Below are 57,671 nucleotides of genomic sequence, written 5' to 3'. Positions count from 1 at the left end.
CCCGCACGAAGATCGCCGATCGGTGCGCGCTGGACGGACGGTTCCTCGTCGTGCGCGGCGACCTGCGCACCTACAAGATCCACCTGGGCTCGGCGAACATTCTGATGGATCCCGGCGATCAATATCTGTGCATCGTCCCGGGACGGGCGCGCGGCGGCACGATCTTCCTGCCGTTCGAGGACGACCGGCTGGCGCTGATCCTGTCCAAGGCCTTCCTCCTGGCCGCCGACACCAGGATCACCGACCCGTCGATCACGGAGCAGATCCGGAGGGGATGACCATGGCCGCCGTGACGTTCCGCGACGAGACCGCCACCGGAAGGGAGCTCGACGCGTTCTCCGTGGCCGGGCTGCCCGCGACGATGACCGTCCGGGAGCTGATCCGGCTGCGGGTGCGCGAGGAGGTGGCCCGGCACAACGCCCGGCCCGCCCGCCGCTTCAACGGGCTCGTGCGGCCCGACGACGCCGAGACCGAGCTGAACGGGTACCGGCTGCGGGAGGCGCGCCCCATCGACTGGGAGCGGCAGGCCGACATCGCCGAGCGGGCGTTCCTGGCCAACGGATTCTTCGTGCTCGTCGGCGACCGGCAGGCCGAGGACCTCGACGAGATCGTCGACCTCGGCGGCGACCCCGACCTGGTGTTCGTCAAGCTGGTGCCGCTCGTCGGCGGCTGACCGGCGCCGCCGGGCCCCGGCTCGCAGGGCGCGGAGCTCAGCCGGCGGCGGACCGGCGCGGGGGCGCGCCGAGCAGGCCCAGCTCGTGGGCGCGCAGGCCCGCCTGGAAGCGCGAGTCGGCGTCCAGCAGCGTCAGGATCTCCGCGACGCGGCGCCGGTAGGTCCGCAGCGACAGGCCGAGCTGCCGGGCCGCCGCCTCGTCCTTGAGACCGCCGCCGAGCAGCCGCAGGATCTGCCGGCTCTGCTCGCCCAGCGCCGGGGGCCGGGCGCGCCGGAACTCGGCCAGGTCGGCGGCCGCCTCCCAGGCCGCCTCGTACAGCGAACGCACCGAGCGCACCACGCCCGGCGAGCGCACCACCGTGTACTCCCGCACGCCCGCCACCGGCGCGCCGGCCAGCACCGCCACCTTACGGTCGATGACGATCGTCTCCTGGGGGAGCGGGGCGGTGCTGATCCGCACCGTCGCGCCGCCGCGGGACAGCTCCACCAGATGCCGCTCGGAGTCCTCGTCGTCCAGGGCGGCGGGGGTGTACAGCTTGCGGACCCTCAGGCCGGGGGGACGCTGCCAGTGCCCCGCCATGATCTGCTCCCGGACGCCCGGCGTCGCCCACGTCCGCAGGTCGGTGGCGGCGCAGACGAACTCCTCGCGCGCGTGGCCGAACAGGTGCCCGGCGCGTTCGGCCAGCTCCAGCTCGCCGCGCAGGACGACATTGCGGTCCGTGTCGGGGCTCATCACCGCACAGTGTACGGCGTGGCAGCTTGCTGCCAGCCGCTCGTTCGCGGCGGGGCCGCCAGGCAGGGTGAGGACATGACCGAAGAGATCTCCGCGGCCTCGGCCGGGCACTGGGAACTGGGCGGCGACCTGCGGGTCGCGCGCATGGGGTTCGGCGCGATGCGCCTGCCCGTCAGCACCTTGGGCGGCCCGCCGAACGACCGCGACACCGCGCTGAAGATCCTGCGCCGGGCGGTGGAGCTCGGCATCGACCACATCGACACCGCCGCGTTCTACTTCCAGGGCGACCTGGCCGCCAACGAGCTGATCCGCGCGGCCCTGCACCCGTACCCGGACGGCCTGGTGATCGCCACCAAGGTCGGCCCGTCCCGCGGCCCCGGGGACCTCGCCCCCACGGGGCAGATGCCCACCTCCGAGCTGCGCGCCGAGGTGGAGCGCAACCTGCGCGAGCTGGGCCGCGACCACCTCGACCTGGTGTACCTGCGTCCCGGCGGCCTGGAACCGCCCGGCGACGAGCCCATCGGGGAGCGCTTCGCCGTGCTGGCCGGGCTGCGCGAGGAGGGCCTGATCCGGCATCTGGGCGTCAGCCACGTGTCGGCCGCGCAGCTCGCCGAGGCCCGCGAGATCGCGCCGGTGGCGGCGGTGCAGAACCGGTTCGACGTGACGATGCCCGCCGACACCGAGCTGCTGGAGATCTGCGCGCGGGACGGGATCGCCTACGTGCCGTACTTCCCGCTCGGCGGGTTCGGGCTGCCCGAGGACGACCGCGTCGAGCGCGTCGCCCGGCGGCACGGCGCCACCACGGCGCAGGTGCTGCTGGCGGGGCTGCTGGCCCTGTCGCCCGCGATGCTCGCCATCCCGGGCACGTCCTCCCCGGCCCACCTGGAGGAGAACATTGCCGCCGCCGGGCTCCGCCTCACCGAGGACGACCTCGCCGCCCTCACCGCCACCGGCTGACCAGACGGGCCGGCGGGTCCGCCCGGCGGCGTCGCGGCCGGGCGGACCCGGCGGCCCGAGGCGGGCGCCGCCGCCCGGCCCGCGCCGCGTCAGGCCAGGCAGACGAGGGCCGTGCGCAGTTCCGGATCCAGCGGGTGATCGTCCGGCAGCCGGCCGACGGTGGCCTCGACGAAGTCGGCCGTCGACAGTTCGGCCTCCTTGGCGACCTTGCCGCCGGTTTCGCTGTCCAGCCGCACCCGGACGCCGCCGGGCACGTCCTCGACCCGGACCGGCGAGTCCTGCTCCGCCAGGACGAAACGGCCCACCCGGGCCCGCCACCGCGACCGCGCGGGCTCCTCGTCGTCCGCGACGGGCACGCCGACGTCGTCGGCGTGCGTGGCGTACTCCGAGGCGTAGTGGAAGGTCTGCAGGCCCACCGGGTACGGCCCGGCCATGGTCGGCAGCATCGCGTCGGCGCCGCGTTCGCGCATGCGGCGCCGCGTGTCGCCGTTCTGGCGGCGCCATTCGGCCAGCACGCCCGCCACCGGCAGGCCGCGGCGGGTGTCCACGCACCACTGGTTGAACCCGCCCAGCCCCTCGACGCCCTCCTTGTCCAGGCGGTTGAACAGCACGTCCAGCTCGTCGTCCAGGCAGGCGTGGTTGTACAGCTCCTCCCCGGCCAGGTGCGCCAGGACGTCCCGCACCGACCATCCCTCGCATCTGGAGGGACGGTCCCAGTCGCCGGCGCCGATCTCGGCGAAGTACGCGTCCAGCCGCCGGGCTTCACGGTCGAGGAGGTCGAACGGATCAAGGCCGCTGAGCATGTCGGATTCCATGCGGCTATGCCTCCCCCTTTAGGCGCCCCGCCGAACCGGCGGGGGCGCGCCGGTCCGCGGCGGACCCGGCCCGGGGTGCCGGCTCAGGTGCCGGCTCAGGTGTCGACGAAGGACTGCGGGACGATCACCCGCAGGGCGTTGCCGAGCAACCGCACCGTGACCGGGGTCCGGCCGCGGATCTCGCCGTCCACGTCGACCTTCATCGGCGGGTCGGTGACGATGTGCACCTCGTCGGTGGTGAGGAAGGCGTCCTCGCGCAGCGACCGCCACGGGCCGGTGAGCTGGTGCCGGGCGGTCGCCGACGCCAGCCGCAGCCGCCGCTCGTCGCCCAGCCGGTACACCGCCAGCAACCGGTCGTCGGGGCTGGCGTCGCGGGCGATGCGCCGGCCGCTGTGGTGGGCGCCGTTGGCCACGTTCAGCTGGTGCGTGCTCACCTCCTCGACGCGGTCGCCGGCGCGGACGGTGGCCCGGAACGCGGTGTGCCGGGGCAGCAGCCACGCCGCCGTCAGCGCGTACGCGGCGCGGCCGACGACCCGCTTGAGGCCGTGCGGGACCTTCTCGGCGACGTGCACCGACAGGCCCAGGCTGACCATGTTGGCGAAGATGTGGCGGCCGCCGTCGGGCTCGGGGCCCGAGCCGTCCGGCCGGGTGCCCTGCACCCAGCCCACGTCCACGTCGGCGACCTTGCCGTCGCGCAGCACCGCCACCGCGTCCGCCAGGTTCAGCGGCAGCTCCAGGCTGCGGGCGAAGTTGTTGGTGGTGCCCAGCGGCAGCACGCCCAGCGCGATGTCACGGTGCGCCAGGTGGCTGACGGCCTCGGCGACCGTGCCGTCCCCGCCGCCGACCACCACCAGGTCCGGCTCCAGGGCCAGCACGTCGGTGAAGATCTCTCCCAGCCGCCCCGGGTCGGTGACCGGGAATTCCCGCACGAACACGAGGCCCGCCGCGTCCAGCAGCTCCCGGGCGCGGTCGAGCAGGCGGCGGCCCCGCCGCGAGCGCGCGTTGACGACCAGCACGGCGCGTCCGCCGTCCCGGATCGCCGCCTGCAGCTGCGGCTTGCTGCGCAGCGCGCGTGGTCGTGTGCCGTCCATCCCGATCACCCTACCCGTCGTCCCCCGGCCGGCCGTCGCGCGTATTTTATTTCCCCATTACCCTGCGTTGAACGGCCGGTAGGCGGGGACAATTCCATAAAGCACGGCGAGAATTCGGCGGGGCGTGAAGATGTGGCGTCGCGGCTTGATCGGAATGGGCGTCCTCGCGGGGGTCACGGGGGTGCTGGCGTCGATCGCACCGGAGGGGCCCGCGCGGGTGCCCGGCCGCCGCCGCGCCCGGCCGGCCGCCACCGCCGACGACGGCGCCGCGGTGATCGGCGAACGTTCCCCGGGGCGGCGCACCCTCGACCTGACCGTCCGCTCTCCCGTCCTGGACCATCCCGCGCACGCACGGCTGCTGCTGCCCAGGGGCTGGACGCGGGACGGCTCGCGCACCTGGCCGGTGCTGTGGCTGCTGCACGGCGCGTACGGCGAGGACGGCCACACGGCCTGGACCGCCCACACCGACGTCGAAGGGCTCACCGAGGATCTGGACGTGCTCGTCGTCATGCCGGACGGCGGCCCCGGCGCCCACTACACCGACTGGTGGAACCGCGGCGACGGCGGCCCGCCCAAGTGGGAGACGTTCCACCTCACGGAACTGCGGCAGATCCTTGAACGCGGCTATGGGGCCGGGGCGGCGCGCGCCGTCGCCGGAAACGCCATGGGCGGCACGGGCGCGCTGGCGTACGCGGCGCGCCACCGGGGGCTGTTCCAGGCGGCGGCGTCGTTCAGCGGCTTCGTCCACACCCTCCACCGGGACGACGGCGGCCTGGACGTGGCCGACCTGGTGGAGCTGGGCGTGGCCGTCGGCCGGCCCGGGGCCGCCTGGACGGACGTGTGGGGCGAACCCGGCGCCCAGCGGGTGGTGTGGCGTCAGCACAACCCCTACGACCTGGCCGACCGTCTCGCCGGTGTGCGGCTGTACGTCAGCGCGGGCGACGGCGGCGGGACGCGGGGCGGCGGCCGGGGCGACGTCCTGGAAACCCTCGCGCACACCCTGACCCGGGACTTCACCGGCAAGCTCAGGAAACTGGGCATACCGGTGTCGGCCCACTTCTACGAGGGCACGCACTCCTGGACGTACTGGGAACGCGAGCTGCACGCGGCCCTGCCCGTCCTCACCGCCGTGATCACCTGAGCGTCCGGCACGGGATCGGTGGCCGGTCGGGTGGCCGGTTCAGTGGCCGGTTCAGTGGCCGCAGCGGGGGTCGGCGAGGTGGTCGTGCCGTTCACCCGAGCCGTTGACGTGCCGGGGGCCGTGCGGATCCTCGCAGTGGAAGTCGTCGGCGACGTGGTCGACCTCCAGCGTCGTGTGGGTGATCCCGTAGGAGGAGCGCAGCACGTCCTGCAGGTCGCGGCGCACCGCGTGGCAGTCGCCCCGCGGCTCCACCAGCACGTGCGCCGACAGCGCCGGGTATCCCGAGCTGACCTCCCACACGTGCAGGTCGTGCACCTCCTCCACGCAGGGGCGGCTCGCCAGCCGGGTGCCGATCTCGGTGGGGTCCACGCCCGCCGGGGCCGCCTCCATGAGCACCCGCCCGGCGTCGCGCAGCAGCCCGTACCCGGCCTTCAGCATCAGCGCGGCCACCACCAGCGAGGCGATCGCGTCGGCCCGGGTGAACCCGGCCACCCACACCACCAGTCCCGCGACCGCCGTGGACACGAACGCGAACAGGTCGTTCAGGATGTGCTGGAAGGCGCCCTCGACGTTGAGGCTGCGCCGGTCGGCCCGGCTGATCAGCCAGGTCGCGGCCAGGTTCACCGCGATTCCGGCCAGCGACGTCCAGAACACCAGGCTCCCGTCCACCTCGGGCGGCGCCACCAGCCGGCGGATCCCCTCGTAGACGAAGTAGGCCGCCAGCAGGATCAGCGTCAGCCCGTTCAGCTGCGCCGACAGGATCTCCGCCCGGCGCAGCCCGTAGGTGTAGCCGCCCTTGGGGGGACGCGCCGCGATCCGCATGGCGACCAGCGCCAGCGCGATGGCGAACGCGTCGGTCAGCATGTGCGCCGCGTCGGTGATCAGCGCCAGCGACCGGGCGGCGAACCCGACGACCACCTCACCGGCCATGAACGCCAGCAGCAGGGCCAGCGCGGCCGACAGCTGGCGCCGGTCGGCGTTCGCCGACACCGCGTGCCCATGCCCGTGCCCATGCCCGTGCCCATGCCCGTGCCCGTGCCCGTGCCCGTGCCCGTGCCCGTGCCCGTGCCCGTGCCCGTGCCCATGGCCGTGCCCGTGGTCGGGGCCGTGCTCGCCGGCGTTCCCGCGTCCCGGCAGGAAGATCCACCGGCGGGCACGCCGCTTCCCGGTGGCGTTCTCCCGCTCCGCGTTCACGCCTCGTCCTCCTGGTGGCCGACATGGGCCAGGGCGAGGTCGAGCAGCATCCGGACGTGCGAGTCGGCCAGCCGGTAGTAGGCCATGCGCCCGGAGCGGCGGGCCCGCACCACCCCGCTGGCGCGCAGCAGCCGCAGGGCGTGGGAGACCCCGGACTCCGAATGCCCGCACGCGGCCGCGATGTCGCACACGCACATCTCGCCGCCCTCCAGCAGCGCCGTGATGATCCGCAGCCGCCCCGGATCCGCCAGCAGCCCGAACACGTGCGCCAGCTCGGTGATCTTGTCGTCGGCGGGCAGGGCCGCGGTGACCACGGCGACCTTCTCCGGGTCCACCACCCGTACCGCGCACCCGTCGGCGGCCGCACGGACATCTGAAGCGCTGCTCATATGAGCAAATATAGCCCACGGTCGAACGCCGGCCCGGGCGGGGCCTTCCGGCGGCCGTCCCCTCCGGAGTCGTCCCCGAGGACACGGGGACGACACCCGGGCCGGGTCAGGTGAGGTTGCGTTCGGACCATTCCTTGAGGTCGCGGCGTTGGACGGCGGCGGCCATCAGGTCGGGGAACAGGTCGGGCGTGCAGGCGAACGCGGGGACGCCCAGCGCGGCCAGGGCGGCGGCGTTCTCGCGGTCGTAGGCGGGGGCGCCCTCGTCCGACAGCGCCAGCAGCACGATCACCTGGACGCCCGCGGCGGTGAGCGCGGCGACCCGCTGCAGCATCTCGGCGCGGACACCGCCCTCGTACAGGTCGCTGATCAGCACCATGATCGTGTCGCGGGGCCGGGTGATCAGGCCCTGGCAGTACGCCAGCGCGCGGTTGATGTCGGTGCCGCCGCCGAGCTGGGTGCCGAACAGCAGCTCCACCGGGTCGTGCAGCTGGTCGGTCAGGTCCACCACGGCGGTGTCGAACACTACCAGCGACGTGCGCAGCGAGCGCATCGACGCCAGCACCGCGCCGAACACCCCCGCGTACACCACCGACGCCGCCATCGAGCCGCTCTGGTCCACGCACAGCACGACGTCCCGTTTGACCGCCTGGTCGCGGCGCCCGTAGCCGATCAGGCGCTCGGGCACGACCGTGCCGTGTTCGGGCAGGTAGTGGCGCAGGTTGGCGCGGATGGTGCGGTGCCAGTCGATGTCGGCCGGACGGCGCGGCCGCAGCGTCCGGGACGCGCGGTCCAGCGCGCCGGAGACCGCCGAGCGGGTGCGCTGGGCCAGCCGCCGCTCGAGATCCTCCACGACCGTGCGGACGACGGCGCGGGCCGACTCGCGGGCCCGTTCCGGCATGACCTTGTTGAGCGACAGCAGCGTGCCCACCAGGTGCACGTCGGGTTCGACGGCGTCCAGCATCTCCGGTTCGAGCAGCAGCCGCGTCAGGTTGAGGCGCTCGATGGCGTCCTTCTGCATCACCTGCACGACGCTGGACGGGAAGTAGGCGCGGATGTCGCCCAGCCAGCGCGCCACGGTCGGCGCCGAGTCGCCCAGGCCGGCGCCGCGGCGGCCCGACCGGGGCCTGCCGTCGCCCTGGTCGCCGCCGTACAGCTTCTCCAGCGCCGCGTCCATGCGCGCCTCGGAGCCCTTGAGCGTGACGCCGGTGCCGTCGGCGGACTCGCCGCCCAGCACCAGCCGCCAGCGCTTGAGCCGCTCGTCGTCAGGGGTGGGCACGTCGTTCACGCGGGGGCCTCCCAGCCGAGGATGCGCAGGGCCGTCGCGGTGGCGGCGGCCGCGCGGCCGGCGTCGATGTCGTCTTCGCGCGGCGCGCCGTCGGCTGCGCGCGGCGCGGCGCCGCCGTCCAGCCGCCGCACCCGCTCGCCGACGGCGCGCCGCTCGGCCGCCGCGTACCCGCCGAACGTGCGGCGCAGCAGCGGCAGCACGTCGGTGAACGCCTCGCCCGGCAGCCCGGCGATCCAGCCGTCCAGCAGGCGCAGCAGGTCGTCGTCGTGCACCAGCAGCAGCCCGCCGCCCGCCAGGAACCCCTCCACCCAGGCGGCGGCGCGGTCGGGCGCGGTGCCGACGGACACGGCGCGGGCCATGCGGGCCGGCACGTCGTCGAGCCGCCCGGCGTCCAGCAGCAGCCGGACGAGGCGTCCCTCCAGCAGGCCGTGCACGGCATGGTCGCCGTCCCGGTCGGCCAGACCGCGCAGGGCGCGCAGCCAGCGGTCGGTGTGGTCGTCGTCGCCGAGCAGGGACAGCGCCCCGTGCACGGCGTCGATGTGCCCGAGCATCTCCCGGGACGCGTCGTCGTCCAGCCCGGTGACGGCCGGGGGCAGGCCCACGCAGACGCGCACCACCAGGCCGTCGACGACGGTGCGCAGCGGGCCCGTGGGGGTGCCGCGCACGTCCCCGTACCGCAGCGCGCGCACCAGGGCGGGCAGCGCCGCCATCAGGTGCGCCACGTCGGAGTCGACGGCGGCGCGGTCGGCCAGGGCGCGCATGACGGTCGGCAGGGCGTCGCCCAGGTCGGCCAGCAGGCACCGCTCGGCCAGCGACGTCAGCTCCGACAGGGCCGTGGCCTGGGACGCCGTCGCCTCCGCCCGCGCGGCCGCCGCCCCGTGCACGGTGGTGCCCCAGGCGCTGGCCTCGATGAGCTCCACGTCGAACTCCGGCCGCCACAGCAGCGTCCAGCTCTCGCGGAACGTGCCCTTGGACCGTCCCTGCGCCTCCTGCGGCACGCCCCAGTCGACGTCCAGCAGCCGCAGCCGGTGCAGCAGCCGGCTGCGGTCCAGGTCGAGCGGTTTGCGCAGGTCGAGGTCGTACTCCCGGTCGAGCGCGGACGGCTTGAGGCGCAGCCGCCGCTGCTCGGCCTGCAGGTCGCGCTGCAGCGGCACCATCGGGGTCCGTTCGGGCACCGACCCGAGCCGTTCGCCCACCACCATCCGGCGCTGGATGAGCTCCACCGGCAGGTCGTTGCCCTCGCACAGCACGGCCCGGGTCGCCTCGGTGACCTCGTCCAGCCCCGCCAGCGGACGGCCGCGCAGCGCGGCGAGCGTCTCGGCGAGCCGCACCGCCTCGATGACGTGCGCGGAGGAGACGTGCAGGTCCTCCTCGCGCAGCAGCCGCGCGGCCTCGGTCAGCCACCGCTCGACCGGCCGGTCGCCGGACGCGAACAGGTGGTGGTACCAGCCGGGGGACCGCACGCCCGCCCCGTACCCGGAGTGGCCGGCCAGCCTGCCGTGCGTCCACGGCACCCAGGTCATCGCGACCTTGGTCTTGGGCAGCCCGCGCAGCGTCTGCTCGTCGCGCGACGCCGGGACCTTCTCCAGCAGCGCCGGGACGTGCCAGGCGCCGCATACCACGGCGACGCGCTCGTAACCGTCCTTGAGGGCGCGGCGCAGCGTGCGGCGCATGTACGCCTCGCGCTGCTCCTCGCGCCGCAGGTAGCCGGGCGGCAGCCGGTCCAGGCCGCGTTCCGGCTCGGGCAGCTCGGCCAGCCGCGCGCGCAGCTCGGCCATGGCTTCGGCGATCGCGGGGAACGGCGAGGGGCCGTCGTGGCGGTGCTCCACCACGTCGTCCCACCAGCGTTCGGCGTCGTCGTATCCGGCGACCTTCGCCAGCCAGCCCAGCGGGTCCAGGCGGATGCCGTGCTCGGGCGCCTCGCCCTGCCCCTCGGGCCGTTCGGCGGCGATCCGCTGGGGGTCGTCGCCTTCGGGGAGGGGCGCGTCCGGGGGCGTGCCGGGGTCCTGCGGCTCCTGCTGCCGGACGAGCTGGTGCGCGGCGGGCAGGTCGCAGAACCGGACGGGGACGCCCGCGTCCAGCGCGTAACGGATCGCCTGCCACTCCGGGCTGAACTCGGCGAACGGCCAGAACGCCGCCTGCCGCTCGGTGCCCTCGCCGCCGTCGGGGGACGGGGTGCGGCCGGGGGAGTAGGCCAGCAGCGCCACCGGCGGCACCATGCCGGGGTCGGCGGCCAGGGCGACCAGGTCGTCGGCCTCCGGAGGCCCCTCGATCAGCACCGCCTCGGGCTTGAACTCCTCCAGCGCCCGTCGCAGCGCCCGCGCCGACCCGGGACCGTGGTGCCGGATCCCGAACACCTCGACCCGCGTCCGCTCCCCGCGGTCGGGCACCCGCCGCCCCGGCGCGGACGGGCCCGAGGCCGCCGGCGCGGAGGCGGCGGGACGGGGCGGGGACGGGGTCAAGACACCTCCCGGCAGGCGCGGTAGAAGTCCCGCCAGTCGGGGCGTTCGCGGACGACCGTCTCCAGGTACTCCTGCCACACCACCCGGTCGGACACCGGGTCCTGGACGACGGCGCCGACGATGCCGCCCGCCACGTCCGCGGCGCGCAGCACGCCGTCGCCGAAGTGCGCGGCCAGCGCCAGCCCGTTGGTGATCACCGAAATGGCCTCGGCGGTGCTCAGCGTGCCGCTCGGCGACTTGAGCCTGGTGCGGCCGTCGCCGGTGAGGCCGCCGCGCAGCTCCCGGAAGACCGTCACCACCCGGCGGATCTCCTCCAGGCCCGCGGGCGTGTCCGGCAGCTCCAGCGCCGTGCCGATCTCGTCGACCCGGCGGGAGACGATGTCGACCTCCTCCTCCACCGTGGCGGGCAGCGGCAGCACCACCGTGTTGAACCGGCGGCGCAGCGCGCTGGACAGCTCGTTGACGCCGCGGTCGCGGTCGTTGGCGGTGGCGATCACGGTGAAGCCCTTGCGGGCCTGCACCTCGGTGCCCAGCTCGGGGACGGGCAGCGTCTTCTCCGACAGGATGGTGATGAGGGTGTCCTGCACGTCGCTGGGCATGCGGGTCAGCTCCTCGACGCGGGCGACCGCGCCGGTGCGCATCGCCCTCATCAGCGGGCTCTCCACCAGCGCCCGCTCCGACGGGCCCTCGGCCAGCAGCCGGGCGTAGTTCCACCCGTACCGCACGGCCTCCTCGGACGTGCCCGCCGTGCCCTGCACCAGCAGGGTCGAGTCGCCGCTGACGGCCGCCGCCAGGTGCTCCGACACCCACGTCTTGGCCGTGCCGGGCACGCCGAGCAGCAGCAGCGCGCGGTCGGTGGCCAGCGTCGCCACGGCGACCTCCATCAGCCGCCGCGGCCCGATGTACTTGGGGCTGATCCGCGAGCCGTCGGGGAGCTCGCCGCCCATCAGGTAGGTGGTGACCGCCCACGGCGACAGCCGCCACCCGGGCGGGCGCGGCCGGTCGTCGTGCTCGGCCAGCCTGGCCAGCTCGTCGGCGTACTGCTGCTCGGCGTGCGGCCGGAGCACACCACCCGGGGGAGTGGAGTCGGTGGTCACCGGTGAACCTCCATGACGGTCCCGGCCGTGATGCCGGGGAGAAGTCGGACTTGTAGCGAAAAGCCAGGTCGGTGCACGGCGCCCGGTGCCGTGGCACGGGCGCGGTCCCAACGGGATAGATACCGCTGGACGGGACGAATCCCGCCTTTTCGGGAGAAAATCTGCGGGGGAGCGGAAGGGCACGCGCTGTTCGGCGGAGCGGCGGCGTCCCACGCGGCGGGCGCCCTCGCCCGGGAGGGCGACAATCCCCGTGCGTCCGTCCGGGGAGGGGTCAACAGGACAGCTCCTTCAGCATTTCGTGGCGGAAACGCAAGGTCTCGGTCAGTTCGGTGAGCGCGTGCCCGGCCGCGCCCGTCGTGTGGGCGCCCGTCGTCTGGGCGCCGGGGGCGGCGGCGCCGAACCGGGCCGCGACGGCCTCCAGCCGGGGCGCGGCGGCAGGGCTGAGGCGCTGGTCGGCCAGGCGGCACAGCTGGGTCAGGGTGTGCTCGTGCGACCGCGCCCGCCGTTCGGCCGCGGCCGCCAGAGTGATCACCACGGCGTCGGCGAGCTGGCCCGTCCACGGGCCGGGGATGCGTTCCAGGACGCGCAGCAGGTCAGGGTCGCCCTCCACCCAGCGGATCAGGTCGGCGGCGGCCTGGTCGCGTTCGTCGTCGGGCAGCACCCGGAGCAGATCGGCCAGCGCCTCGGGCTCGTCCACCATGACGCCGCCCTTGAGCAGCGCGCGCGCCCACGCGACGTCGCCTTGGCGCAGGGCGGCCCGCGCCCAGCCGATGTGCACGTCGCGGGCGCTCCGGGCGTCGCCGCCGTCGCGCCCCTCGCCGCCGTCGCGGTCCTTGCGGCCCTTGTGCTCGGCGGCGTCGGCCACGGGCAGGCACACGATCTCCATGGGCGGCAGGCCGAACAGGTCCGTCCACGCCGACAGGGGCGTGCGGGCCAGGATCTCCCTGAGCCAGGCCGCCCGCGTCCCCACCGGCCCCCCGGACCGGCCGCCCGGCGCGAACGACCCGGTGGGATGGAACGGGACGCCGTCGCGGGCCAGGTCCTCGTCGTGCGTGCGCGGGGGCTCCACCAGCACCCACGTGCGACGGCGGCCCTGCACCGTGCGTTCTTCGGCGCGCACGCACGCGCGCGCCCTGGCCGCCATGCGCGCCGCGTACGCCGAGCCCGGCATCCGGGCCAGCAGGTCGGCGGCGATCTGCCGGACATCCTTGCCGCGGTCCTCCAGGGCCGACTCCAGGAACTCCTCGTCGTCGGCCGACAGGCCGTGCTCGAACGTGGCCAGGAACGCCGCCCGGTCGGGCGCGGGCTCGCGCCCCCAGGTCTCGCGGAGCGCCTCGCGCGCCGCCGCCGGGTCGGTGCCGCGCAACGCCGTCAGGTAGGCGACGCGCTGGTTGCGCGTGCCGGTCTGCCACACCTCGGGACCGCCGCCCGGGTCGTCCCCGGCCCCCACCAGGTACGCCCACTCGGTGTTCTGCAGCGCCAGCCACACGCCCCGCCGGCCGGCCGCGCGCGCTATGGACGGCCGCAGCATCCGGTCGCTGCGGCCGCGTTCGAGCAGGTCGGGCAGCAGCCGCGCGGGGACGCGGCGTCCGTGCGCCGCGGCCGCCTCCAGCCACTCGGGCAGCACCCGGATCTGCGTGCCGCCCAGGATCCGCGCCAGCCGCCGCGCCGCCGCGGGGGAGACGACCGGCAGGTCCTCCACCGGCGCCGGCGCGATCGGCTCCGGGGACCGGGGCGGACGCATGCCCGCGCGCCGCCGCACCGTCAGCAGCGCCGCCTGGTCGAGCAGCCGCGCCGCGGCGTCGCCGACCTCGGCGGGGGCCTCCGGAAGGGACGGGGCGGGCCTGCGCCGCGTCCCCAGCAGGGCGGCGGTGACGTGCTCGTTCCACACCCCGTTCGGCGCCGTGCTCACAGCACCACCATCCCCTCGTCCTCGTGCCAGGCCGCCAGGGGACGCAGCCCGCGCGGCGTCCACTCGCCGGCGAAGGTGACCGGGTGCCCGCCCGACACCGCCAGCAGCCGCCACGGGTCGGTGGGACGCAGCGCGAGCGCGTCCCCGGCCTCGTCCATGACGTGCAGGGCGCCGTCCTCGGACCGGGCCAGCCGCACCGCCGCCAGCGTCACCGGCCAGCGGTCCAGCCACGGGTCGCGCGCCAGGGCGGCGGCGTGCTCGTCCAGGAACCCCCGCACCGTCGTGCCATCGGGCACCGCGGGCTCGGCCGGGCCGTGCCGCTCGCCCACCAGCGCCCGCAGCGGCTGCGCCCCCGGGTAGAACACCATCTCCGCGTCGATCTCCGTGCCCACCATCAGGGACGCGTCCAGGGGACGCCCGGGCGCCGCGAACGACAGCACCAGGGCGGGACGGCCCGTGCGGCGGCCCCGCAGCCACACCCGCCGTGTGGTGAGCCGCTCCTGCTCGGAGTCGTGCGCGCCCGTCACGCACCACCGGTCGCGGACCCGCTCGCCGCGTTCGGTCACCTCGTCCTGGGACAGGGTGAAACCGACCCGGGCGCGGACCGTCTCACGCAGCCCCTCGGGAAGCTCCTCGCCGCGCTGGTAGGCCCGCACCAGCAGCCGCAGCAGCGCGTACTCCTCCAGCAGCCGGTCCGGCCACCCCGGCCGCCGCGGGATCCCCGCCAGGCCCTTGACCTGCCCGGCCAACGCGCCGGCCTGGGCGTCGACGAGGCGGCGGGCGACGTCGTCCCACACCCGGTAGGGGGCGTGCTCGGCCTGCGCGAGCCCCTGCGCGACCTGGTCGCACAGCCACTGGTCGAGCTCGGCGATCCCCTCGTCGACCCGCCGGCGCCGCCGCTCGGCGGTCTTCGGGTCCCTGGTCTTGGGCGCCGCCGCGGCCTTGCGCTCGCGCGCCTTCTCGGCCTGGGCGCGACGCCGGCCGACCCACTCGGCCGCCCACTCCGGGCGCGCCCCGCCGCCGACCGTCCCGTCGCTCCACAGCAGCAACAGCCCCAGCCCGTGCTTGCAGGGGAACTTGCGGCTCGGGCACGTGCAACGGAACGCCGGCTCGGTCAGATCGACGCACGCCCGGTAGACGCTCTTGCCGCTGCCCTTGCACTCGCCCCAGACCGCCTCGCCGTCGGCGCCCGTCCCGCTCCATTTCGAGGGCCTGGCGACGCCGGCGGCGGCCTTGGCCGACGCCGCGTCGGGCGCGAGCCCGAGCACCTGCTCCCGACCCCATCGATCGCTCACATTGTCGAAACTATCGACCGGGTCCGACATTCGCCCGAAGCCGGTGCATCCGCGTCCGGCGCGGCCCCGGATCGCAGAACGTGATCGTCCGGTCGCGGCCGCCCGGGTCAGACGCCGGGCAGCAGGGGAAGGTCGGGCAGGGACGACGCGTCGGGCGCCATGAGCGTCGCACCCGCCAGCAGCGACACCAGCGACACGACCGCGAACAGGCTCACCCAGGCCAGCCCCGGGACGCCCGTGAGGTGCGCCAGCTGGTCGGCGTCGGAGGACGGGGCCATGTGGCGGACGCGCATGCGCTGCAGCTCCACGACCGGGCGGGTGGCGGCGAACAGCAGGAACCACGCGGCCAGGTAGGCGAACCCGGCCTGGGTCTTGTCGCCGCCGAACCACGACACCCCGAAGATCAGCGCCCCGGTGGCCACCACCGACAGCACCCCGTACACGTTGCGGATCATCACGAGCATCCCGGCCAGCAGCGCCAGGGAGAACCACAGCATCAGCGTGACGCGCCCACCGGCCAGCAGCAGGGCGAACAGCAGGCCGAGCAGCGGGGGAGCGAGGTACCCGGCCATCGCGGTGAACACCATGCCCGGGCCGTGCGGCTTGCCGCGCGAGACGGTGACGCCCGAGGTGTCGGAGTGCAGCTTGATGCCGTCCAGCTTGCGCCCGGTGGCCAGCGCGATCAGCGCGTGCCCGCCCTCGTGCGCGATCGTCACCACGTTGCGCGCCACCCGCCAGGTGGGCCCGTGCACGACGGCGGCCAGCGCCAGCAGGCCGACCAGGATCACCAACCACCACGGAGGGTCCGGTTGCGTTCCGGTCAGCCGATCCCACAGGTCGGCGATGCTGCCCGCGTCAGCGCTTGCCACGTCCACGTCCACCTCGGAATTCTCGGTTCGCGTCGGCGATCCCACAGGGTAGGACGTTCCGGACCGCCGCCGCGTTCGTTTCGTTCCGGCGGTTCCGCCCACACGTGCGACACGTCCGGGAGGCCGGGGTTCGCCCCATCGCCCCGGCATGGCGGCCGCGCCGCCCTGGCACAAAGGGCACGAGAGGCTTTCCTGAACGCCGCGGATGATCGGCCCGACGCCATTCCGTCCGAGAATAACGGGAATTATCCGGCGCCGTGGTTAATCGTTCCACCAAACGCGCGCCGCCCGCCGGCGGCGCTCCCTAATCTCTGGTCCGCACTGACGATTGTCCCTCGCGGCCTGAGGAGCTGGCGCGATGCCGGAGAAAGTGGCGACGAGAAACGGGGCGGAAACGCATTATCGGGAGCTTGTCCGGTTGGCGTATTTTGTTCAGCCGGGCCGGGCGCGCCGCGTCTACCGGATGGCGGTCGCCCGGCGGATCGTCGACGAGGTCGTCACCCGCCGCCCGCGCGGTGACCTGGCCCGCCAGCGGACCCGCGTGCTGCGCCGGGCGATGCGCCCGTCCCGCCGGCTGCGCATCGGCCTGGGGCCGTGGCTGCGCGCGCTGCCCGCCCGCCTGCCGGACGCGACGCTGACCGCCGCGCTGGCCGACCTGGAGCCGCCCGTGCGCGTGGCCTGGGTGCTGCGGCGGGTCGAGGGCATGCGCCGGTACGCGGTGCGCGACCAGCTGCTGCGGCTGCGCGTCCGCGACCCCTGGCCGGTGATCGACGCCGCCGACGCCGCCGCGCTGCCGGACATGGAACCGCCGGACGCGTTCTCCTTCGGCCCCGGGCTGGACCATCCCGTCCGCCGCCGCCCGCTCATCCCCGTCGCCGCCGCCGTGGTGCTGACCGCCGCGCTGGGGGGCACCCTGGTCGTCACCGAGAACGAGGGTTCGCTGGCGGGCGGCGCGGGCTCGGCCGACGACCGCCGGCTGCACCTGCTCACCGCCGCGCCCGGCGCCTGGCGCGGCGGCCCGCACCGCCTGGACGTCTGGCCCGCCCGCGGCGACCTGACCGGCGACCGCGGCTTCACCGCGCGGGCGCTCAGGGCGTGGGCCCGCTCGCCCGCCGCCCCGCACCCGCCGGACAGGGGCGACATCGGCGCCCAGCTCCTCTACGCCGGGCGCGTCGACGGCCTCCCCACCGCGCTGCTGCGCAACGGCGACCGCGTCGCCCGCTACAGCGGGCGGGGGCGCCCCGTGGAGATTTTCACCGCCGCCGCCGGCGACGGCTCGACGCCCCTGCCGCTGGGCGGCGGCCGCTACCTGCTCGCGCCATGGGACACCCGTGCCACGACGCCCGGCGGCCGCAGGGTGAGGGTGGACGCGGGCGTGACCGAACGGGTGCCCGCCCCCAGGACCCCGTGCGGGCGCGGCCCCCTCCTCCGCCTCGAAGGCGCCGGCGGCGTCCGCACGGTGGGCGACCTCGGCTTCTCCCGTCCCGCCGTCCTGACCCAGCGCCCCGTCGTCCCCCGCCTCGCCGAGCGCCGCGCGCACGCCGCCGTGCCGCTCCAGGCCGGCGGTGTGCGGCTGTGGGAGCGGGTGGCGTGCGCGCTGCCGCGTCCGGAACGCCCGGTCACCGAGGCGTCGGCCCGGCAGTTCTGGACGGGCGCCCTGCCCTACGGCGGCGGCCCCGCCGAGTGGGTGTGCACGAACCTGTCCTTCATCGCGGGCGGCCCGGCGGGCGAGGCCACGCTGCTGCGGCGCGACGCCCACCACGCCACCGGCAGCTGCGACATGGCCAAACCGGTCAGCGGCACCTGGTGGCAGGCGCCGTCCGGGCGGTGGTACTACCTCGCCGCGGCCGGTCCGGGCCTGGTGCCGCACATACAGAGCGAGGGAGTCCTGCGCACGACCGACACCAGGGGCCGCCTGCTGGTCGCCTCGAGCCCCCGCTCGCCCCACCATTCCGGCGTACCCATCACCCTCACCGCCCGCGCCGGCTGAGCCCGCCCGGGGGCCGGGTCAGCATTCGCTTACTCGAGTGGGGCAGACTAGGGGAGTCGAACCGGGTTCCGCGCGACGGGTGCGGACGGCGAGAGGCGAAAGGGGCCGTCGATGGGCAAGGGGCCGCTGTCGGGCGTGCGGGTGATCGAACTGGCCGGCATCGGGCCGGGGCCGTTCGCCGCGATGCTGCTGGCCGATCTGGGCGCCGACGTCGTCCGCGTCGACCGCGCCTCCTCGGCCGCCCGCGGAAAGGACCCCGTGCCCGCCGACTTCCTGGGACGCGGCAAGCGCTCGATCGCGGTCGACCTGAAGAACGAGCGGGGACGCGAGGTCGTGCTGCGCATGGTCGAGCGGTCGGACGTGCTCATCGAGGGCTTCCGGCCTGGCGTCACCGAACGGCTCGGCATCGGCCCCGACGCCTGCCTGGCCCGCAACCCGGCCCTGGTGTACGGGCGGATGACCGGCTGGGGCCAGGAGGGGCCGCTGTCGCGGAGCGCGGGCCATGACATCGGCTACATCGCCGTCACCGGCGCCCTGCACGCCATCGGCCGCGCCGGCGGGCCGCCCCAGGTCCCGCTGAACCTGCTCGGCGACTTCGCGGGCGGCAGCATGTACCTGGTCGTCGGCGTGCTGTCGGCGCTGCTGGAGGCGCGGGCGAGCGGCCGCGGCCAGGTCGTGGACGCCGCGATCGTCGACGGCACGTCGCACCTGTCGACGTTCATCCACTCGTTCCTGGCCGGCGGCATGTGGCGCGACGAACGCGGCGTGAACCTGCTCGACACCGGCGCGCCCTGGTACGACGTGTACGAGACGGCCGACGGCGGGCACGTCGTGGTCGGCGCGCTGGAACCGCAGTTCTACGCCGAGTTCCTGCAGCGCCTCGGCCTGGCCGACGCCGGCCTGCCCGACCGGGACGATCCCGCGACCTGGCCGGAACTGCGCGAACGCTTCGCCGCCGCCTTCAAGTCCAGAACCCGCGACGAGTGGGCGGAGATCTTCCTGCCCGGCGACGCGTGCGTGGCGCCGGTGCTGTCGCTGCGCGAGGCCGCCGAACACCCGTACAACACCGCGCGGGAGGTGTTCGTCGAACGCGGCGGCCACCGCCAGCCCGCCCCGGCGCCGCGCTTCTCCCGCACGTCCACCGAGATCGGCGGCCTGCCTCCCGCCCCCGGCGCCGACAGCCGCGACGTGCTGGCCGAACTGGGCTTCGACGACGTGGACGACCTGCTGTCCGGCGGCGCGGTCACCCAGGCCTAGCGGCCGGTCCCAAATGGCTGCGAAAGTCGCGGCGTTCCGGTGTCGAGTCCGATACCGGGGGTAGTGGCACAGACCGTCACGTCCACCAGGCGTTGGGGGCTGATGCCGATCATGGGACTGTTGCGATCTGCGGCGCGTATGGTGCCGAAGGTCGCCGCCGGGGCCGCCGAAGTGGCGGGAGGTGCGGCCGGGCTGGCGTGGGGAGCCGCCGAGGTGGCCGTGGAGGTCCCCCGGCGGGCCGTGCGGGCGGTGCCCGCCCCGCCGGTCCTGCGGCCGGCGCTGTCGGGCCTGCCGGTGGCGATGTCGCTGCCGGCCGCGGTGCCCGGCCTGATCACGTTGCACCGGCCGCGTGGGCTGCCCAGACCGCCCGCCCTGCCCCGCCTGCCCGGAAGGTCGCGCATCGCCGAGTTCTCCCGGCGTGCCGAGCTGAGCAACCTGGTCGGGCCCCGCAGCAGGCGCCGCGTGTGGTCCTGCGAGGGACGCGCCTGCATCGAGCTGCACGGCCATGCCGTCGGGCGGGCACGCGAGGCCGTCGAGCTGCGCCGGGCGGTCGGCGCGGCCGTGCGGCGGCTGGAGGGCGTGAACTGGGCGCAGGTCAACGCGGTCACCGGCGAGATCATGTGCGCCTTCGACGAGGACTCGCTGCCGGTGGACCGGCTGGTGGCGGTGATCGCCGCCGTGGAGAAGGACCACGAGGTCCCCGACAGGCCGTTCCCCATGTCCGCGCATCCCGCCGACCGCGCGCCGGTCACCGCCGAGACGATCGCGCTGGTGACCGACTGCGCGGCGTTCACGCTGGCCGCCACCGGGCGGCTGACGCGCGCGCCGCGGCTGCCGGGCGTGTTCCGCATGGTGCTGCCCTGGGTGGACCACCAGCCGAGGCTGCGCGGCCTGCTGGAGAGCCGGCTCGGCCCGCACGGCACCGACATGGTGCTCGCCGTCGGCAACGCCGCCATGCACGGGCTCACCCAGGAGCCCGCCGGGCTGGCCGTCGACGTCCTGCACCGCGTCGTCCTGATCGCCGAACTGAACGCGCGGCGCGCCGCGTGGCTCGGCTGGCACCCGCGGCTGTGCGCCGCCGGCCTGCCGCACGAGTCGCCGCTGCGCGCCGAACGGCCCGTCCCGCTGCCGGAAGGACCGGTGGAGAAGGCCGCCGACCGCTCCGCGCTGGCCACCTTCGGCGGGGCCGCGGCCGTGCTCGGCCTGACCCGCGACCCGGGCATGGCCGCCGGCCTCATCATGGCGACGGTGCCGCGCGCCGCCCGGCTCGGCCGCGCCGGATTCGCCGCGATGCTCGACCGGCAGTTGTCGCGCGACGGGGTCGTCCCGCTGGACGGCTCCTGCTACCGGCGGCTCGACCGGGTCAGCGCGGTGGTGGTGGACGCGCCCGTGCTGTGCGTGGACGACCTGGAGATCCTGTCCGCGGACGACCCGTCGACGTGGCGGACGGCGGCGCGGCTGCTGGAGCACGATCCGGGCCTGGACGGCAGGGCCGACGACGAGGGCCTGCGGCTGGAACGCCTGGAGGACGTCGACACCGAGGGCATGCGGGTGCGCGTCGTCGACGCCGACGGCACCGCGCGCGGCGGCGCCGTCGTCGGCCACCGCCTGCATCCCCTGGCCGAGGCGGTGCTCACCGCCGCGCGCGACAGCGACGCGCGCGTGCTGCTGACGGAGAACGCCTCGACCGCCGAGCTGATGCCGCTGGCCGACGACGCGCTCGACCACCGCGTGCCGCTCGTCGAGCACGTGCGGCGGCTGCAGCAGGAGGGGCACGGCGTGCTCGTCCTCACCGCCGCCGACGATGACGCCGCCCTGGCCGCCGACGTCGGCGTCGGCGTGGTCAGGCGACCACCGGCGCCCCCGCGCGGCGACGATGCCGGGCGGCTCCACGACGGGGCGGTCGTGTGCTGGGGCTCGGACCTCATCTGCACCGGCGGGCTGGAACAGGCGTGGCGGGTGATGGTCGCCGTGCGCGCCGCCCGCGAGGCCAGCAAACGCGCGGTGCGGCTGGCCACCGGCGGGTCGGCGCTGGGCGCGCTGCTGGTGGTGACCGGACGCCGCACCACCGCGCCGTTCAACCTCGCCCCGATGCACAGCGCCGCGCTCGTCGCGCTGCTCGGCGGAGTGGTGTCCGCGCGGCGCCTGGCCGCCCGGCCCGCGCCGCAGCCGCTGCCGCGCGTCCAGTGGCACGCGCTGGACCCGCGGGCCGCCGCCGAACAGGCCCTCGCGCTGCGTCCCGCGCCGCCCGCCGAAAAGCCGTCGCGTCCGCGCCTGCCGATACCCGTTCCGCTGCCGGACGGCGTCGGCCGCCGCGCCGGAATGTTCGCCGACGTGGCCCGCGCCGTCGGGCACGAGCTGCGCGACCCGCTGACGCCGGTGCTGGTGCTGGGCGCCGCCGCGTCCGCCGTCGTCGGGTCCGGGGTGGACGCGGGGCTGGTCGGCGGCGTCATGGCGGGCAACGCGCTCATCAGCGGAGTGCAGCGGGCGCGGGCCGAGCGGGCGCTGCGCGACCTGCTGCTCGACCAGCGTCCCCCCGTCCGCCGGGTCCGCGTGGACGGCGACCGGCGGCCGTGGGACGACCCGCTGGTGCGGCGCTGCGAGCCGGTGCCGACCGACAGCGTGCCGGCGGCCGAGCTGCGCGCGGGCGACGTCATCGTGCTCGGCCCGTCCGACCTGGTGCCCGCCGACGCCCGGCTGCTGGCCGCCGACGACCTGGAGGTCGACGAGGCCAGCCTGACCGGCGAGTCGCTGCCGGTGACCAAGTCGGTGGAGGCCGTGCCGGGCGCCGAGCTCGCCGAGCGCAGCTGCATGCTCTACCAGGACACCACCGTGCTCACCGGCCGCGCCTACGCCGTCGTCGTCGCGACCGGCGCCGCCACGCAGGCGGGGCGCGCCGCCGCGCTGGCCGGACGCGGCGCCGCCCCCAGCGGCGTGCAGGCGCAGCTCAACGAGCTGACCCGCGTGGCGCTGCCGGTGACCGGGCTGAGCGGCGCGCTGGTCGGCGCGCTCGGGCTGCTGCGCGGCGCGTCGGTCCGGCAGGCGGTGTCGTCGGGCGTGGCGGTCGCGGTCGCGGCCGTCCCCGAAGGGCTGCCGCTGGTGGCGACCGTGGCGCAGCTGGCCGCCGCGCGCCGCCTGTCGCGCCGCAACGTGCTGGTGCGCAGCTCCCGCACGCTCGGCACCATGGGCCGCGTCGACACCCTGTGCTTCGACAAGACCGGGACGCTGACCGAGGGACGGCTGCGCGTCACCACGCTCAGCGGGCCCGAGGGCGAGGCGCAGTTCGACTCGGCGCTGGGGCGGCGCGTGCTGACGGCCGCCGCGCGCGCCTGCCCGCAGGGAAGCGGCGCGGAGGGGCCGCGTCACGCCACCGACCGCGCCGTCCTGGACGCGGCCGCCGCGCACCTGGGCGGCGACGACGGCTGGCGGCTGGTCCACGAGACCCCGTTCGAACCCAGCCGCGGGTTCTCCGCCGCCACCGGATGGGACGGCGACCGGCCGACCCTCGTCGTCAAGGGCGCGCCCGAGGTCGTCATGGAACGCTGCGACCGCGTCGTGTCCGGCGCCGCCACCAAGGCGCTCACGGCCGAGGGGCGGGACAAGTCCCGGGGCGTCGTGCGGGACCTGGCCGAACGCGGCCTGCGGGTGCTGGCCGTCGCCGAGGCGCGGCCCGACGCGTCCCGGCTCGACGAGGGCAGGGCGGCGCTCAACGGAGAGCGGCTCACGCTGGTCGGGTTCGTCGGCATCGCCGACCCGCCGCGCCGCGACGCCGCCGACGCGATCCGCACGCTCACCGAGGCGGGCATCCGGGTCGTCGTCATCACCGGCGACCATCCCGCCACCGCCCAGGCCATCGCCGCCGAGCTGGGCGTCCCGCACGCCGACCGGGTGCTGACCGGCGCCGAGCTGGACCGGCTCAGCGACCGGCACCGCGCCGCCCGGATCGCCCACACGTCGGTGTTCGCGCGCGTCGGCCCCGAGCACAAGGTCCGCATCGTGCATGCCCTGCGCCGGGCCGGACGGGTGGTCGCGATGACCGGCGACGGCGCCAACGACGCCGCGGCGATCCGGCTCGCCGACGTCGGCATCGGCCTGAGCGCCGGGGACTCGGCCGCCGCCCGCTCCGCCGCCGACCTCATCCTGCCCGGCAGCGACCTGCCCGGCATCACCGAGGCGCTGATGGAGGGCCGCATGCTGTGGCAGAGCGTGCGCAACGCGGTGTCCATCCTGGTCGGCGGGAACGCGGGCGAGATCGCCTTCACCGTGTACGGCACCGCCGTCGGCGGGCGCGCGCCGCTCAGCACGCGCCAGCTGCTGCTGGTCAACACGCTGACCGACATGATGCCCGCGCTGGCCGTGGCGCTGGCGCCGCCCAACGGCGACGGCGAACGCCCGGCCCGCCGCGGCCCGTTCGGCGACCCGCTGCACGAGGCCATCGCGGCCCGCGGCTTCGTCACCGCGCTCGGCTCCATCCTCGCCTGGCAGATCGGCCGCCTCACCGGGCGGCGCCGCCGCGCCGGCACCATGGGCCTGGCCGCCCTGGTCATCACCCAGCTCGCGCAGACGCTGCAGATGGGACGGCACAGCCCGGCCGTGCTGGCGACGTGCGCCGCCTCGGTGCTGGTGCTCGCCGTCGTCATCGAGACGCCGGGCCTCAGCCACTTCTTCGGCTCCGTGCCCCTCGGCCCGGGCGCCTGGGCGGTGGTGCTGGGGTCGGCCGCGGTGGCCGCCGCCGTCTCGGTGTTCGGCCCGCGCCTGCTGCGCCGCCTGCCCGCCCTGAAAGTCCCCGCGCTGAAAGTCCCCGCGCCGAAAGGCGCCGCGCCGAAGAGCCCCGCCGCGGCCCCGTCCCGGGCCGCGGAGCCGGCCGTCAGCGCGTCGCGGCCGTGACGGCTTCGGACCAGATGGACAGGGCCTCGTCGATCTGCTCACCGGTGACGATCAGCGGCGGGATCATCCGGACGACCTGGCCGTACGCGCCGCAGGTGAGCAGCAGCAGGCCGCGCTCGACGGCGGCAGCGTGCGCGCGGCGCGCCGTGCCGGGGTCGGGTTCGCCGTCCGGCGTGCTGAACTCGCTGGCCTGCATCAGGCCCAGGCCGCGCACGTCGCCGACCCGCGGGTGGTCGGCGGCGACCTTGCGCAGGCCGTCGTGCAGCCGCGCGCCCATCTCGGCCGCGTTGGCGACCAGGCCCTCCTCCTCGATCACCTCCAGGGTGGCCAGCGCGGCGGCGCAGGCCACCGCGTTGCCGCCGTAGGTGCCGCCCTGCGAACCCGGCCGGCCGCGTTCCATCAGGGCGGCCGGTGCGGCGATCGCCGACAGCGGGAACCCGCTGGCCAGGCCCTTGGCGGTGACGACGACGTCGGGACGGACGCCGGAGTGCTCGTGGCCCCAGAACCGTCCGGTGCGGCCGAAGCCGGTCTGCACCTCGTCCATCACCAGCAGGACGCCGTGCCGGTCGGCGCGTTCGCGCAGCCCCTCCAGGAACCCGGGCGGCGCGGGCACGTAGCCGCCCTCGCCGAGCACCGGCTCCACGACGAACGCGGCCGTGTCGTCGGGGTGGCTGACGGTCGCCAGCAGGTGGTCCAGCTCGCGCAGCGCGAAGCGGACCGCCTCGTCCTCGCTCCAGCCGTAGTGGTAGGCGTACGGGAACGGCGCGACCGCGACCCCCGGCATCAGCGGCCCGATGCCCGCGCGGAACTTGGTCCCCGCCGTGGTGAGGGCCGCCGCGCCCATGGTGCGCCCGTGGAAGGAACCCTGGAACACCACGATGTTCTGCCGCGCGGTGGCGTGCCGCGCCAGCCGCACCGCCGCCTCGACCGCCTCGCTGCCGCTGTTGACGTAGAACAGCGCGTCCAGGCCGTCGGGGAGCACCTCGCCCAGTCGCTCGGTGAGCCGCAGCAGCGGCCGGTGCATCACCGTCGTGTACTGGCCGTGGATGAGCGTGGCCACCTGGCGCTGCGCCGCCGCCACGACCTTGGGGTGGCAGTGGCCGGTGCTGGTGACGCCGATGCCCGCGGTGAAGTCCAGCCACCGCCGGCCGTCCTCGTCGATCAGGTGGACGCCCTCGCCGCGGTCGGCCAGCACCGGCGTGGCCTGCTGGAGCAGGGGTGACAGCGTCGCCATGCGCGCCTCCGTAGATTGTCGACAATCTACCGTCCATGGCACCACGGACCGGTCCCCGCTGTCCAGGGCGGGCCCGGCCCGGCGGCCGGGGCGCACGGCCCCGGCACGGCCGGCGGTGTCAGGGCCTGCGCAGGCGCTCGATCGAGTCGGTCATGTGCTCCTCGATGAGGCGCAGCAGCCGCTCCTCCTCGCCGTCGGCGATCGCGTCCACCAGGCGCCGGTGCTCCTCGACCAGCTCGTCCGGCTCGGGGTAGGTGTCCTGCAGCGCGTTCAGGCACATGCGGGTCTCCACCAGCAGCGTCTGCGCCATCCGCTCCAGCCGGGGGCTGCCCGAGGCGCCCACCAGCACCTGGTGGAAGCGCTGGTCGGCGTCGCTCATCGCCACCCGGTCGCGCTGCCGGGCCGCCTCGACCAGGTCCTGCAGCGCCTCGGTCAGCCGCAGCACGGCCTCGCCCCGGTTGCGCGCCATGACCAGCGAGCAGGCGGCCCGCTCGATCGCCAGCCGGGCCAGGTACACGTCCTCGACGTCGCTCTCGTCCAATGTGATCACGAACAGTCCGCGGTGCGGCTCGCTGTGCAGCAGGCCCTCCTGCACCAGGCGCTGCATGGCCTCGCGCAGCGGGCCGCGGCTGATGCCCAGGCGCGCGGCCAGCTCGGCCTCGCCGAGCTGCGTGCCCGGCGCCAGCGAGCCGTACAGGATCGCCGAGCGCAGCTCGTCGGAGACGATCTCCACCGTCGACCTACGCGGGACAGGTTCCAGTTCACCCAGTCGGCCCATGCCAGGGCGCCTCCTCACAGCGTCTGACTGCGCGGGGGCAGCGCCCCGGAGGAGCCGACGTCCGCGGACGGCGTGGCCCCGGGCACCGGTACGGCCGGGCCCCGCGCGGCGAACAGCGTGCCCAGGCCGGAGCGCGGACGCGGCGCGCGCGCCCCGTTCGCGGCCAGGCACAGCCCCTCCCAGACGGTCACCTGGTTGGCGGTGAGCACGGGCTTGCCCACCCGCGCCTCCAGCTCGTCCAGCCACGCGACGGTGTGCAGCGCGGTGTCGGGCACCAGCACCGCCTCGGCGTCGGGGTGGTCGTTGGCGGCCACCAGGTCCAGCACCTGCTCGCGCGTCAGCGTCCCCACCTCGGCGGCGGTGACGATGCCCTCGCACGACAGCGACACCGCCTCCACGCCCGCGCGGCCGAGGAACTCCACGAACCGCTCGGCCACGTCGGCGGGATAGGACGCGGCGACCGCCACCCGGGTCACGCCCAGGTGCCGCGCCGCGTTGACGAACGCGAACGACGTGCTGGACGCGGGCACCCCGGCGGCGTCGCGGACACCGGCGACCTGCTGGGCGGCGCCGTCCCATCCGAAGACGAAACTGCCGCTGGTGCAGGCCCACACCGCCGCGCGCACGCCGAGGTCGCGCAACCGCTGCGCGCCCTCGGCCAGCACCTCGGCCCCGCCGATGTCCAGCAGGGCGTCGACCCGGTGCGCGTCCTCGCGCATGGCGGTGTGCACGACGGCCAGGCGGACGTCGCCGAGCATGCGTTCGATCACCGGGTAGTCGTCCTCGGCGCTGTAGCCGGGGTACAGGAAGCCTACGCCGCCGGGGGGCGCGTCGCTGGGTGCCATGGAATCCGCTCCTGGGAGAGTAGATTGTTTACAATCCTACGCGGGTCGGGGGACGGAGCGCCGCAGGGGGCGGCCGGGTCGCGGGCCGCGCTCAGGCGGCCGGGGTGCCGCTCAGCTGGACGAGCCGCTGCCCCTCTCCGGCGGCGGGACGGCCGATGGCGCGCAGCGCGGCGCACATCGTCACCTGGTTGGCGGTGAGCACCGGCTTGCCCAGCATCCGCTCCAGCGGCGCGATGATGTCGTAGGTCGGCACGTTGGTGCAGCTGATGAACACCGCCTCGGCGTCCGGCCGGTCCACCCGGGCGACCGCGTTGACGATCTCGCCGTACCCCACCTTCCAGATGTGGCTGAGCAGCCCGAGCCCGACGCTCGACACCACCGACACGCCGTGCTCGCCGAGGAACGACACCAGCCGGTCGGTGACGCTGTCGATGTAGGGGGTGACGACGGCGACGCGGCCGGCGTCCAGCAGCCGCAGCGACTCCACCAGCGCGCCGGACGTGGTCGTCGCGGCGGGCGCGCCGGCCGACACCATGGCCGCGTGCAGCGAGTCCTCGCCCGCGGCGCCGTGGATGAAGCTGCCGGACGCGCACGCGTACACCACCACCAGCGGCTCGGGCGCCAGCACGTCGCGGGTGGCCTGCCGGACGATCGAGTGGTCCGACAGGGCCGAGGCCATCTCCACGGTGACCGGCACCGGCACGTACGGCAGCCGGGTCATGTGGAGCGACACGTCGTCGGGCGTCCAGCGCCACAGCTCGCGGTCGAGCGCGAAGTCGAACGGCGCCACCACGCCGACGCCCTGCTGGGCGCGCAGCTCCAGCGGAGGCAGCAGCGCCAGGTCGATGGTCATCCCGGCCGCCGCTTCAGGACTCGTGCCGGCGGTAGGACAGCGTCTCGCCGACCGCGCCCGCGCGCCACACGTCGTTGCACGCCTCGGCCATGCGGTCCAGGCCCTCGACGATGGTGGCGTACACGTTGCCGGGCACCCAGCCGACGTCGCCGTTCAGCAGCAGGTTGTTGCGGCCGTAGAAGATGGCCAGGTCGATGACGCCGGGCAGGCCCTCGATGCCCTTCTCCTCCTTGAACCCCCGGTCGAGCATGCCGCCGGGGAACGAGAAGTACACCACGTCGCCGGGAATGGGGGTGACGGTCGGGTTCTCCAGCCCGACCTCCTCAGGGGCGAACCGCTCCACCATCGTGTAGACCTCGTTGCGGGCGTACTTGGCGTGGTAGGCCGGGCCCGCCAGGGGCAGGGCGTTCCACACCGCCTCGCAGGTGCGCGGCGCGTCCTTCTCCAGGAGTTCCGCGACGCAGGACACGCCGCGGCGTTCCAGCGTGATCGTGATGTGCCTCGGCAATGCCGGCCTCCCCGTGCGCAGGGGTGGGCGAGATCGTCGCTCACCCGAGGGACTGTTCCGTTCGGAGCGCCTTGGGATCCGTCCTGGCCAGTGGGAACGGTTGCGACGGTCTTGCAGCACGTGATCGGCGCGGTCGCCGCCTGCCCGTTGTCCGCGCTGATTGTTGACAATCCTACGATGGCTTCATAGCGTGTCAATGCCTCCACAGGTTGCGTTCCCGTTAACTGACGCCACCCCGCACGAACCGACCCGGACCCCGGGGGCGGGCCCGAGGAGACGCCCAGGGAGGAGCCGGTGCGACGACCCTCGGTCGTGGTGCTGCACGGGGAGGACCGGCCGCCGGACACCGCGAGCATCGAGCGGCTCGCCGACGTGCGGTACGTGCGCGAACCCGACCTGGCGCGCGCGCTGCCGGGCGCCGACGTCGTCTTCGTGTGGGACTTCCTCTCCGACGCCCTGGCCGGAGCGTGGCCGGACACGGGCGGCCCCCGATGGGTGCACACGGCAAGCGCCGGAGTCGACCGTCTGCTCTTCCCCGGCATCGTGGACGGTGACACGGTCGTCACCAACTCGCGAGGCGTCTTCGAGGAGCCCATCGCCGAGTACGTGCTCGGCCTGGTGCTGTGCTTCGCCAAAGACCTGCACACCACGCTGCGCCTGCAGGGCGAACGACGCTGGCGGCACCGCGAGACCGAACGGGTGGGCGGCAAGCGTGCGCTCGTCGTCGGCACGGGCCCCATCGGACGCGCCATCGCCCGCCGCCTGACCGCCGTCGGCGTGCGCGTGGAGGGCGTCGGCCGCACCGGACGTCCCGCCGACCCCGACCTCGGCCGGGTGCACCCCGCCGAACTGCTGCACGACGTGCTCGGCGAGGCCGACTACGTCATCCTGGCCGCGCCGCTGACGCCCGCCACCCGCGGCATGATCGACGCCGCCGCGCTGGCCCGGATGCGCCCGACCGCCCGTCTCATCAACGTGGGGCGGGGGCCGCTGGTCGTCGAGGACGACCTGGTCGCGGCGCTGCGGGCGGGCCGGCCGGCCGGGGCCGCGCTGGACGTCTTCGAAAGCGAGCCGCTGCCCGGGACGTCCCCCCTGTGGGAGCTGCCGCAGGTCATCGTGTCCCCGCACATGTCGGGCGACGCCGTCGGCTGGCGCGGCGAACTGGTCCGGCTGTTCGCCGACAACCTCGCCCGCCACCGCGAGGGCCGCCCGCTGCGCAACGTGGTCGACAAAAGGCTCGGCTACGTCCCCTCAGCCCTCGTCTTCCGCACGCCCCGACCCGAGGGGGTAGGCAGTTGTCCGCAGTCACCGAGGCCACCGAGGCCGCCGACCTGACCGCCGCCGAACTCGCCGGCGCCTACCGCGCCGGGCGTCTGTCGCCGGTCGAGGTCGCCGAGGCGGTGCTGGCGCGCATCGAACGCGTCGACCCCGCGCTCAACGCGTTCTGCCTGGTCGACGCCGAGCGGGCGGTCGAGGCGGCCCGCGCCTCGGCCGAACGGTGGCGGCGCGGCGAGCCGCTCGGCCCGCTCGACGGCGTGCCGGTGTCGATCAAGGACGTGCTGCTCACGCGAGGGTGGCCCACCCTGCGCGGCTCGCGCACGATCGACCCGGACGGCGACTGGTCGCAGGACGCGCCGTCCGTCGCCCGGCTGCGCGAGCACGGCGCCGTGCTCGTCGGCAAGACCACGACGCCCGAGTACGCGTGGAAGGGCGTGACCGATGGCCCGCTGACCGGCGTCACCCGCAACCCGTGGGACCCGTCCCGCACGCCCGGCGGGTCCAGCGGCGGCGCCGCGGCGGCCGTGGCGGCGGGCATGGCGCCGCTGGCGCTGGGCACCGACGGCGGCGGCTCGGTGCGCATCCCCGCCGCGTTCACCGGCACGTTCACCATCAAGCCCACCTACGGGCGCGTCCCGCACTTCCCGGCCAGCCCGTTCGGCACCCTCGCCCACGTCGGCCCGATGACGCGCACGGTGGCCGACGCCGCCGTGCTGCTGGACGCGATCTGCGGGTTCGACGCCCGCGACTGGTCGGCGCTGGAGCCGCCGTCCGCGTCGTTCGCCGACGGCCCCGACGACCTGCGCGGGCTGCGCGTCGCCTTCAGCCCGGCCCTGGGCTTCGCGCGGGTCGATCCGCAGGTGGCCGCGCTGGTGCGGGCCGCCGCGGAGGCGTTCGCCGAGCTGGGCGCCGAGGTGGAGGAGACCGACCCCGGCTTCGCCGACCCGGTGGCCGACTTCGAGGTGCTGTGGTTCGCCGGCGCGGCCAAGGTGGTCGAGCACCTGGACGACGAACGCCGCGCCGAGCTCGACCCGGGGCTGCGTGAGGTGTGCGAGCAGGGCGCGCGGTTCACCGCGCTGCGGTATCTGGACGCGACCGCCCGGCGCATGGAGCTGGGCCTGGTCATGGGCCGCTTCCACGAGCGCTACGACCTGCTGCTGACGCCGACGGTGCCGATCGCGGCGTTCGAGGCGGGCCGCGAGGCGCCGCCCGGCTCGCCGTCGCCGCGCTGGACGAGCTGGACGCCGTTCACCTACCCGTTCAACATGACCCAGCAGCCCGCCGCGAGCCTGCCCTGCGGCTTCACCGCCGAGGGCCTTCCGGTGGGGCTCCAGGTCGTCGGGCCCCGGCATGCCGACGCGCGGGTGCTGGCGGCGTGCCGCGCCTACGAGCGGGCGCGTCCGTGGCACGACCGCCGCCCGCCCGTCCTCGACCCGCCCGCGAAACCATAGGCGGCGGCCGTCCGGCCTTGCGCGGCGGGAACGCGGTGTCTAGTGTCCCGAGCAAGCATTCGCTTGGCTGCGTTCTGGCTCGGGAGGCCCCATGCGTCGCGGCGTCTACCTGCTCGAAGAGGTGGAGTTCCACCCGATGAACTCGCGGCGGCCGCTGGAGTACCTGAAATGGCTCACCGACTACAAGCGCGAGGACGACCGCCGCGCGGCCGGCGCCGCCGAGCTCACCGCGGGCATGTCGATCCGGTCCCGCGAGATCGACCTGGTCGGCGCGTTCTACGCCGTCGGCATCACCGGCCACCCGCAGTTCAAGGTGGTGACGCTGTGGGACTGCCACGGCGGCTGGGACGGCGGCTGGCGGCAGATGCTGGAGATCTACGACGACGTGCAGCGCAACCTGTTCCTGTCCGACATCGACGACCTGCGCTTCGGCGCGTACTCGCGGCCGCTGGGCGCCGCGCCCGGCAGCCCGGCCGTGGCCGACCTGCTGGCCGACGGGTACGCCGCGCCGCTGTACGTGTTCGAGAGCGCGCGGGTGCGGCCCGGCGCGGTGCTGGACTACCTGGCCGCCGTGCGCGAGGAGCGGGCGCCGCTGCTGGCCGACCACGGCCACCGGCTGGTCGGCGCGTACGAGGTGCAGTTCTGCGACGCCGAGGCCGTCGTCCTGTGGGGCACCGACATCGACGCCCACCTGGCGCTGCAACGGGCCCGCGACGCCGCGCTCGGGCTCGACGACGAGGTCGCCCCCGACCACCGGCTGATCTCCTGGCGCAAACGCGCCCGCGAGTTCCTCGACGGCCCCTGGCGCGAGACCCTCCTCAGCCCTTACCCGGGCAGCAAGCTGGCCCCGCGCTAGGCGTCCTCGTTCTCCTCGCGGTTCCTGCGCCTGCGGGCCCTGCGCCTGACGCCGACCCCGCCCCAGAACGAGAACCCGCTGACGACCACCCGGGGAGCGCCGGGGGCGCCCGGGCCGCTGGCCCGCCCGTCGAAGCCGCCCATGACGCCCAGCCCCGTGACGTGCACCGTGACGTCGTCGGGCGCGATGATCTCGATGCCGCCCATGACGGCGAAGGCGCGGATGCGGACCTCGCCCGAGGTGTAGCGCGCGTCCCGCAGGTCGATCTTGCCGCCGCCCCAGAAGGCGAACGCGGTGAACTTCGGCGGGACCGCCCACACGCCCTGGCGGCTGAACCCGCCCAGCACCCCGATCCCGGTGCGCCAGGTGGGCGCCTCGCCCACGGCGAGCCGCGCGCCGGCGCCCGGGACCGGCGGGTCCGGACGGCCGGTGACCGGCAGGTCGCGCGTCAGCGGCTCCAGCTCGGCGTAGGTCTTGGCCGCGTACACCGCCTCCAGGCGCTCCTCCAGCTCCTCCATGCTGATACGGCCGTCGCCGGCGGCCTCGCGCAGCACCATGGCGACGCGGTCGCGGTCGGCGTCGGAGGCGCGCAGCTCCGGCGCGGGCAGGGGGTCGCGCCGGTCGGGGAGGTCGGTCATGCGGCGAGCCTATCCCTCCGCGGCCACGGCCTCTCGGCGCTCCAGGCGAACGACGATCGACTTGGACGTGGGCGTGTTGCTCACCTCGGCGGTGCTGTCGAGCGGGACGAGCACGTTCGTCTCGGGGAAGTAGGCGGCCGCGCAGCCGCGCGCCGTCGGGAACGCCACGATCCGGAACGCGGGCGCGCGCCGTTCCACGCCGTCGGTCCACTCCGACACCAGGTCGACGGTCTCGCCGTCGGCCAGGCCGAGCGCCTCCAGGTCGGCGGGGTTGACGAACACGACGCGGCGTCCGGCCTTGATGCCGCGGTAGCGGTCGTCCAGCCCGTAGATGGTCGTGTTGTACTGGTCGTGGCTGCGGACGGTCTGCAGCAGCAGCCGCCCGTCGGGGACGCGCAGCACCTCCAGCTCGTTCACGGTGAGCGCGGCGCGGCCGGACGCGGTGGGGAAGCGGCGGCCGTCGCGCGGCGGGTGCGGCAGCGTGAAACCACCGGGCCGGCGGACCCGGGCGTTGTAGTCCTCGAAGCCCGGCACCACCCGCGACACGTGGTCGCGGATCACGTCGTAGTCGCGTTCCATCGCCGTCCAGTCGATGCCCGTCTCACCGAGGACGGCGCGGGCCAGGCGGCACACGATCGCGACCTCCGACAGCAGGTGCGGCGAGGCGGGGGCCAGGCGCCCGCGCGAGGCGTGCACCATGCCCATCGAGTCCTCCACGGACACCAGTTGCGGCCCGGACGCCTGCACATCCCGTTCGGTGCGGCCCAGCGTCGGCAGGATCAGCGCCTGCTCCCCGGTGACGGCGTGCGAGCGGTTCAGCTTGGTCGACACGTGCGCGGTCAGCCGGCAGTTGCGCATCGCCGCCTCGGTCACCGCCGAGTCGGGGGTGGCGCGGACGAAGTTGCCGCCCATGCCGAAGAACACCTTGACCCCGCCGTCGCGCATGGCGCGGATGGCGTCCACGGTGTCCAGGCCGTGCCGGCGCGGCGGCTCGAAGGAGAACTCCGCGGCCAGCGCGTCCAGGAACTCGGGCTTGGGCTTCTCGTAGATGCCCATCGTCCGGTCGCCCTGCACGTTGGAGTGGCCCCGCACCGGGCACACGCCCGCGCCGGGCCTGCCGATGTTGCCGCGCAGCAGCAGGAAGTTGACGACCTCGCGGATGGTGGGGACGGAGTTGCGGTGCTGGGTGAGGCCCATCGCCCAGCACACCACGATGCGGTCGGCGGCCAGCACGTCCCCGAGCGTCGCGGCGATCTCGGCGCGGGTCAGGCCGGTGGCCTCCAGCACGTCGTCCCAGTCCAGCGCCTTGACGTGCTTCTCGAACTCGGCGAACCCGGTGGTGTGCGCGGCGATGAACTCGCGGTCGACCGCGTTCGGCGCGTCCGACTCCAGCAGCATGCGGTTGAGCGCCTGGAACAGGGCCAGGTCGCCGTTCAGCCGGATCTGCAGGAACCGGTCGGCCAGCGCCGTGCCGCGCCCCGCGACGCCGGACGGCCGCTGCGGGTTGCGGAACCGCATCAGCCCCGCCTCCGGCAGCGGGTTGACGGCCACGATCCGCGCGCCCGCCTTCTTGGCCTTCTCCAGGGCCGACAGCATGCGCGGATGGTTGGTGCCGGGGTTCTGCCCCACCACGAAGATCAGGTCGGCCTGGTACAGGTCCTCCAGGAGCACCGAGCCCTTGCCGATGCCGATCGTCTCGGTCAGCGCGGACCCGGACGACTCGTGGCACATGTTGCTGCAGTCGGGCAGGTTGTTCGTGCCGAACGCGCGGGCGAACAGCTGGTAGGCGAACGCGGCCTCGTTGCTGGTGCGGCCGGAGGTGTAGAAGACGGCCTCGTCGGGGGAGGACAGCGCGTTCAGCTCGCGGGCGAGCAGGGCGAACGCCTCGTCCCACGACACCGGCTCGTAGTGGTCGGAGCCCGCGCGGCGGAGCATCGGCTCGGTGAGGCGGCCCTGCTGCCCCAGCCAGTGGTCGGTGCGCTCGCCCAGTTCGGCGACGGTGTGCCGGGCGAAGAACTCGCGGGTGACGCGGCGGGTGGTGGCCTCCTCGGCGACGGCCTTGGCGCCGTTCTCGCAGAACTCGGCCACGTGCCGGTGGTCGCCCTCGGGCCAGGCGCAGCCCGGGCAGTCGAACCCCTGCTTCTGGTTGACGCGCAGCAGGGTCAGCGCGGTGCGCCGCGCGCCCATCTGCTCCCAGGACTGGCGCAGCGCCGTGGTCACGCCGGGCACGCCCGCCGCCCACGTCTTCGGCCCGGAGACCTCCAGGCCCGAGTCGTCGAAGTCGTCCACCGGCGCCTTACGCGGCATCGTCACGTCCTCCCAGCTCACCTGACGTCCCCCCACTGTCGCATGCCCGGCGGGCGCCGGGCGCGCGGGGATCCGGCGAATGGAAGATCAGGTTCCGGCGAGGGCGGCGACGACCGGGGCGAACGCGTCCAGGTCGCGCTCGTCGTGCAGCACGTAGTACGACAGGCCGCACTCCTCGTGCCAGCGCAGCAGCCGGTCGCGGTCGGCGGCGACGTCGCCGGTGAGGACCTGCGGGGTGCCGGCCTGCGCGTCCGGGGCGGCGGCGCTCCAGGAGGCGGCCGCGGCGTCCGGCCGCACCCGCAGCACGGAGGTGCCGAGCTCGATGGCCGGGAAGCGCTCGCCGGCCGCCTCCCGCAGGACGTCGACCTTGCGGCGGAACGCGTCCGGGCCGCCGTCGGCGGTGTCGGGGCCGGAGCCGTCCGGCCGCACCCGCAGGGTGAGGTTGACGATGTCGGCCTCGCGCGCGGCCAGGCGCAGCATGCGCGGCCCGCCGCCGCCCAGCATCAGGCGCGGCCCGGGGCGCTGGACGGGCCGCGGCTCCTGCTCCAGCCCGTCGACGCGGTAGTGCTCGCCCGCGAACGTGAACGGGCCGCCGCGCCACAGCCCCTTCAGCACGGCGATCGCCTCGGCCAGCCGGTCGACGCGCATCCCCGGCGGGTCCAGCCGCAGCCCGGCGCCGGCGTAGTCGCGGGCCATCCAGCCGGTGCCCAGCCCGAATTCCAGCCGCCCGTCCGACAGCAGGTCGACGGTGGCGGCCTCCTTGGCCAGCACGGCCGGATGCCGGAAGTCGTTGGCGAACACCAGCGTGCCGACCCGCAGCCGGGTCGTGGCGCAGGCGGCCGCCGTCATCGCCGCCACCGGGGCCAGGCGCGGGCCGACGAGATGGTCGGGGACGAGCAGCGCGCCGAAGCCGAGATCCTCCAGGCGCCGGGCCTTGTCCGCCCAGGCCCGGCCGGAGTCGGCCAGGCGCAGCACGGCGGCGAACCGGAAGGGGCGCGGACCACGGGACGGACGGGGCATCGGCGGCCTCCAGATGTTACCAAGCGCTTGCTCAGTAGCATCGGCGGCGCTACCGTCCTGCACAAGACCCGGCTCCGTTGGTGAGGGGCGATGCCCATGGGCGTTGCGGCGTTGCGCGCACCGGTGCGCGAGGTGACCGACGAGGAGGTGGCCCGCTTCCGCGAGCACGGCTGGGCCCCGCTGCCCGGCCTGGTCGAGCCGGGGTTCGTCGCCGGCCTGCGAGAACGCGCGCTCGACCGGCTGGCCGGACGGCGCGGGCGCTTCCGCAACGGCTACGTCGACCGCGCGTTCGGCCAGGACCGCGACATCGCCCGCCACGACGAGGCGTTCGCCGCGCTGGCGCTGTCGCCCCGCCTGGGGCGCAACGTGATCCGCCTGCTCACCGGGGTCGACGCGGTACGGCTGCAGGTCACCAACCTGCTGGTCAAGGAACCCGCCGGCGGCGACGGCCACGGCGCCACCGTCTTCCACCAGGACTTCCCGTGGATGCCGATGGACCGCTCGGCCATGCTCACCGTCTGGCTCGCCCTGGACGACGTGCCCGCCGACATGGGGGCGCTGCGCTTCTACAACGGCTCGCACCGGTACGGCTCCCTCGGCCGCAGCTTCGTCCGCGACGGCGACGACGCCCTCAGCAACCACCCCTGGCTGGAGACGCTCGAACTGTCCGAACCGCTCGACCTGGCGGCCGGCGACGCCACCGTGCACAGCGCCCTGGTGATCCACGGCGCCCCGGAGAACCGGCGCGACCGCCCCCGCCTGTCGTTCACCGCCACCTACTTCGACGCCGCCGCCCTCTACACCGGCGCCCCGTACGGGCAGACCGACGACCTCGGCCTGAAGGTGAACGAGCCGTTCGACCACCCCCGGTTCCCGGTGGTGCCCACGGCATGATCGAGACGGTTCGCGGTCCGGTCGCCGACCCCGGCGCCACGCTGATGCACGAGCACATCTTCGGGCTGAGTCCCGAGATCCTGTGGAACTGGCCCGACATCCCCGAGGGCTGGGACCTCGAGGCCCGCGCCCGCGAGGCCGCCGCCAGGCTGAACGAGCTCAAGGCCGCCGGGATCGACACGATCGTCGACCTCACCGTGATCGGTCTCGGCCGGTACGTCCCGGCGGTGCGGCGGGTCGCCGAGCAGACCGAGGTCAACATCGTCGCGGCCACCGGCCTCTACACCTACGACGCGCTGCCCGCCTACTTCGGCAACCGCGGCCCGGGCACGCTGTTCGGCGGCCCCGACCGGCTCGCCGAGTTCTTCGTCCGCGACATCACCGAGGGCATCGGCCGCACCGGCGTCAAGGCGGGCATGCTCAAGTGCGCCACCGGGCGGCAGGGCCTCACGCCCGGCGTGGAACGGGTCATCCGCGCCGTCGCCGCAGCCCACCGCGAGACCGGCGTGCCGATCACCACGCACAGCGAGTCGTCCACCCGCAACGGCCTGGACCAGCAGAAACTCCTCGCCGAGGAGGGCGTCGACCTGTCCCGCGTCGTGATCGGCCACGCGGGCGACTCCACCGACCTGGACTACCTGGAGGAACTCCTCGCGGCCGGCTCGTACCTGGGCATGGACCGCTTCGGCATCGAGTTCACCTCCTTCGAGGACCGCGTCGCCACCGTCGCCGCCCTGTGCGAACGCGGCCACGCCGGCCGGATGGTGCTGTCGCACGACTCGTACTGCTTCAACGACCGCTTCGACTGGGACGTCGTCCGGCGCCGCCACCCGAACTACCACCTGCTGCACATCTCCCGCGACGTGCTGCCCGCGCTGCGCGACCGGGGCGTCACCGACGCCCAGATCCACCAGATGCTCGTCGTCAACCCCCGCGACATCCTCACCGGAGGCCGTCCGTGACCACCCCCGCGCCCGCCCCCGGCCGCACCCCCGCGCCGAATCCCGCGCACACCGCCACGGACTTCGACGTCACCGCCGACTGGCACGTCGCCGACCCCTACCCGTTCCTGCGGCGGCTGCGGCACGAGCAGCCGGTGTTCTGGAGCGACCACCTGAAGATGTGGGTGCTCACCCGCTACGACGACGTGCGCGCCGCCTACCGCGACCACACGCGCTTCTCCAGCGTCGGATCGCTCACCCTCTCCCGCACCCTCACCGACGAGGTCAAGGAGACGCTGGGGGAGCACCGGTCCTTCCTGGACAACTTCGCCGCCAACCTCGACCCGCCCCGGCACACCGCCATCCGCCGGGCGATCTCCCGCGCGTTCACGCCCCGCGCCGTCGAACGGCTCGGCGACGACTTCCGCACCAAGGTCGACGCGGCCATCGACGCGGTGCTGCCCGCGGGCCGCGCCGACTTCGTCGCCGACCTGGCCCATCCGCCGTCCGCCCGGCTGGCCGCGGTGTTCATCGGCGTCCCGCCCGAGGACGAGCAGCGGGTCAAGCGGTGGGTGCTGTCGTGGTTCCAGCTGTTCCTGTCGCCCCAGCCGCCCGACCGGCAGCGCGAGCTGGCCCAGGACTTCCTCAAGTACCTCGACTACATCGACCGCCTGGTCACCGAGCGCCGCGCCGAACCGCGCGACGACTTCGTGTCGCTGATGGCCGAACTCGTCCCGCACGACCTTTCGCACCGGGAGGTCGTGGAGACGATCAGCGCGCTGCTGCTCGGCGGCAACGACACCGTGCCCAACGGGCTGTCCAACGCCGTCTACCGGCTGCTGCGCGACCGCCGCGACTGGGAGGCGCTGCTCGCCGACCCGTCGCTGATCCCCGGCATGGTCGAGGAGACGCTGCGCGTCGACGGCGCCAGCCTCGGCAGCTTCCGCACCACGACCACCGACGTCACCCTGCACGGCGTGACGATCCCGGCGGGCGCCCAGGTGCTGCTGCACGCCGACTCCGCCGGGCACGACGAGACCGTCTTCCCCGACCCCGAACGCTTCGACATGCGCCGGGCCAACGCCCGCGACCACATGGTGTTCGGGTACGGCGTGCACCACTGCGTCGGCGCCGCGCTCAGCCGCCTCAAGATGAAGATCGCGTTCGAGCGGCTCACCACCCGGCTGCCCGGCCTGCGCCAGCCGCCCCAGCGGGTCGCCTACCGCCGCAGCCTGGTCGGCCGCGGCCTGACGGGCCTGCGGGTGGAGTGGTGAGCGGCGCGCGGGTGAGGGGCGGATCCCTGCGCCGCTACCGGCCGGCCGGTCAGCGGGCGGAGAAGTAGCGGCGCGGGTTGGCGACGAGCATCTGGTCGATCTGGGCGTCGGTGACCCCGGCCGCGCGCAGCGCGGGCAGCACGTCGTCGCTGATGTGCCGGTAGTGCCAGTTGGGCGCCAGCTCGCGCAGGCTTTCGGGGTCGGGGCCGAACCAGTCGATGTAGCAGCTGGCGTCGTGGCTGAGGACCATGCGGTCGGCGTAGCCGCGCTCGCACAGCGCGGCGATCGTGGCGACCCGGTCGGCGGTGGGGTTGAGCAGGTCCAGCCCGAAGCGGTCCATGCCCAGGATGGCGCCGGTGTCGGCCAGGGCGGCCAGGTAGTCCAGGTCGTTGCTGTCCCCGGCGTGCCCGACGACGACCTTGGTCAGGTCCACGCCCTCCGCACCGAGGATCTCCAGGACGGGCCGCCCCGCCTCGCTCGGGCTGTGGGTGTGGACGGTGATCGGGGCGCCGGTCTCGCGGTGCGCGGCGGCCACGGCCCGCAGCACGCGCTCCACGCCCTGGGTGAGGCCGGGGGCGTCCACCGCGCACTTGAGGAAGGCGGCCTTGACGCCGGTGTCGGCGATGCCCTCGGTCAGGTCGCGCACGAAGTCGGCGACCATCGGGTCGGGCCCGTCCAGCAGCGCGCCCGGGGCGCGGTGCAGGTAGGGGAACGGCACGTCGTTGTAGGTGTAGAGGCCCGTGGCGACGATGATGTTGAGGCCCGGCACCTGCTCGGCGATCCGCTGGATGCGCGGAACGTAGCGGCCGATGCCCCACACGGTGGGGTCGGCGATCGTGGTGACGCCCAGGTCGCGCAGCTCGCGCAGCCGGGCCACCGCGTCGGCGACGCGCTCCTCCTCGTCCCACCAGGCCCCTGCGCCGTAGTTGGCCATGTGCTCGGCGGACACGACGAACACGTGCTCGTGCATCAGCGTGCGGCCGAGGTCGGCGACGTCCACCGGACCGCGCACGGTCTCGACTGCTGGCATGGGCTCCTCCTGGTCACATACCGGGTCGGTCCTGTAGGTGCAGCACGGCGTCGCGGACGTCGGCGAGCTCGGCGTCCCAGTCGTCCGGCGCGTCCAGGGGGACGAGCACGAACTTCGACAGGCCGGCGCCGACCAGCCGCCCGAGATGGGCCTCGGCCTCCTCCAGCGTGGGGATGACGGAGCCGAGCGGGGCCGGGCCGCGGATGGCGCGCACCCGGGCGAACCGCTCCTCCGCCGCGGGCGACAGCGGGCCGCGCCGGTACGGGACGACCGCGCCGAAGTGCTCCTCCTCGATCTCCCGTCCCGCCTCCGCCGCGGCCCGCTGGACGGTCTTGCGGCCGCGTTCGGCGTCGGGGGGCGTGACGAACGAGGCCAGCCAGCCGTCCGCCAGGCGCCCGGTGCGGCGCAGTTCGGCGTCGGCCGCGCCGCCCATCCACACGTCGAAGCCGCCCGCGGCGGGCTTGGGCTCGATCCGCAGCCGGTCGTAGTGGTAGCGGGGGCCGTCGTGGGTGACCTCGTCCTCGGCCCAGAAGCGGCGCAGCAGCGGCAGCACCTCCTCCAGGATCGCGGCGCGCTCCTCGCGGCGCACGCCGAACGCCTGCTGCTCGCCCGGGTGGCGGATGCCGAGGCCCACGGCGGGCAGCAGCCGCCCGTCCGACAGGCGGTCGAGGGTGGCCAGCTCCTTGGCCAGCAGCGCGGGCGGCCGTCCGGGCAGCGCCAGCACGGCGGTGCCGAGCTTGATCCGGGAGGTGAGCGCGGCGGCGTAGGTGAGGGTGACCAGCGGGTCCCCGGCCGGGCCGGTGGCGCGCTCGCTGACCCACAGCGAGTCGAAGCCCTCGCGTTCCAGGCCGTGCACGAGCGCGGCCAGGGCGTCGGGCGAGGGGGCCGAGCCGAGAGGCGGCGCGAAGCCGATACGGACGATCACCCTACCGACCGTACGGCCCGTCAATTCGGCGAGGCAATCCTCGGGCGGGCGATGACCGCGGCGGCCACGGCGGCCAGCGCGACGGCCCCGATCGTCACCGTCATCGGCACGGCGGTGTCCGGCCCCGCGATCCCGGCCAGCGGCGCGGCGGCCCCGCCGAGGGCGAACTGCCCCACGCCGATCAGCGCCGACGCGCTGCCCGCCACCCCGGGCGGACGGCCCGACAGCGCCAGCGCCGTGGCGTTCGGCATGACCAGGCCCTGCGCCGCGACCACCAGGAACAACGCGGGCAGCACGGCCGCCAGCCCCGCCCCGGCGAGCACGGCCGCCACCAGGGCCACGGCGCCGGCCGTCTCGATCGCCAGGCCGACGCCCAGCAGACGCCGCAGCGGCACCCGCCCCGCCAGCCGCCCGCTGACCTGCCCGGCCGCCACGATCCCGAGCGCGTTCACGCCGAACACCGCGCTGAACGCCTGCGGCGACAGGCCGTACACGTCCTGCAGCACGAACGGCGACCCGGAGATGTAGGTGAACATCGCCGCGAACGACAGGCCCAGGGCCGCCGCGTACCCGACGAACGCCCGGTCGGCCAGCAGCGAGCGGAACGTGCCGAGCGTGGCGCGCACGCCGCCGGTCGCGCGGCGCTCCGGCGGCAGCGTCTCCTCCAGCCCCGCCAGCGCCGCCAGCAGCAGCGCGACGCCGATGCCCGCCAGCACGGCGAACACGCCGGGCCAGGGCGTCACCCGCAGCAGCTGCCCGCCCAGCACCGGCGCCAGGATCGGCGCCAGCCCGTTGACGAGCATGAGCGTCGAGAAGAACCGCGCCGCCGCGACCCCGTCGTAGCGGTCGCGCACGATCGCGCGGGCGATGACGATGCCCGCCGCGCCCGCCATGCCCTGCACCAGCCGCAGCGCGATCAGCGTCTGCACGCTCGGCGCGGCCACGCACAGCAGGGACGCCACCGCGTACGCGGCCAGCCCGATCATCAGGGGGCGGCGGCGCCCCCACGCGTCGCTGAGCGGGCCCGCGACGGCCTGGCCGAGGGCGAGCCCGACCACGCAGGAGGTCAGGGTGAGCTGCGCGGTGGACGTGCCGGTCGACAGGTCGTCGGCCAGCCGCGGCAGCGCCGGCAGGTACATGTCGATCGACAGCGGCGCAACGGCGGTCAGCGCGCCGAGGATGACGATCGTCCGGAGCCGTCCGGCGGGCAGGTCGCGCCGGCGTCCCGTGCCGGTGCGTCCCGCCTCGGCGGCGGGGCGCGGTTCTGCTCGTGTCATGGGGCCTCGCTTCGCGACCGGTTCACAGGGTGGAGACGACCTGGTCGAACGCCAGGCGCGGGTGGCGGGGGAAGTAGGCGTCCGGCGCGGGCCTGCCGATGTTCACCACGGCGATCACCTGCTGCCCGGTGCCCGCCAGGAACTCCCGCTCGATGCCCTCGGCGTCGAACCCGGTCATGGGCCCGGCGGCCAGCCCGGCCGCGCGGATGCCGACGATCAGGTAGCCGAGCTGCAGGCCGGCGTTGAACCGGGCCACGGCCGGGCGCCGGGGGTTGGCGGCCATGGCGTCGCGGGCACCCGGCTTGTGCGGGAAGACGGTCGGCAGGTGCTCGTGGAAGTCGCCGTCGGCGGTGACGATCGCGGTGAGCGGGGCGGCGGCGGTCTTGGCCCGGTTGCCCTCGGCCATGTGCGGCAGCAGCCGCGCCCTGGCCTCGGGGGAGCGGATCAGCAGCAGCCGCATCGGCTGCCCGTTCATGGCGGTGGGACCCCATTTGACCAGCTCGTAGATCGCACGCATCTGCTCCTCGGTCACCGGCTCGTCGGTGAAGGAGTTGGCGGTGCGGGCCTGGCGGAACAGCAGGTCCTGCGCCGCCTCGTCGAGGACGAGGGCGTTGCCGGACACGACGGTCGTCATGGGTCCCCTTCTGGTCGGCTCCGGTGGGATCTTCTGTGGAGCCGTAACAGGATGACGAAGCGTTATCTGCCGCGTCAGACAGTGGGTTTCGTCACACCCTCGGCCGCCGGGGCGGTGACACGGGGTCAGTAGGGCAGGTGGGGCAGGCGCAGGGCCGCCGCCACGACCGCGCCGGCGAGGGTGGCGACGGTCAGCACCGACAGGCCCGTCAGCAGCGCCCACCGCCCCACCTGGTAGCCGACGGGGACGCGGGCGCTGTCGCGGCCCCGCACCGGCCAGGGGGCGCGCAGCGGGGCCGTGCCCGGCACCTCCTGACCGGCGGCGCCGGCGGCCGCGTGCGGCGGCTCCCCGCCGGCCGGCAGCCCCGACACCCAGCCGAGCAGCTCGGCCACCTCGGCGGGCGGGGTCTCCAGGCCCGAGCCGAAGTAGCGGACCTCTCCGGCCACCTGGTCGAGCGCGCGGACGATGTTGCCGAGGCCCACGCCCTCCAGCCAGCGCCGCACCGCCTCCTCCGGCCCGCCGGCGTCCCGGCCGATCTCGGTGCGCTCCAGCAGGTCGATCTTGGTGACGACGACGGCGACGCGCTTCTGGCGGCCCCGGTCGGGACGCGACCGCAGCTCGTTCAGCACGCGTTGCAGGGTGTCGGCGGGATCCTCCTCCGACGAGGCGGCGGAGGCGTCCACCCGCCGCCGTTCCTCGGTGGTCAGCGACCGGCGCACCAGCGGCAGCGCGAACGGGTCGACCACGAACAGCAGCGCCTCGCCGTGGTCGAGGTAGCGCAGCGACTCCACCTCGGTGGCGCCGGTGTAGTGCTCGCCCGCCGGGTCGAACAGGTACAGGATGCGGCGCGCCCGCCCGGGCAGGTCGACGTCCACCATGGTCGCCAGGGGCAGCTCGGGGCCGGTCTTGGCGGGACGGCCGCCGCGCCCGAACTCCCGGATGGCCCCCGCGTAGGCCTCGGCGTGGCGCCGCTCCACGAACGCCAGCCGTCCCCTCACCGCACGCGCCTGGGCGTGCAGGGCACGGATCCCCAGGAACATGAACGTGGTCTTGCCCGCCGCGGGTCCGCCCACGAACGGGAGGGGTTCGACGCGGACGCGTCCGATCCGCTCGGGCAGCCGTCCGCCGCAGTGGGGGCAGTACGCGGCCAGGCGGAACCGGCCCAAGGGCACGGTCGTCGGCAGCCGTGCCCCGCACCGGCACACGTGCCGGAACGCTCCCGCGCGCCCCGGGGCCAGCCGGGGGTGCCTCACCCCGCAGCCGGGGCACTCGTACACCGGCAGCGCGATCTTCTCGTAGCAGAACGGGTGGGGGCAGGTCTGCAGGATGCGCCCGTACACCATGAACCCGCGTTCCACCGCCGCCAGCACCAGCACGCACACCAGCCACCCCGTCAGGCCCACGGCGGCCACCACCGCGTACAGCACGGAGAAGGCGACGCCCAGGGCGGCGGCGGGCAGGGCGGCGGCCACGATGCCCGCGCACAGGGCCAGCCATACGGGGAAGGTGAAGTACCCCCAGGGCCCGCCCAGAAGCATCCGGGTGAGCCACATGACGACGTACCGGGCCATCACCCAGATGCGGGGGACGACCGTGCGGGCTATGGCCCACCAGTCACGCCACACCTGCACCAGCAGATAGTGCCGGTACGCCACTTTCGGTTCGGTCACCGGGGACGGACCGGTGACGCTGGAGGTCGCCAGGGCCTGGCACGCGTGCAGGTAGTACAGGCCGAGCGCGGCGCCCCCGGCGGCGACCAGCGAAGCCGGGAACAGGACGGGGAACACGATGACGAAGCCCAGCCACATCGCCCCGACCCACACGGCGAGCAGCAGCAGGATGACGACGGGATGCACGGCTCACCCGCCCCCCGCGCGTCCCTCGCCGAGCAGGTCGCGCAGCACGGCACGCAGCTCCGGCTCGGCCGCCAGGTACGCCTCCAGCTGGCGACCGGAGATCCACTTGGCGGCCGCCGCCCGCGCCCACGCCTCCAGCCCCGGTTCGGGCACCCCGCGCCGCCGCAGCCGCAGCACCACCTCGACCAGCTCGTTGCGTTGGGCGATCTCGGCGCCGCGCAGCGGGGACCGCCCCGTGCGGGACCGGTCGGGCAGGTCGGCCGTCCAGCGCGCGCCCAGCCGCGCCCGCACGGGGACGGGCGCGGCGGCCAGCAGCGCGGCACGGAACCGGGGACGGTGGTTCGCCAGCCTCCGCGCGGCCGCGGTGAACGCGTCCTCGGCCAGGCGCGAGCCGCCGCCGGAACCGCCCATCAGCGTCTCGAGCGCCTGCGCGACGACGCGCGGCCGAGGGGACGTGACGGCCTCGGCGTAGGCCTGCACCAGGGCGGCGTCGTGCGCGGCGCGGCCGTCGGGCAGCGAGACCCGCACCGCCGCCGCCAGCCGCAGCGTCCCCGTCGCGGTCAGCGCGTCACCCCCGGTGGCCGCATCGCCGGCGGCGGCCCGCGCGAACACGCGGCACGGCAGGACGGCCAGCGGCGCGTACGCGGCGACCGCCTCGGGGTGGGCGTCGAGCAGTTCCAGGCACTCCGAGGGCGTCGGCGGCGTCTCCCAGATCTCCCGCAACGCGGCGTCGGCCGGGCCCAGCCGGACGAGCCTGCCGGTCACGGCGACGCGGCGGTCGCGGTGGCGGCGCCCGATCGACGCCAGCACCAGGGCGACGATCTGGGACGGCGCGCTCCTGAGCACGGCGCTGTGCTCGTACAGCACGTCGCACGCCGCGTCCGTGAGCACCTTCGCCCGGACGGTGTCGTCCGCCGCCGCGAGGCCCCGCAGCGTTCCCGACAGCAGCGGCTCCAGCGCGTGCGGCGGGCACGTCCTGAGCGCCGCCGGGACGTCGGCGGCGCCGCCCCGCGCGCGGTCCGCCGCCGCCGTGCCCAGCTCGGCCAGGTCGAGCTCCGTGCCCGCGCGGGCCGCGACGGAGGCCATCCGCGCCACCTCGGTCAGGTCGGGGGCGGAGGCCAGGGCACGCCGGACGCACCGCGCGGCCACGTCGGCGGCGCCCGCCGCACGCGCCCAGTCGTGGATGGTCAGGGCCAGGTCGAACCCCATCGCGGGCACACCGGCCACCAGGTCGCGCCACACCCAGTCGGGGATCGCGGTGCCGTGCCGCGCCAGCAGCGCCGCCGCGGCCTTCTCGTCGGCGGGCGCCACGGTCGAGTCGCCCCGGCACAGCGCCAGCAGCCCCGCGGCTCGTTCGAGACCGCCCGGGTCGAGGTCCGAGGACGAGTCGAGCAGGGCCAGCTCGCCGAGCGCGTCCAGGCCCGCGAAGTCGAACTCACGCCAGCAGCGCGCCACCGTACGCGCGAACCGGCTCTCCTCGCCGCCGCCCGGCGGAGCCTGGTCGACGGGCTGCTCGACGGGGAACCATTGCGGCGAGCCCTGGTGCTGGGCGGCCGCCCACACGTCCGGGGTCGTGCCCACGAGACGTTGTGCCGCGCCGTCCGGATCGGCGCTGTAGGTCACGAACGACATGCGCGCGGCCGCCGCCATGGGAAGCGAGTACGACAGCACCGCGATCCACCGGGCCGTCAGCTCGACGTCGGAGGCGACCAGCACCACCCGCCCGTGCCCCTGAGCGAGCACGGCCGTGACCGCGTCCACCAGGCGGGTCAGCAGCGCGTACGGGTCGCCCGGCGCGCTCGCCAACCACTCCGCCAACGCCTCGGGGGCCATCGCCGAGCCCGGCGTCAGGTCATCCAGGGGCGCGAGTTCGTGCGCGTCCGACGGGGCGTCCGCCCACAACGGCGCCTGCCACAGTTCGGCCGCGCGCACCCCCTCCATCTCCTCGGGGTCGGCCACCACCGCGTGCGCGAAGAAGTTGCCGAAGCGGCCCGAGTAGTCCTGCCCCAGGTACCGGCATCGCAGCAGCAACGGCCGTCCGCCCACCCGGTCGTACAGGAACGCCACGGGAAAACGCGCCAGCTCCCCGTCGTCGGGCGACAGCGGCGCGTCCGGCGGCGGCCGGTAGGACAGGAACGGCGTCACCTGCGCGCGCACCCCCTCCGGAACACCGGGCGTCTCGGCCACGAACTGGAACCCGGCCCGGCCGGTCGGGCCGCTCCGCGCCGATGTGTAGTGCATCTGCCAGGCCATGCGCCCTCATCCCCCCGAATCCAGGCCGGCCGGCTGCGGACGCACGCCGTCGAGCATGCCGAACCGGTACAGCAGCCACAGCAGCGGATCCTCGGCCCGGTACGGCCGCACGCCGCCGGGACCGACCCTGCCGTCCTCCGGCATGCCCCCCAGCGCCGACACCCCGAACAGCGCGTAGTCGGCGTACTGCTGGTCCAGGTACACGTCCAGCTGCCCGGCGTGCCATTCGTGCAGCAACGCGCGGACCTGGGCGTCCACCGCCTCCCGGTCGTCCAGGTCGAGCGCCCCCTCGCCGCCGCGCGTGCGGTGCAGCGCCGACTGCCGCAGCAGCCCCGGACGCAACGCGTCGATCTTGGTGAGCGCCACCGCCACCGGGACGGGCAGCCGCCGCCCGGGCGGGGTGCCGTGCCGCGCCCGCAGCGCGTCGGTCACCCGCGCGATGATGTTGATCGGTTCGCTGTCGGGGTCGTCGCCGGTGCCCGGCCCCGGGGGCACCGCGGCCACCGAGGCGCGCGCCCCGGGCAGCTCCAGCGGGTCCACCAGGAAGATGATGGCGTCGGCCGCCTCCAGGTAGCGCAGATGCAGATCGGTGACCTGGCGGCTGCGCAGATCCTCACCGGCGGTGTCGAACAGCACCAGCGCCAGGGACTCGGTACGCCGCCCCCCGCCCAGCCGCGGGCCACGGCCCCGGCGCGTACGGGTGCGCGTCAGCAGGTACACCAGCGGCTCACGCGCACTGGTGGCCGCGCTGGTGGTGGTGGGCAGCAGCCGCCGTTCCTCCAGCAGCGGCCGGGCGAAGTCGCGCTTGTACCGGTCGATGGTGCGGTCGTCGCAGGCCACCAGGGACGCGTCCAGCTCGGTGCCGACCCGGTTCATCAGCTCGTGCAGCAGCACCGCGATGTAGGTGCTCTTCCCCGCGTTCTTGGCGCCGACCAACGCGACGATGCGACCGGGGGAGTCGCAGTACGCCGACGGCAACGGGTTGTGGCACTCGGGGCAGACACGGTTGCCCGTCGCCTGCCCGCAACCGGGGCACGCGGCGCGCGTACGCCGCCCCGTCGCGGAGAACACCGGCGGCAGCGACGCGCCGGCCGTGGACCCCAGGTACTCGGCGAGCGTCTCGTCCAGGACGGGCTCGCACCCGGGCCGCCGCCCCGCGCGCCCACGGCAGCGGAAACGCACGTCCTGCAGCGGAACGACGGCGAAACAGTACGGGCACGTCAGGCCCTGCCGGGCGCGCGCACCCGGAATCGGGACCCGCGACGTCAGCGACACGGCCTCCTCCTGGCGGTACGGTCGGCGGAGCTATCGGTGGACGTGGAGTTGGCGGACCGGGGGGTCGGTCAACTCGATGACATCATCATCGGTGAAACACCGCACCCAATAGGGCCCGGACGCCGACGGCGCCGGCACCGACACCTCTCCCGGCACCGGCACCTCCGTCCACGCGCCGATCGGCTCCCCGTCGTCCCGCCGGTGCGGCATCACCCGCCCGGCGCGCAGGACGAGCGTCAGCCGCGCGATCCGCATGGGCTGCGACGCCGACAGCCGGACGGTCAGCGCGCGCCGCCACGGCGGGCCCGTCCGCTCCACCTGGTAGCGCACCACCGTGCGCGCCCGCACCTCGACGCTCACCGCCGGCCCCGTGACGCGGGTGTCGCCGACCGAGCAGGCGGACGCCACCGCCACCTCCACCGGCTGGTCCTCCGGCACCGCCACGCGCAGCCCGCCCTGCGCGTCGTAGGCGGCCCGTGTGACGATCTCGTGCACGCCCGCCTCCGGGTCGCCGCGGCCCGCCGCGATCGCCTCCGCGCCGACACGGCACGTCACCCGCACCTCCGGCACGTCCGGCGGCCAGTCGAACCCCAGGTGCACGCGCGCCCCGCGCCGCTCGGCGACCAGGCGGAGCGGCGGCGGAAGGTTGACGTGCCGGTGGTGCGCGCCGACCACGGCCCTGCCCTCCGCGACGGTCACCGCCAGCAGCCAGCCGCCCACGCCCGGCCGCACGGTCAGCCCGCCGCCCGGCGCCGGCACCGCCGACAGGCGGCGCCCCGCGCGCCGCACCTCCTCCACGGGCAGCAGCGCGCTGCGCGGCCACGGCGGCGGCTCGTCCAGCAGCAGCAGCTCCACCGTCCCGTACCGCGGCGGCTCGAACCGCACCTGCAGCACCCCGGGGTCGTGCGGGTCGGGCTCGACGCTCATCTCGTACACCGGGTCGGGCGGCGCGCTCGGCGTCACCGACACCCGCACCCCCGGCGTGACCACCTCGCGGCCGTGGGCGTCCAGGTACACCGCGCAGACGCGGTAGTGGTACGTCTTGCCGTTGGGCACCCGTTCGCGGAACCCGTCGCGGCCCGCCGGCACCAGGCGCCCGCCGCGCATGACCAGCACCCGCGCGGCCTCGGCCGGGCACCGCCAGCGGCCCGTCACCGCGCCGTCGGCGGGCAGCAGCTCCACCTCCGACAGCTCCGGACGCACGAACACCGGCCCCGCCACGGCGGGTTCGGCGGCGGCCTCACCCCGCACCGCGACCACCCCGTAGAACAGCGGCACGTTCACCGGCGGCTGCTCGTCGCGCGTGCCCGCCAGGACCTCACCGTCGGCGGCGTCGAGCGGCGGACGGTCACGGCGCCGCACCACCCGGTACGTCACCTCGCCCGCCGTGGACGGCGACGGCGGCCACGACAGCCGCACGACCGTGTCCTCCACGTCGGCGCGCAGCGACGGCACCGGACGCGGCGCCAGCCGCCGCTGCAGCTCGGCCGCCTCCGGCAGGTCGGCGACCAGCCGCAGCGCGTCGGCCAGCAGCCGCCAGGCCCGGTCGGGGTCGGCCTCGCCGGCGGCTTCTTCGCGCAGCCGCACCGCCGCGTCCAGCCGCTGCCGCGCCTCGGCGGCCAGCAGCGCGGCCTCCTCCGACGGCCCGTCGTCGGCGGACGCGGCGGCGCCGCCCGCGAGCTGGGCGGCGGCGTACACCTCGCCCGCGTCCAGCAGCGCCCGCAACCGGCCCGCCAGGCCGCCGCCCGGGCCGCTCTCGCGCACCACCGCGAACACCAGCCGCCGCGCGTCCTCCGGCTCGACCCCCAGGTCCTCGATCGCGTACCGCAGCAGCGCCCGTTCGGACGCGCGCTGCCGCAGCCGCTCGCGCAGCCGGTCCGTCACGTCGTACAGCACCAGCTCGTCGGGGTCGGCGCCGGACCGCAGCGCCGCCGTGATCGTGTCGGCGTGCACGGTGCTGGAGTCGCGGCCGCGCCGCGCCCACCGCGCCGACACCGCCGCCACGGCCTCCTCGTCCAGCCGCAGCACGCCGCCCCGCGACGCCGGGGCCGAGAACCCGCCCAGCACCCGCATCGGACCGGCCAGGTTCCCGCCGAACACGAAGTCGGCCAGATGACGCCGGCCCAGCACGTCCAGCGACTCGCGCACCTTGCGGTACGCCGCGTACGGCGGCGCGGACGGCAGCGGGTCGGGCTCGCGGACCTCGATGCGGTCGTCGCGGGCCTGCCCGGCCAGCTCGTCGCGCGGCACCCCGCAGGTGCGGGCGATGCTCTCCAGCTCGGCGGGCGTCACCATCCGCGGCGCGCCCGCCGCGTCGGCCAGCCGGGCCCGCGCCTGCGTCCGGCGCCGCCGGGTGCGCTCGCGCCCACCGCGCAGCCGCTCGGTCAGCGGACGCAGGTCGCCGCGCTCGGCCGCCGCGAACACCGGGGCCAGCTCGCGGTGCTCGGCCTCCAGCCGGTCGACCAGGCGGCGGTACTTCAGCTGGCCGCGCGAACGCCGCCAGCACTGCCGCACCAGCCTGACCCGCGCCGCCACCGCCTCCGGCTCCAGCCGGTCGGGCAGGGCGTAGCGCAGCCGCAGATCCTCCGGTGGCTGGTCGCCGGCCGCGCGGGCGGGCTCCAGCACCTCACGCTGGTAATCCTCGTCGAAGCCCACCGCAGGGCGTCTCCCCTCCCGGGCGTCAGCTCACCTGCACCCGCGACAGGGCGCGGCGGGACTTCTCGACCTCCTCCTCGGACATGCCGCCCACGTCGATCTTCAGCTCCAGCGTGTCGCCGGTCTCCTTCTCCACCGCCGTCACGTTGAGCAGCCCGGAGGAGTCCAGCGCGAACGTCACCTCCACCGGCCAGCCCGCCTTCTTGCCCGGCGGGATGCGCACCTCCCCGGTGGCGATCTCGTTGTTGTCGGCGACCTCGGCCGACTCCACGCTGCCCGCCTGCTCCATCACCCGGATGTCGGCGGCGGCCTGGTCGTCGTGGACGGTGAAGAAGTCCTCGGTCTTGGCCGCGGGCAGCTCGTCGTTGGCGTGCACCAGGTGCGCCACGTGCTCGGCGCCGGTCTCGCGGTCCACCACCACGATCCCGAACGCGTGCGAGGCGACCGTCCTGATCTGCCGCCCGGCGATCTGCTGCCGCTGCTCGGTGGTCAGGCCCGCGCGGTTGGCCATCTCCTCGGCGCGGTCGGCCGCGCCCTCGGCGACCAGCCGCCGGTAGGTCTCCTCGAACGCGTACAGCGCGGCGCCCTTGGCCACCGCCAGGTCGGGGTCCTGCAGCCGGGGCGTCAGGCCCAGCTCGGTCTCCAGCCGCGCCGCCACGATCGGCATCTTGGTGGAGCCGCCCACCAGCACCAGGTCGTCGTAGTCGCGCACGCCCTTGTCGGCGGCGGTGGCCAGCGTCCGCCCGGTGATCTCGATGGTGCGGTCGAGCAGGTCCTTGGTGAGCTCCTCCAGCTTCTCCCGGGTCACCTCGATCGCGGCGACCCGCCCGTCGTGCATCACCCGGACGGTGTGGGAGGTGCGGGCGCTCAGCGCCTTCTTGGCGTCCTCGGCGTCGCGGCGCAGCTGCTGCTCGGTCTGCCGGTCGTCCAGCGGGTCGCCCGCGTCCGGGTGCTCGGCGCGGAACCGCTCGGCCAGGTACTCCACCAGCCGCGCGTCCCAGTCGGCGCCGCCGAGCTCGTGGTCGCCGTCGGTGCACACCACCTCGATGTGCCCGCCGCGCAGCGCGATCACGGTGGTGTCGAACGTGCCGCCGCCCAGGTCGTACACCAGGATGGTGCGGTCGGCGTCGGGGTTGAGCACCCCGTAGGTGACGGCCGCGGCGATCGGCTCGGACACGATGTCGATGACGTTCAGCCCGGCGATCCGCCCGGCCTTGCGGGTGGCGTCGCGCTCGGCCGCGCCGAAGTAGGCGGGCACCGTGATCACCACGTCGCGCGCCTCCTCGCCGGTGCTGGTGCGCGCGTCGGTGGCCAGCTTGAGCAGGATGAACGCGCTCAGCTCCTCCGGGGTGTAGTCGAACCCGTGGATGGAGCGCGTCACGTCGCGGCCCATGTCCCGCTTGACCAGGCTGACCACGTTCTCCGGTTCGAGCACCGCGGTGTCCTTGGCGGTGGCGCCGACGATCACGTTGTCGCCGCTCTCGAAGTACACCACCGACGGCGTGGTGTCGGTGCCCTCCAGGTTGCGCAGGACCGTGGGTCGCCCCACGTCGTCGATGCAGGCGATGCAGGAGTACGTGGTTCCCAGGTCGATCCCGTAGACGGCCATGTCCTCTTCACCTATCGCTACCTGGTCCGGGCACGCCGCTCACGGTGGCGCGGCGGGCGCTAGACGCGGAGGGCGGCGTTGCCGATGCGGTTGACGACATCGTCTCGCTCCTCCCGGCCTCGCGCGGGTGACTTTGCCCACTCGTTGGATCAGTTCCGGCGGCCGGATCCGGCCCCGTGGCGGTGCCGGCGGCCGTTGCCGCGTCCGGCGCCGGGTCGGCGGCGGCGTCGGCGGTGTGGTCGACGGTGTGGTCCGCGGTGCGGTCCGCGGACGGGTCGGTGGCCGGGCCCTCGGCGGGGCCGGCGGGCTTGGCGACGCAGACCTCGGCCTTGCGCACCACCCGTCCGCCCTGCTCGAACCCGTCCGAGCGCGCCCACAGCACGGTGCCCGCCAGCGCCGGGTCGGTGACGCGCTCGACCGCGACCGGGCGGTGCCGCACCGCGTCGAACGGCTCGCCGGGCTCGACGGTGTAGCGCTCCACGCCCGACCGGGCCAGCGCGTCGGCGATCTCGTCGGCCACCGCCGCCAGCAGCGCGGCGGCGTGCGCGGGCTCGGGCGGGTCGGGCTCGGACCACCGGCGGGCCTCGCGGCGGGCCTGGTCGTGCAGCCGGTAGAGCGCGGCGCGCAGCGGTTCGAGCGCCGTCTGGAGCTCGCCGCGCCGCAGCCGCTCGTTCTCCTCGTGCAGGCGGTCGATCACGGCCTCGCGGTGCGCGGCCCGCTCGTGCTCGCGGTCGAGCCGCGCGGCCAGGGCGGCCAGCGCGTCGCGGATCCCGGCGACCGCGTCACCGTCGGTGACGGCGTCGAGATCATCGGTCTCGGCGGGCGGGCGCGCGGCGGCCTCCTCGGAGACCTCGTTTACTCGACGACCCGGAGCGCTCGACACGTGCAGTAACCCTAACGGGCCGCCGGGGACGAGGGTAGGTCCGCCGTTGACCTTCCCGGGACTTTTCGTTGACCCGCCCCGTCGTAGGTTTGCCCTACCTGCGGCTGTTTGTCGGCTTCGACACGCGGCGGTAACAGATCCGAAACGCGGCTCCCGCAACCTGAACCGGACTGTTGGAGCACAGGAGGTGGGCCATGTTGCTGCGGATTCGCGTCCGGCTGCCGGATCGTCCCGGCTCGCTGGGCAGGGTGGCACGGATGCTGGGGGCCGCGGGCGCCGACGTGGTGCAGATGGCCGTCCTGGAACGCGACGGCGGGCGGGCCCTGGACGACTTCACCGTCGTGTGGCCCGCGGGAGCGGGCTTCGAGCGGCTGCTCGACGGGCTGGGGTCGGTGCCGGGCGTGCAGCCGGTCGGCGTCTGGCAGACCGTCGAGCCGCAGGGCGCCTATCCGGACGCGGCGCTGATCGGGCAGCTGGCGTCCGCGCCCGAGCGCGGGCCGCTCACGTTGGCCGACGCCGTGCCGGGCCTGCTCAGCGCCGACTGGGCGGGGCTGGCCGAGGGCGGCCCGGACGGGCACGCGCTGGTGCACTGCAGCCTGGGCGCCGCGCCGGAGCCGGACCTGCCGGACCTGGCGCCGCTGCGGCCGCGCGCCTTCACCGCCCCCGACGGCACCCAGTTCGCGATCTGCCCGATCGGCGGGCCGGAGGACGGCGCGTGGGTGCTGGTGGTGGCGCGGACGGGCGCCCCGCCGTTCCACCGCACCGAGGTGTCCCGGCTCGCGCAGCTCGTGGGCGCGGCCGAGGCGGTGCTCGGCGGCCGGGGGACCGGGACGAAGGGCCCCGATTTGGTGCGTACTTCTTAACGGGTAAGAAACCACCGGGATACCGGCGGCGTCTAAGTTTCCCGAACGGCCCGATGATGCGGCGGCGCGGTCGCATCACCGGGCCGTTCCCCTGCCGGCCGCCCCGCTCGTCCGCTCGTCCGCTCGGCCGCGTGACGGCGGTCACATGGAGGACTAGAGTCCGGTTCTGGAGCCGTTGTCCAGCCGCCGGGAGGTCGCCATGGCCGAGCTGCTGCGTCCCTTCGCCGAATCCCGTCCCGACCAGGCCGCGCTGACCGACGAGCGGGGCGTCACGTCCTGGGGTGAGCTGAACGCCCGCGCCGACCGCCTCGCGGGCGCGCTGCGCGGCCTGGGGCTGCGCGCCGGCGACACGATCGCCGTCCACTCGGGCAACCGCCGCGAGTACTTCGAGCTGATGTGCGCCGCCGGGCACATCGGCCTGCGCTACGTGCTGGTCAACTGGCACTGGACGGCCGACGAGCTGCGCTACGTGCTCACCGACTCGGGGTCGAGGGCGCTGTTCTCCGAGGCCGCGTTCGGCGACGTCGCCGCCGAGGCCGCCGACGGCCTGGACCTGGCCGCCCGCGTCGCGGTCGGCGGCGCCGTCCGCGGGTTCGCGCCGTACGAGGAGTTCCTGGCCGGCGGGCCGGACGGGGAACCCGCCGACCAGGTCATGGGCTACCCGATGATGTACACCTCGGGCACCACCGGACGGCCCAAGGGCGTCACCCGCAAGCTCGTCACCGCCGGGGCCCCGCTGGACACCGCCGTGCTCATCGGCGACGTTTTCGCCGAGATCCTGCGGATTCCCGAGGGCGGCCGCTCGCTGCTGGTCGGGCCCGTCTACCACTCCGCGCAGTGGCTGTTCTCGCACATCTTCCTGCTGCGCGGCCGTCCGGTGGTGATGCGGCGGAGCTTCGACGCGGCCGAGACGCTGCGGCTGATCGACGAGCACGCGATCACCAACGTGCACCTGGTGCCGACCCAGTTCGTCCGGCTGCTGCGCCTGGACGAGGCCGCCCGCGCCGCGTTCGACGGATCCAGCCTGCGGGCCGTGTGGCACGGCGCCGCGCCCTGCTCCCCGGAGGTCAAGCGCCGCATGATCGACTGGCTGGGGCCGATCGTGTACGAGTACTACGGCTCGACCGAGGCGTCGGTGAACTCGGTGATCAGCTCGGCGGAGTGGCTGGAGCGGCCGGGCAGCGTGGGCCGCCCGCTGCCCACCACCGAGGTGCGGGTGCTGCGGGAGGACGGCACGCCCGCCGCGCCCCGCGAGCCGGGCACGCTGTGGTTCCGCTACACCAGCGGCGACGACGTGGAGTACTGGGGCGACCGGGACAAGACGCGCTCCATCCACCGCCCGGACGGCCTGTTCACCACCGGCGACATCGGCTACCTGGACGAGGACGGCTACCTCTACCTGGCCGACCGCGCCATCGACATGATCATCAGCGGCGGGGTCAACATCTACCCGGCCGAGATCGAGGGCGTGCTGATCACCCATCCGGCCGTGCGCGACGTGGCGGTGTTCGGGGTGCCGGACGAGGAGTTCGGCGAGCAGGTCAAGGCCGCCGTGGAGCTGGCCGACGGCTTCGCGCCGTCCGGCGCGCTGGCCGGCGAGCTGGTCGCGCACTGCCGCGCCGCGCTCGCCGGATACAAGGCGCCCCGCTCGGTCGACTTCGTCGACGCCATGCCCCGCACCCCGACCGGCAAGCTCTACAAGCGCGTGCTGCGCGACCCGTACTGGAAGGACCACGCCCGCCGCATCTAGCCGTCCGGACCGGCCGTCCGGGTGTCAGGACGGAACCGATGCCCGGCATGGCGCCGGGCCCGGTGCCGACGGGCCCCCGGGGCGTTGACAGCGAGCTTGACCGGCCCTCCTTCGAATCGGCAAAGCCGTAGCGTACGGCGTGGCAGCCAGTAAATGTGAAGGAGATTCGAATGTTGCTCGCGGACGAACGCGCCGAGGTGTGCCGGATCGGCCGGCAGCTGGCCGAGACCGGGCTGGTGACCGGGTCCTCCGGCAACATCAGCGTGCGCGCCGGCGACCTGGTGGCGGTCACCCCCGGCGGGATGATGCTCGACCGGATGACGCCGGAGGACTGCCCGGTGCTGGACGTCTCGGGCCACCTGGTGGAGGGGGAGCGGGCGCCGTCCTCCGAGACGCCCATGCACCTGGCGATCTACGAGGAGTCCGACGCCTCGGCGGTCGTGCACACCCACTCCACCTACGGGGCCGTGGTCGCCACCACCATGACCGAGCTGCCCGCCATCCACTACACGACGCTGCTGCTCGGCGGGGTGGTGCGGGTCGCCGAGTACGCCACCTACGGCACGCCCGAGCTGGCCGCCAACGTGCGCAAGGCCCTGGAGGGCGGCCGGCGGGCCGCGCTGATGGGCAACCACGGCGGCGTCACCCTGGGCGGCGACCTGGACGAGGCGTACGAGAACGCCCGGCTGCTGGAGTGGCTGTGCGGCGTGTACGTGCGGGCCAAGATGATCGGCGAGCCGCGCATTCTGACCGAGGAGGAGCTGGCCAAGGTCACCGAGCGCGGCCTGCGCCCGCCGGAGTACCCGCGCCGGGAGGCGTGACGCCGCCCGGCTTGTAACCTAGCGCTTGCTAGGTCACTTGCGGAGAGGATGGCCCGCCGATGCCCTTCGTCCTGATCGACAAGCCCCGCCCGCACGTCGCGCTGCTCACCCTCAACCGGCCCGAGCGGATGAACGCGATGGCCTTCGACGTGATGGTGCCCTTCCGGGACGCCCTGCGCGAGGTCGGCGCCGACAACGACGTGCGCGTCGTGGTCGTGACCGGCGCGGGCCGCGGCTTCTGCTCCGGCGCCGACCTGGAGTCGCCGGGCCGCGTCCCGGGCATCGACGGGCTCACCGTCCCCACCATCGCGCTGCGCTCGATGGAACTGCTCGACGAGGTCGTGCGCACGCTGCGCGGCCTGCACCAGCCGGTGATCGCCGCGGTCAACGGCCCGGCGATCGGCGGCGGCATGTGCCTGGCCCTGGCCGCCGACGTCCGGATCGCCGCCGACACCGCCACGTTCCGCGCCGCCGGGATCAACAACGGGCTCACCGCGAGCGAGCTCGGCCTGAGCTACCTGCTGCCGCGCGCGATCGGCGCGTCCCGCGCGTTCGAGATCATGCTGTCCGGCCGGGACGTGGACGCCGCCGAGGCCGACCGCATCGGCCTGGTCTCGCGCACCGTCCCCGGCGACAAGCTGCTGGACGCCTGCTACGAGCTGGCCGAACGCGTCGCCGGGTTCAGCCGCCCCGGCGTCGAGCTGACCAAGCGGATGCTGTGGTCGTCCCTGGACGCCGCCAGTCTGCACGCCCACATGGACCACGAGGGCCTCGCCCAGCTGTTCGTCCGCCTCACCACGCGCAACTTCGAGGAGGCCGTCCAGGCCCGCAGGGAGAACCGCCCCCCGGACTTCCGCGACTGACCCGCGCCCGCGACCGCCCCCGGGAGGCCGCCCCTGGGCCGCGGGCGGCATCC

At 75.1% G+C, this 57,671-nt stretch carries 46 protein-coding genes (1 of these 46 only partly in view); 17 read left to right on the top strand and 29 right to left on the bottom strand.

Annotated elements, in window-relative coordinates; genetic code table 11:
• A protein-coding gene (locus ABZ801_RS18365; RefSeq protein WP_360699047.1) for a DUF4132 domain-containing protein crosses the window boundary here: on the top strand, window positions 1-278 show its final stretch. The gene continues 1,600 nt to the left of window position 1, outside the view; only the last 278 of its 1,878 coding nucleotides appear in the window; its start codon lies beyond the left edge, outside the window; it ends in the stop codon at window positions 276-278.
• 2 nt (window positions 279-280) lie between these two features.
• Entirely contained in the window at window positions 281-673 is a 393-nt protein-coding gene (locus ABZ801_RS18360; RefSeq protein WP_360699045.1) for a hypothetical protein, read from the top strand.
• 37 nt (window positions 674-710) lie between these two features.
• Here the strand turns inward: ABZ801_RS18360 and ABZ801_RS18355 are convergent, their stop codons facing one another.
• Entirely contained in the window at window positions 711-1,406 is a 696-nt protein-coding gene (locus ABZ801_RS18355; protein WP_360699043.1) for a DNA-binding response regulator, read from the bottom strand.
• 75 nt (window positions 1,407-1,481) lie between these two features.
• Here ABZ801_RS18355 and ABZ801_RS18350 point away from each other — a divergent pair, with 75 nt between their 5' ends.
• Window positions 1,482-2,363 (top strand): oxidoreductase, encoded by an 882-nt coding sequence (locus ABZ801_RS18350; RefSeq protein WP_360699041.1) that lies wholly within the window; start codon window positions 1,482-1,484, stop codon window positions 2,361-2,363.
• A gap of 89 nt (window positions 2,364-2,452) precedes the next feature.
• Here the strand turns inward: ABZ801_RS18350 and ABZ801_RS18345 are convergent, their stop codons facing one another.
• Both ABZ801_RS18345 and ABZ801_RS18340 read right to left on the bottom strand, forming a co-directional pair.
• Window positions 2,453-3,178: a maleylpyruvate isomerase family mycothiol-dependent enzyme gene (locus ABZ801_RS18345; protein WP_360699039.1), complete on the bottom strand. Its 726-nt coding sequence runs from the start codon at window positions 3,176-3,178 to the stop codon at window positions 2,453-2,455.
• A 95-nt stretch (window positions 3,179-3,273) separates the two neighbouring features.
• Window positions 3,274-4,269: a diacylglycerol kinase family protein gene (locus ABZ801_RS18340; RefSeq protein ID WP_360699036.1), complete on the bottom strand. Its 996-nt coding sequence runs from the start codon at window positions 4,267-4,269 to the stop codon at window positions 3,274-3,276.
• A 130-nt stretch (window positions 4,270-4,399) separates the two neighbouring features.
• On the opposite strand from ABZ801_RS18340, the gene ABZ801_RS18335 reads away from it, so the two are divergent.
• Window positions 4,400-5,410, top strand: a complete 1,011-nt coding sequence (locus ABZ801_RS18335; protein ID WP_360699526.1) for an alpha/beta hydrolase family protein — start codon at window positions 4,400-4,402, stop codon at window positions 5,408-5,410.
• Window positions 5,411-5,461: 51 nt separating this feature from the next.
• Here the strand turns inward: ABZ801_RS18335 and ABZ801_RS18330 are convergent, their stop codons facing one another.
• The 8 genes from ABZ801_RS18330 to ABZ801_RS18295 form a co-directional block, all read right to left on the bottom strand.
• Window positions 5,462-6,604 carry a cation diffusion facilitator family transporter gene (locus ABZ801_RS18330; protein ID WP_360699034.1) on the bottom strand — a complete coding sequence of 381 codons (1,143 nt, stop codon included), beginning with the start codon at window positions 6,602-6,604 and terminating at the stop codon, window positions 5,462-5,464.
• Window positions 6,601-6,993, bottom strand: a complete 393-nt coding sequence (locus ABZ801_RS18325) for a metalloregulator ArsR/SmtB family transcription factor (RefSeq protein WP_344959118.1) — start codon at window positions 6,991-6,993, stop codon at window positions 6,601-6,603. The genes ABZ801_RS18330 and ABZ801_RS18325 overlap by 4 nt, the downstream gene beginning before the upstream one ends.
• A gap of 106 nt (window positions 6,994-7,099) precedes the next feature.
• On the bottom strand, window positions 7,100-8,278 hold the full coding sequence (locus ABZ801_RS18320) for a VWA domain-containing protein (protein WP_360699032.1): 1,179 nt from the start codon (window positions 8,276-8,278) through the stop codon (window positions 7,100-7,102).
• Window positions 8,275-10,668 (bottom strand): DUF5682 family protein, encoded by a 2,394-nt coding sequence (locus ABZ801_RS18315; RefSeq protein WP_360699524.1) that lies wholly within the window; start codon window positions 10,666-10,668, stop codon window positions 8,275-8,277. Before ABZ801_RS18315 ends, ABZ801_RS18320 begins: the two co-directional genes overlap by 4 nt.
• 68 nt (window positions 10,669-10,736) lie before the next feature.
• Window positions 10,737-11,837: an AAA family ATPase gene (locus ABZ801_RS18310; RefSeq protein WP_360699030.1), complete on the bottom strand. Its 1,101-nt coding sequence runs from the start codon at window positions 11,835-11,837 to the stop codon at window positions 10,737-10,739.
• A gap of 271 nt (window positions 11,838-12,108) precedes the next feature.
• Entirely contained in the window at window positions 12,109-13,749 is a 1,641-nt protein-coding gene (locus ABZ801_RS18305; RefSeq protein WP_360699028.1) for a DUF5691 domain-containing protein, read from the bottom strand.
• Complete coding sequence (locus ABZ801_RS18300; RefSeq protein WP_360699026.1) at window positions 13,746-15,044, bottom strand: SWIM zinc finger family protein; 1,299 nt, start codon at window positions 15,042-15,044, stop codon at window positions 13,746-13,748. The genes ABZ801_RS18305 and ABZ801_RS18300 overlap by 4 nt, the downstream gene beginning before the upstream one ends.
• A gap of 107 nt (window positions 15,045-15,151) precedes the next feature.
• Window positions 15,152-15,913, bottom strand: coding sequence for a M50 family metallopeptidase (locus ABZ801_RS18295; protein ID WP_360699024.1), 762 nt, complete (start codon window positions 15,911-15,913; stop codon window positions 15,152-15,154).
• Window positions 15,914-16,331: 418 nt separating this feature from the next.
• Between ABZ801_RS18295 and ABZ801_RS18290 the strand changes: the two genes are divergently transcribed.
• From ABZ801_RS18290 to ABZ801_RS18280, 3 genes are all read left to right on the top strand, one after another.
• Window positions 16,332-17,903, top strand: a complete 1,572-nt coding sequence (locus tag ABZ801_RS18290) for a hypothetical protein (protein WP_360699022.1) — start codon at window positions 16,332-16,334, stop codon at window positions 17,901-17,903.
• Between the two features lie 111 nt (window positions 17,904-18,014).
• Window positions 18,015-19,160 carry a CaiB/BaiF CoA-transferase family protein gene (locus tag ABZ801_RS18285; RefSeq protein WP_360699020.1) on the top strand — a complete coding sequence of 382 codons (1,146 nt, stop codon included), beginning with the start codon at window positions 18,015-18,017 and terminating at the stop codon, window positions 19,158-19,160.
• A 120-nt stretch (window positions 19,161-19,280) separates the two neighbouring features.
• A complete protein-coding gene (locus ABZ801_RS18280; protein ID WP_360699018.1) occupies window positions 19,281-24,047 on the top strand; it encodes a cation-translocating P-type ATPase in 4,767 nt (1,588 codons plus the stop codon).
• Here ABZ801_RS18280 and ABZ801_RS18275 read toward each other — a convergent pair.
• From ABZ801_RS18275 to ABZ801_RS18255, 5 genes are all read right to left on the bottom strand, one after another.
• Window positions 24,028-25,281, bottom strand: coding sequence for an aspartate aminotransferase family protein (locus ABZ801_RS18275; RefSeq protein WP_360699016.1), 1,254 nt, complete (start codon window positions 25,279-25,281; stop codon window positions 24,028-24,030). The genes ABZ801_RS18280 and ABZ801_RS18275 overlap by 20 nt on opposite strands.
• A gap of 118 nt (window positions 25,282-25,399) precedes the next feature.
• Complete coding sequence (locus ABZ801_RS18270; protein WP_344940992.1) at window positions 25,400-26,059, bottom strand: GntR family transcriptional regulator; 660 nt, start codon at window positions 26,057-26,059, stop codon at window positions 25,400-25,402.
• A 14-nt stretch (window positions 26,060-26,073) separates the two neighbouring features.
• Window positions 26,074-26,904 carry a maleate cis-trans isomerase gene (locus tag ABZ801_RS18265; protein WP_360699014.1) on the bottom strand — a complete coding sequence of 277 codons (831 nt, stop codon included), beginning with the start codon at window positions 26,902-26,904 and terminating at the stop codon, window positions 26,074-26,076.
• A gap of 91 nt (window positions 26,905-26,995) precedes the next feature.
• Window positions 26,996-27,757: an Asp/Glu racemase gene (locus ABZ801_RS18260; RefSeq protein WP_344940986.1), complete on the bottom strand. Its 762-nt coding sequence runs from the start codon at window positions 27,755-27,757 to the stop codon at window positions 26,996-26,998.
• Window positions 27,758-27,770: 13 nt separating this feature from the next.
• Complete coding sequence (locus ABZ801_RS18255; protein WP_360699522.1) at window positions 27,771-28,253, bottom strand: DUF3830 family protein; 483 nt, start codon at window positions 28,251-28,253, stop codon at window positions 27,771-27,773.
• A gap of 306 nt (window positions 28,254-28,559) precedes the next feature.
• On the opposite strand from ABZ801_RS18255, the gene ABZ801_RS18250 reads away from it, so the two are divergent.
• The 3 genes from ABZ801_RS18250 to ABZ801_RS18240 all read left to right on the top strand — a co-directional run bounded on the left by ABZ801_RS18250 (window position 28,560) and on the right by ABZ801_RS18240 (window position 31,850).
• Complete coding sequence (locus tag ABZ801_RS18250; RefSeq protein WP_360699012.1) at window positions 28,560-29,600, top strand: D-2-hydroxyacid dehydrogenase; 1,041 nt, start codon at window positions 28,560-28,562, stop codon at window positions 29,598-29,600.
• Window positions 29,561-30,994 carry an amidase gene (locus tag ABZ801_RS18245; protein ID WP_360699010.1) on the top strand — a complete coding sequence of 478 codons (1,434 nt, stop codon included), beginning with the start codon at window positions 29,561-29,563 and terminating at the stop codon, window positions 30,992-30,994. Before ABZ801_RS18250 ends, ABZ801_RS18245 begins: the two co-directional genes overlap by 40 nt.
• A 91-nt stretch (window positions 30,995-31,085) precedes the next feature.
• The gene (locus ABZ801_RS18240; protein WP_360699008.1) at window positions 31,086-31,850 is read left to right on the top strand and encodes a hypothetical protein; all 765 of its coding nucleotides are present in this window, start codon (window positions 31,086-31,088) and stop codon (window positions 31,848-31,850) included.
• On the opposite strand, the gene ABZ801_RS18235 is transcribed toward ABZ801_RS18240, so the two are convergent.
• The 3 genes from ABZ801_RS18235 to ABZ801_RS18225 form a co-directional block, all read right to left on the bottom strand.
• Window positions 31,847-32,488, bottom strand: coding sequence for a DUF1707 domain-containing protein (locus tag ABZ801_RS18235; protein ID WP_360699006.1), 642 nt, complete (start codon window positions 32,486-32,488; stop codon window positions 31,847-31,849). The two genes, ABZ801_RS18240 and ABZ801_RS18235, sit on opposite strands and share 4 nt — an antisense overlap.
• A gap of 9 nt (window positions 32,489-32,497) precedes the next feature.
• Window positions 32,498-34,795 carry an FdhF/YdeP family oxidoreductase gene (locus tag ABZ801_RS18230; RefSeq protein ID WP_360699520.1) on the bottom strand — a complete coding sequence of 766 codons (2,298 nt, stop codon included), beginning with the start codon at window positions 34,793-34,795 and terminating at the stop codon, window positions 32,498-32,500.
• Window positions 34,796-34,882: 87 nt separating this feature from the next.
• Complete coding sequence (locus ABZ801_RS18225; RefSeq protein WP_360699004.1) at window positions 34,883-35,815, bottom strand: TIGR03621 family F420-dependent LLM class oxidoreductase; 933 nt, start codon at window positions 35,813-35,815, stop codon at window positions 34,883-34,885.
• A 90-nt stretch (window positions 35,816-35,905) separates the two neighbouring features.
• Here ABZ801_RS18225 and ABZ801_RS18220 point away from each other — a divergent pair, with 90 nt between their 5' ends.
• The 3 genes from ABZ801_RS18220 to ABZ801_RS18210 are packed head-to-tail and all read left to right on the top strand — an operon-like array spanning window position 35,906 to window position 38,924.
• Window positions 35,906-36,709: a phytanoyl-CoA dioxygenase family protein gene (locus ABZ801_RS18220; RefSeq protein WP_360699002.1), complete on the top strand. Its 804-nt coding sequence runs from the start codon at window positions 35,906-35,908 to the stop codon at window positions 36,707-36,709.
• Window positions 36,706-37,671 (top strand): phosphotriesterase-related protein, encoded by a 966-nt coding sequence (locus ABZ801_RS18215; protein WP_344940966.1) that lies wholly within the window; start codon window positions 36,706-36,708, stop codon window positions 37,669-37,671. The genes ABZ801_RS18220 and ABZ801_RS18215 overlap by 4 nt, the downstream gene beginning before the upstream one ends.
• On the top strand, window positions 37,668-38,924 hold the full coding sequence (locus ABZ801_RS18210) for a cytochrome P450 (RefSeq protein ID WP_360699000.1): 1,257 nt from the start codon (window positions 37,668-37,670) through the stop codon (window positions 38,922-38,924). The genes ABZ801_RS18215 and ABZ801_RS18210 overlap by 4 nt, the downstream gene beginning before the upstream one ends.
• 49 nt (window positions 38,925-38,973) lie before the next feature.
• Here the strand turns inward: ABZ801_RS18210 and ABZ801_RS18205 are convergent, their stop codons facing one another.
• The 10 genes from ABZ801_RS18205 to grpE all read right to left on the bottom strand — a co-directional run bounded on the left by ABZ801_RS18205 (window position 38,974) and on the right by grpE (window position 53,321).
• Window positions 38,974-39,954 carry a phosphotriesterase-related protein gene (locus ABZ801_RS18205; protein ID WP_360698998.1) on the bottom strand — a complete coding sequence of 327 codons (981 nt, stop codon included), beginning with the start codon at window positions 39,952-39,954 and terminating at the stop codon, window positions 38,974-38,976.
• Between the two features lie 13 nt (window positions 39,955-39,967).
• Window positions 39,968-40,879: an LLM class flavin-dependent oxidoreductase gene (locus ABZ801_RS18200; protein ID WP_360698996.1), complete on the bottom strand. Its 912-nt coding sequence runs from the start codon at window positions 40,877-40,879 to the stop codon at window positions 39,968-39,970.
• Window positions 40,880-40,899: 20 nt separating this feature from the next.
• Entirely contained in the window at window positions 40,900-42,156 is a 1,257-nt protein-coding gene (locus tag ABZ801_RS18195; protein WP_360698994.1) for a multidrug effflux MFS transporter, read from the bottom strand.
• A gap of 22 nt (window positions 42,157-42,178) precedes the next feature.
• Complete coding sequence (locus ABZ801_RS18190; RefSeq protein WP_344940949.1) at window positions 42,179-42,790, bottom strand: malonic semialdehyde reductase; 612 nt, start codon at window positions 42,788-42,790, stop codon at window positions 42,179-42,181.
• Between the two features lie 125 nt (window positions 42,791-42,915).
• On the bottom strand, window positions 42,916-44,646 hold the full coding sequence (locus ABZ801_RS18185; protein ID WP_360698991.1) for a hypothetical protein: 1,731 nt from the start codon (window positions 44,644-44,646) through the stop codon (window positions 42,916-42,918).
• 3 nt (window positions 44,647-44,649) lie between these two features.
• Window positions 44,650-46,899, bottom strand: a complete 2,250-nt coding sequence (locus ABZ801_RS18180) for a hypothetical protein (RefSeq protein ID WP_360698989.1) — start codon at window positions 46,897-46,899, stop codon at window positions 44,650-44,652.
• Window positions 46,900-46,905: 6 nt separating this feature from the next.
• The gene (locus ABZ801_RS18175; protein WP_360698987.1) at window positions 46,906-48,174 is read right to left on the bottom strand and encodes a hypothetical protein; all 1,269 of its coding nucleotides are present in this window, start codon (window positions 48,172-48,174) and stop codon (window positions 46,906-46,908) included.
• A 30-nt stretch (window positions 48,175-48,204) separates the two neighbouring features.
• Entirely contained in the window at window positions 48,205-50,829 is a 2,625-nt protein-coding gene (locus tag ABZ801_RS18170; protein ID WP_360698985.1) for a hypothetical protein, read from the bottom strand.
• A gap of 25 nt (window positions 50,830-50,854) precedes the next feature.
• Window positions 50,855-52,438 (bottom strand): Hsp70 family protein, encoded by a 1,584-nt coding sequence (locus ABZ801_RS18165; protein ID WP_344940934.1) that lies wholly within the window; start codon window positions 52,436-52,438, stop codon window positions 50,855-50,857.
• Between the two features lie 7 nt (window positions 52,439-52,445).
• Window positions 52,446-53,321 (bottom strand): nucleotide exchange factor GrpE, encoded by an 876-nt coding sequence (gene grpE / locus ABZ801_RS18160; RefSeq protein WP_360698982.1) that lies wholly within the window; start codon window positions 53,319-53,321, stop codon window positions 52,446-52,448.
• 194 nt (window positions 53,322-53,515) lie between these two features.
• Here grpE and ABZ801_RS18155 point away from each other — a divergent pair, with 194 nt between their 5' ends.
• The 4 genes from ABZ801_RS18155 to ABZ801_RS18140 all read left to right on the top strand — a co-directional run bounded on the left by ABZ801_RS18155 (window position 53,516) and on the right by ABZ801_RS18140 (window position 57,618).
• On the top strand, window positions 53,516-54,184 hold the full coding sequence (locus ABZ801_RS18155) for an ACT domain-containing protein (RefSeq protein WP_344940929.1): 669 nt from the start codon (window positions 53,516-53,518) through the stop codon (window positions 54,182-54,184).
• A 199-nt stretch (window positions 54,185-54,383) separates the two neighbouring features.
• Window positions 54,384-55,934: an AMP-binding protein gene (locus tag ABZ801_RS18150; RefSeq protein WP_360698979.1), complete on the top strand. Its 1,551-nt coding sequence runs from the start codon at window positions 54,384-54,386 to the stop codon at window positions 55,932-55,934.
• Between the two features lie 170 nt (window positions 55,935-56,104).
• Window positions 56,105-56,755, top strand: a complete 651-nt coding sequence (locus tag ABZ801_RS18145) for a class II aldolase/adducin family protein (protein WP_344940923.1) — start codon at window positions 56,105-56,107, stop codon at window positions 56,753-56,755.
• Between the two features lie 59 nt (window positions 56,756-56,814).
• Window positions 56,815-57,618 carry an enoyl-CoA hydratase gene (locus ABZ801_RS18140; protein WP_360698977.1) on the top strand — a complete coding sequence of 268 codons (804 nt, stop codon included), beginning with the start codon at window positions 56,815-56,817 and terminating at the stop codon, window positions 57,616-57,618.
• The last annotated feature ends 53 nt before the right edge of the window (window positions 57,619-57,671 follow it).

Source organism: Actinomadura sp. NPDC047616, assembly GCF_040642915.1.
Taxonomy (GTDB): Bacteria; Actinomycetota; Actinomycetes; order Streptosporangiales; family Streptosporangiaceae; genus Spirillospora; species Spirillospora miaoliensis.
The sequence above is the reverse complement of the archived record's forward strand: the minus strand, read 5'-3'. Positions and strand labels throughout refer to the sequence as shown.

Bases quoted from the DNA above. Each gene is read 5' to 3' on its own strand.
- ABZ801_RS18360 (WP_360699045.1), top strand. From the start codon at position 281: ATGGCCGCCGTGACGTTCCGCGACGAGACCGCCACCGGAAGGGAGCTC.
- ABZ801_RS18355 (WP_360699043.1), bottom strand. From the start codon at position 1,406: ATGAGCCCCGACACGGACCGCAATGTCGTCCTGCGCGGCGAGCTGGAG.
- ABZ801_RS18350 (WP_360699041.1), top strand. From the start codon at position 1,482: ATGACCGAAGAGATCTCCGCGGCCTCGGCCGGGCACTGGGAACTGGGC.
- ABZ801_RS18345 (WP_360699039.1), bottom strand. From the start codon at position 3,178: ATGGAATCCGACATGCTCAGCGGCCTTGATCCGTTCGACCTCCTCGAC.
- ABZ801_RS18340 (WP_360699036.1), bottom strand. From the start codon at position 4,269: ATGGACGGCACACGACCACGCGCGCTGCGCAGCAAGCCGCAGCTGCAG.
- ABZ801_RS18335 (WP_360699526.1), top strand. From the start codon at position 4,400: ATGTGGCGTCGCGGCTTGATCGGAATGGGCGTCCTCGCGGGGGTCACG.
- ABZ801_RS18325 (WP_344959118.1), bottom strand. From the start codon at position 6,993: ATGAGCAGCGCTTCAGATGTCCGTGCGGCCGCCGACGGGTGCGCGGTA.
- ABZ801_RS18285 (WP_360699020.1), top strand. From the start codon at position 18,015: ATGGGCAAGGGGCCGCTGTCGGGCGTGCGGGTGATCGAACTGGCCGGC.
- ABZ801_RS18275 (WP_360699016.1), bottom strand. From the start codon at position 25,281: ATGGCGACGCTGTCACCCCTGCTCCAGCAGGCCACGCCGGTGCTGGCC.
- ABZ801_RS18270 (WP_344940992.1), bottom strand. From the start codon at position 26,059: ATGGGCCGACTGGGTGAACTGGAACCTGTCCCGCGTAGGTCGACGGTG.
- ABZ801_RS18265 (WP_360699014.1), bottom strand. From the start codon at position 26,904: ATGGCACCCAGCGACGCGCCCCCCGGCGGCGTAGGCTTCCTGTACCCC.
- ABZ801_RS18260 (WP_344940986.1), bottom strand. From the start codon at position 27,757: ATGACCATCGACCTGGCGCTGCTGCCTCCGCTGGAGCTGCGCGCCCAG.
- ABZ801_RS18240 (WP_360699008.1), top strand. From the start codon at position 31,086: ATGCGTCGCGGCGTCTACCTGCTCGAAGAGGTGGAGTTCCACCCGATG.
- ABZ801_RS18235 (WP_360699006.1), bottom strand. From the start codon at position 32,488: ATGACCGACCTCCCCGACCGGCGCGACCCCCTGCCCGCGCCGGAGCTG.
- ABZ801_RS18230 (WP_360699520.1), bottom strand. From the start codon at position 34,795: ATGCCGCGTAAGGCGCCGGTGGACGACTTCGACGACTCGGGCCTGGAG.
- ABZ801_RS18225 (WP_360699004.1), bottom strand. From the start codon at position 35,815: ATGCCCCGTCCGTCCCGTGGTCCGCGCCCCTTCCGGTTCGCCGCCGTG.
- ABZ801_RS18220 (WP_360699002.1), top strand. From the start codon at position 35,906: ATGCCCATGGGCGTTGCGGCGTTGCGCGCACCGGTGCGCGAGGTGACC.
- ABZ801_RS18215 (WP_344940966.1), top strand. From the start codon at position 36,706: ATGATCGAGACGGTTCGCGGTCCGGTCGCCGACCCCGGCGCCACGCTG.
- ABZ801_RS18205 (WP_360698998.1), bottom strand. From the start codon at position 39,954: ATGCCAGCAGTCGAGACCGTGCGCGGTCCGGTGGACGTCGCCGACCTC.
- ABZ801_RS18195 (WP_360698994.1), bottom strand. From the start codon at position 42,156: ATGACACGAGCAGAACCGCGCCCCGCCGCCGAGGCGGGACGCACCGGC.
- ABZ801_RS18190 (WP_344940949.1), bottom strand. From the start codon at position 42,790: ATGACGACCGTCGTGTCCGGCAACGCCCTCGTCCTCGACGAGGCGGCG.
- ABZ801_RS18180 (WP_360698989.1), bottom strand. From the start codon at position 46,899: ATGGCCTGGCAGATGCACTACACATCGGCGCGGAGCGGCCCGACCGGC.
- ABZ801_RS18165 (WP_344940934.1), bottom strand. From the start codon at position 52,438: ATGGCCGTCTACGGGATCGACCTGGGAACCACGTACTCCTGCATCGCC.
- ABZ801_RS18155 (WP_344940929.1), top strand. From the start codon at position 53,516: ATGTTGCTGCGGATTCGCGTCCGGCTGCCGGATCGTCCCGGCTCGCTG.
- ABZ801_RS18150 (WP_360698979.1), top strand. From the start codon at position 54,384: ATGGCCGAGCTGCTGCGTCCCTTCGCCGAATCCCGTCCCGACCAGGCC.
- ABZ801_RS18145 (WP_344940923.1), top strand. From the start codon at position 56,105: ATGTTGCTCGCGGACGAACGCGCCGAGGTGTGCCGGATCGGCCGGCAG.
- ABZ801_RS18140 (WP_360698977.1), top strand. From the start codon at position 56,815: ATGCCCTTCGTCCTGATCGACAAGCCCCGCCCGCACGTCGCGCTGCTC.